Below are 57671 nucleotides of genomic sequence, written 5' to 3'. Positions count from 1 at the left end.
TCGCCCGACGCCGAGTTCGGACCAGAACCGCAGCCAGCCGTCCGCCGCCAGGACCTCCAGCTCGAACCGGACCCCGTCCGCCGCGACGAACGGCGGCCCGCCCACCCCGGACGGATCCGCGCACTCCCGGTCCGGGGCGGTCGCCGCCGCCAGGTACTGCGCCAGCCCGAACAGCGCGGCCTGCGCCACCGAGACCCCCACCTCCCGGTACGCCGCCCCGAACCGCCGCGCCCGCAGCGCCGCCAGCGCACCCGTCGCGGCCAGCACCCCGGCCGCCACCGACGCGAAGTCCACCCGCAACGGCGTCGGCGCCCCGTACCGCCGGCCGTGCACGTGCATCACCCCGCACGCCGCCTGGACGTCCGCCTCACTGCCGAGAGCCAGCCCCAACGGCCCGGCCCAGGAGATCCTGCAGCCCAACTCCCCGCCCACCTCCAGCAGTTCACCTTCCACCACCCCCATCCCGCACCCGCGCAACAGCCCGGCCGCCACCTCCCGCGCCACCACCGGCCGCAGCGCCGCAAGCAGGCCCGGCCCGCCACCCACGGCCGCCGCCCGCCCGCCGCTCACGGCCGCCGCCCGCGTACCGCGTACACCACGTTCGAGCAGGCCCGGAACCGCGGGTCGCCGAACAGCCCGCGCAGCTCGGCGAGTTCGTCCTCCGTCAGCCCCTCCCGCAGCAGTGCCTCCCGCAGGTGCCAGGTGTTGTGCAACTGCATCTCCAGCTGCGGCGTCCCGGGCGCGAGCGTGCCGATCCGGGCCTCCGCCTCCACCTCGACGAACCCGGCCCGCACCAGCGCACCGGCGCACTCCCGCCCCCACCCCTGGTGCGAACCGCGGGCCCGGAAGGCCCGCAACTTCGCCTGCTGGTACCGCTCGTACAGCTCCCGGGCCCGCTCGTCGGGGACGGTGAGCACCGGCGCGTACTCGGCGTCGAACTCCAGCAGGTGCAGCACCCCGCCGGGCCGCAGCGCGGCGAACAGCCGCGCCAACACCGCCTCCCGCTCCGGCAGATGGGACAGCACCAGCCGGACGTGCACCAGGTCGAACGCCTCCTCCGGCAGCGGGTCCCGCACCACGTCGTGCTGCCGCACCGCCAGCCCGGGCCGGGGAGGCACCGGCAGCGGCACCAGGTCCGTGGCCACCACCGAGCCCCCGGGCGCGACCTGCTCGGCCAGCCAGACCGCGACGCTCCCCGCCCCGGCGCCCACGTCCAGGCACCGCATCCCGGGCCCGACCCCGCCCGCCCGCAGCCGGCCGACACTGATCGGGTCGAGCCACGCCGCCAGGCACCGGTGCTGCCCGGCCGCGTGCGCACTCCCGTTGTCGAACAGGTACGACCCCCCGGCCTCCCGCACCGCCCCGCCCCTCACGCCCGCCCCACCGAAGCCGAAACCGAAGTCGGAGCCGAAACCGAAACCGAAGCGGCCCCCGCACCCGCCCCTGCCCCCGCCCCCGCCGCGTGCGCGAGCACCCGCTCCGCCGCCAGCTTCCCCGACCGCACCGCCCCCTCGCTGCTCGGCCGCAGCATCATCCAGTCCCCGGCGTACTCCACCGCCCGGGTCGGCCGGTCCAGGAACGCGGCCCGCTCCCGGACGGCCGCCGGCGCCCCCTGCGGCAGCCCGAGCGGGAAGCGGTGCACCAGGGTCCGGACGGTGGCCGCCCGCAGGCCGGGCAGGAAGCGCTCGGCCTCTGCGCAGAGCGTCTCCACCACCCGCTCGTCCGGTTCGCCCAGCAGCTCGGGGGAGACCCACGGCGAGGCGAACACGCTGACCAGCCCCTTCCCCGCGGGTGCCCGCCCGTCCGCCTTCAGGTGGTCGAGGATCAGCCCGGTGCAGACCCGGCTCTCGCTCTCCGGCACCGACATCGCGTAGCTCGGCGCCCCGGTCGGACTGGGCAGCGGCCGGTCCAGCAGGCAGGCCACCTTGAGCATCGGCGCGTACGTGCTCGCCGCCAGGTACGGCCGCTCCCCGTCCGGGAGGTCGTCCCCGCGCAACTCCAGCGCCAGCGGCGCGGGCACCGCCAGCACCACCTGCCGGGCCCGCACCCGCGTCCCGTCCGCGAACTCCACCCGCACGCCGGCCGCCCCCGGGCCCGGCTCCTCCCGGACGGCGGTCACCCGCCGCCCCAGCTCCACCGGCAGCCGTTCGGCCAGCCGGCGGGCCAGCGTGTCCATCCCGTCCCGGTAGGTCATCCAGCGCGCTCCGGCCCCGCCCACCGACAGCAGGGTGGCCACCATCGGGGCGACGGCCGAGCTCTCCGGCCGCCAGCCGAAGCAGTGGCTGGAGAGCGGTTGCAGCATCGCGGCGAGCAGTTCCTCCCGCCCCGCCGAGCCGGCGCAGTACTCGCTCAGCGTGGCGTCCCGGCTGGGCGCGGTCTCCGGCCGGTCGGGGTCGAACCCCCGCCAGGCGGTGCCGAGTTCGGCGACGAAGCGCAGCCACGCCCAGCGTCCCCGCCAGGACAGCCCGGCGCCGGTCAGCAGGCCCTTCGGGTGCCCGAGGTGGGCGTGCGCCCGCCCGTGCCGCCACAGCGCGAACCCGGGTTCGATCACCGGCACCTCGGACTCCGGCACGCCCACCGCCCGGATCAGCTCCCAGGTCGCCTCGTACCCGGCCCCGGCGATGGTCTCCGCGCCCTCGTCGAGCAGCCACCCGTCCACCCGGCTGGAGGCCATCCGCCCACCGATCCGGTCGCCCCCTTCGAAGACCCGCACCGACCGCCCGGCCGCCACCAGGTGGTGCGCCGCGGCCAGCCCGGCGATCCCCGCCCCGACCACCGCGACATCGACCTCGCCCGAACCGCCCGCCGCGTCCCAGCCGTCTTCCGTGCCCACTGCGCCCACTGCACCCACTGCGCCCTCCGCCCTCGTCACGTCAACTCCCGCCCTTCCCCGCCGCGTTCACGTCCACTGCCCGGTCCCGATCCCGGCACTGCCGGCCAGCACCCGGGCCCGCAGCTCGTGCCGCCGCACCTTCCCGGTGGCGGTCCGCGGCACCGCGTCCCAGCCGACCACCAGCGGTTCGGCCAGCGGCGGCAGGTCGCGCACCGCGTCCCGCCAGCGCGCCGGGTCGAGCCCGCCGTCCGCGGTGACCAGCACCGGTTGCGGGCGGCCGTCGGCCACCGACAGCAGGACGGCCTCCTCGACGTCGGGGAGCCGTTCGTGCAGCACGTCCTCGATCTCGACGCAGCTCATCCCGGGCACCATGTCGACCTCCCGGTCGAGCACCAGGACCCGGCCGTCGCGGGTGCGCACCCCGAGGTCCCCGGTGTTGAACCAGCCGCGGTCGAGCTTGCGCCCCCACCGCTCCGGCTCGCCCAGGTAGCCGAGGCAGAGCGCCCCGGTGCGGGCGTACAGCATCCCGGTCTCGCCGGGCGGCACCGTCCGGCCGGGCCGGGCCGGGTCGGCGACCTTCACCCGCACCCACCCGGGCACCGGCCGCCCCAGGTCGCGGGTGGTGGGGTGCCGCCCGGCGGGCCCGGCCAGCGCCCCGCGGGTCAGGAACCGGAAGCTCAGCGGCCCGGTCTCGCTCTGCCCCCACCCCTGCATCCAGAGCGGATGCCGCCGCCGGGTGGCGTCCAGGAAGGTCCGCACGGTCGGCGGGTGCATCGCGTCGAAGGTCGAGATGAACAGCCGCACGTCCCGGAACGGATTCGACCCCGCGGCCCCCGCGGCCCCCGTCGACCCCGCGGCCCCCGTCGAGCCTGCCGACCCAGCCGACCCCGCCGCCGGTTCCGCCAGCGCCTGCCAGCGCACGTAGCTGGACGGCAGCGCCTCCATGACGGTCGGCGGGTGGCTGCGCAGCAGCGCGGCGGCCGTCGACGGGTCCGAGTCGGGCAGCAGCACGACGGTCCGCGGGGCCCGCCAGAACGCGCTGACGGTCCAGGTCAGCGCCCGCCCGTGGGCGAACGAGACGGCGCTGGCCACGGTGTCCGCGCGGCGCACCGACAGCACCGGCCAGGGGCGCGCCTCGAACGCCGACAGCCGCCGGATCAGCGTCCGGGTGGAGTGCACCACCAGTTTGGGGACGCCGGTGGTGCCGGAGGTGTGGATGACCGCCAGCGGCTCGTCCTCCCCGCGCCCGCGCACCGCCGGCACCGGCCCGCCGCGCAGGTCGTCCACCGCCAGCGCGCCCTCGGCGGGCCCGTCCAGGCAGACCGTCCGCCCGGCCAGCGCGGTCAGTTCCACCCCGGCGGCCCGCGCCCCGCCGAGCACGTCCCGCTGGGTGACCAGCACGTCCGGCCGCAGCCGCCGCAGCAGCGCCGCCAGCCCGTCCGGCGGCACCCGGTCCGACAGCAGCGCGGGCACCGCCCCGATCCGGGCCGCCGCGCAGGCCAGCAGCACGTAGTCCCAGTGGTTGCGCTTGACGACCGCCACCGACGACCCGGGCCCGGCCCCGGCCGCCACCAGCCAGGCCGCGGTCTCCCGTACCAGCTCGGCCACCTGCCCGGTGTCGTACGCGGTGCCCCGCTCCGGCGCCAGGTCCAGCGGACGCCCCAACTGGACGTTCACCGAAGGACGTTGCTCGGCCAGCGTGTCGAACAGCGGCCCCAGGTCCAACGGCAGCCGCCCGAACAACACCCCCATCCCGCTGCGCCCCATCCCGCTGCGCCCCGTCCCGCTGCGCCCCGTCCCGCTGCGCCCCGTCCCGCTGCGCCCCGTCCCGCTGCGCCCCGTCCCGCTGCGCCCCGTCCCGCTGCGTCCCGCCCCGCCGGTCACAGCCCCGCCGGTCACAGCCCACCGCCGAACACCGCGAGGCCCAGGTCCACGCCGACCAGCAGCGCGCAGCACACCCGGTGCAGGTGGATCCCCAGCCGGCGGGCGAGCAGGATCTCGCCGCGGACGAACCCGAGCACCCACTGCCGGGCCCGCAGCGCGATCACCGGCGCCATCACCAGCGGGAACCACCACGGCGCGACCCCGACCGCCGCCGAGCCCACCAGCAGCACCGCCTCCAGCGCCGAACACCCGGCCACGAACGCCGCGTTGCCGCGCGGCGGGAGCAGCACCGCGGCGGTCTTCCGGCCCACCGCCCGGTCGCCGGGGATGTCGTTGGTGTTGGAGTACACGCCGAACAGCAGCGGGCCGAGCCCGAACACCAGCGCCTGCACCACCGCGAACCCGTCGAACCGCCCGGTCAGCAGCCCGTACAGCGGGAGCACGAAGAACCAGCCCAGTGCGGCCAGGAAGAACTCCTGGAAGCCGTTGTAGCTGATCCGCAGCCACCAGGTGTACTGGAACCCGAACACCGCCAGCGCCGCCGTCCCGGCCACCGCCCACCAGGGCCGGGCGGGCGCCGCCGCGACGGCCGCCGCCCAGCACAGCACGCAGGCCGCGACCGCCGCCCACCCGAACCGGATAGCCTGACGCTCCGTCAGCGTCCCGGCCACCAGCGGCTTCCGGGCCAGCCGCCGGGCGGGCGCGTCCGGCCCGTAGTTCACCGCGTCGCTGCCGTCCCGGTACCCGGTGACGTCGTCGAAGGTGCACATGGCCGCGCTCATGGCGACCTCGCCCGCCAGGAACAGCACCAGCACCACCAGGACCGTCCCGGCCCCGCCACCCGCCCCCGAGGCCAGGACCATCGCGGCCACCAGCGGGACGCTCAGGTAGTAGTCCCAGATGTCGAGCTTGGCCAGCCTGGCGTACGCCCGCCAGGGGATCGGGGCCGCCTCGGAGGCAGCGGGAAGTGCGACGTGCTCCACGGGAAACGCAGTCCTCTCGACGGCGGCCGCAACCCGGGACGCGACTGCCGCGGGGGGCCGGAGACAACGGGCCGACCGCGCTGACGGTGCGCCAATTCGCCGCGACGGACGAGGAGTCGGCGCTCGTCATCATGACACAGTGCGACCGTTCGGCCGCATTCCTGCCATCAGACAAAAAGCGGGCGATCGGCTTTTCCGTCGACCGCCCGTGCGATCATCCGACCGCTTTTCCGCAATTCCGTACTACGCGGAGAAACTCCCCGCCCCGCCCGGCACGTGCGTCCCGTAACCCGGCTGCACCACCACCGACGGGCCGAGGCAGAACGGGTTGCCGTACACCTTCACCGGCCGGTCCGTCTGGTTGGTCAACACGTGTGCCAACGTGGGAAGTTGCTGACATCCGGCCGGGTCGACGTAGGTGTCCAGCGGCTGCGCCTCGGTCGAGAACACCACCACGTCGCCGACCGCCGGGCCCCCGGCCGCCGGAGCGGGCGCCGCCAGTCCGAGCACCGAACCCGCAGCCATCAGGGAAACCAGAATCGCTCGCACAATCATCCTTAATGAACAGTCAACTCCCGTGCCCTTCACGGGACCACCCCATCGCTACCGTGCGCACACCTCCGAATTCCAACGCCGCCCACCGGATTCACCCGCCCGGCCGGACCGCACCCCCGCCCGCCCCGCGCCGACCGCACCCCCGCACGCCCCCGCCCCCGGTCCACCCGACTCCACCCCGCCCGCCATCCGCCCGGACTACCATCGCCCCCATGACGACCCAGCCGTCCGCCCGCCCCGCCCCCTTCGGCCCCAACACCCACTGCCACTGGTGCGGGACGCCCTACCCGGCCGGCACCACGGCCTGGCCGCGCACCTGCCCCGGCTGCCACGAGATCAGCTACCGCAACCCGCTCCCGGTCACCGTCGCACTGCTCCCGATCCACCACCCCGACGGCGACACCCGGCTGACCGTCATCCGCCGCACCATCGAACCCGGCTACGGCCTGCTCGCCCTGCCCGGCGGCTACATCGACTACGGCGAGAGCTGGCAGCAGGCCGCCGTCCGCGAACTGCGCGAGGAGACCGGCATCCTGGCCGACCCGGCCGAGGCCCGCCTGGTCGCCACCGACTCCGACACCCTCGGCGGCTTCCTCTGCCTGTTCGCCCTCCTCCCCGCCCGCAACCTGGCCGACCTGCCGCCCTCCGTCCCCACCGACGAGACCGACGGCTGGCAGCTCGCCACCGCCGACACCCCGCTCGCCTTCCCCTTCCACACCCGGGTCGCCCGCGCCTGGTTCGACGGCGAGTACCTGCGCCTCTGAACCCGCTCCGGGCCCGGCCGGTCAGCGCCCCAGCACCGCCATCGCCGCGTTGTGCCCCGGGATCCCGCTCACCCCGCCCCCGCGCACCGCCCCGGCCCCGCACACCAGCACCCGCGGATGCCCGGTCCCCACCCCCCACCGCCCCACGTCCGGGCCCTCGTCCCCGCCCCCGAACGGGAACGCCAGGTCCCGGTGGAAGATGTTCCCGCCCGGCAGCCGCAGGTCCGCCGCCAGGTCCAGCGGCCCGCGCACCTCCAGGCACGGCCGTCCCTCCCCGTCCACCGCCAGGCAGTCCGCCAACGGCTCCGCCAGCACCCCGTCCAACGCCGCCAGCACCCCCGCCAGCGCCGCCTCCCGCACCCCCTCCGGATCCCCGGCGAACAGCCGGGCCGGCAGCTGCAGCCCGAACAGCGTCAACGTCTGCGCCCCCGCCGGGACGCCCGGCCCCAGGATCGACCGGTCCGCCAGCGAGTGGCAGTAGATCTCCGACGGCGCGGGGGAGGGCAGCCGCCCCGCCGCCGCGTCCCGGTACGCCCCCTCCAGCTCCCGGTAGGACTCCGCGATGTGGAACGTCCCCCCGAACGCGTCCCGCACGTCCACCGCCCCGTCCCGCAGCCGCGGCAACCGGCGCAGCAGCATGTTCACCTTCAGCTGCGCCCCCTCCGGCGCGGGTTCCCCGCCGCCCCCGCCACCCACCAGCCGCTCCAGCTCCGCCGGCGCCGCGTTGCACAGCACCCAGCGCGCCCCCACCCGCCGCTGCACCCCGTCCGCGTCCAGGTACCCGACCTCGGCCGGCCCCGCCGCACCCCCCGGGTCCACCGCCACCACCTCGCACCCCGTCCGCAGCTCCGCCCCGCCCGCCAGCGCCGCCTCCGCGAGCGCCCCGGTCACCGCCCCCATCCCGCCCACCGGCACGTCCCAGTCACCCGTCCCGCCGCCCACCACGTGGTACAGGAAGCACCGGTTCTGCCGCAGCGAAGGATCGTGCGCGTGCGAGAACGTCCCGATCAGCGCGTCCGTCAGCACCACCCCCCGCACCACGTCGTCCGCGAACCGCCGCTCCAACGCCTCGCCCAACGGCCGCTCGAACAACTCCCCCCACGCCACCGGATCGTCCACCCGCGCCCGCAGCTCCGCCCGCGACGGCAACGGCTCCGTCAACGACGGGAACACCCGCTCCGCGACCCGCCCGGTCATCCCGTAGAACTCCCGCCACGCCGCGAACTCCCGCTCCCCACCCGTCAGTTCACGGAACGACTCGGCCGTCCGCCGCTCGTCCCCGCCGTCCACCAGCAACCCCCCGACCCGCCCGTCCCGCTCCCACGGCGTGTACGAGGAGATCCGCCGCCGCCGCAACTCCACCCGCACCCCCAGCTCCGCCAGGATCCGCCGCGGCAACAGGCTCACCAGGTACGAGTACCGCGACAGCCGCGCGTCCACCCCCGCGAACGCCCGCTCCGACACCGCCGCCCCGCCCAGGTGCCCCGACCGCTCCAGCACCAGCACCCGCAGCCCGGCCCGCCCCAGGTACCCGGCCGCCACCAGCCCGTTGTGCCCGCCACCCACGATCACCACGTCATAAGCCACCGTCATCCCGCCGGTCTACCACCTCCCACCAGCACCCACCAGCACCCCGACCGCGTGACCCTGGACCCCCGGACGATCACGTGGCATGGTCAGCACCGTCAGCACCCACGGACGGCCCCGCCACGAGCCCAGCCGTCCCCACCCCGGCCTGGAGACCACCACGTGAGCACCCCTCCGACCCCCCAGGACCACCTCGAACCGCTGTGGCGCCCCGACCCGGCCCGCGCCGCCGCCAGCCGCCTGGTCGACTTCCAGCGCTGGGCCGCCGCCCACCACGGAGCCCCCGCCGCCCCGCTCGCCCCGGTCACCACCGACGCCGAGGCCGCCACCCGCTACGCCGACCTCCACCGCTGGTCCACCGAGGACCTCACCCGCTTCTGGACGGCCGTCACCGAGTACTTCGACGTCCGCTTCCACACCCCGCCCACCGCCGTCCTCGCCGAACCCGCCACCATGCCCGGCGCGAAGTGGTTCCCCGGCGCCACCCTCAACTACGCCGAGCACGCCCTGCGCGCCGCCGAGGACCCGGCCAACGCCGACCGCCCCGCCATCCTCCACCTGGACGAGCGCACCACCGAGCCGGTCGCCACCACCTGGCCCGAACTCCGCCGCCAGGTCGGCTCCCTCGCCGCGGCACTGCGCGCGAACGGCGTCCGCCCCGGCGACCGCGTCAGCGCCTACCTGCCCAACATCCCGCAGGCCGCCGTCGCCCTCCTCGCCACCGCCGCCGTCGGCGCCACCTGGACCAGCTGCGCCCCCGACTTCGGCGCCCGCAGCGTCCTCGACCGCCTCCAGCAGATCGAACCCACCGTCCTGTTCGCCGTCGACGGCTACCACTACGGCGGCAAGGACCACGACCGCACCGAGGTGGTCGCCGAACTCCGCCGCGAACTCCCCACCCTCACCACCGTCATCCACGTCCCACTCCTCGACACCCCCGCCCCCGAAGGCACCCTCTCCTACGACGACCTCGTCTCCTCCGACACCACCCCCGTCTTCGAACCCGTCCCCTTCGACCACCCCCTCTGGGTCCTCTACTCCTCCGGCACCACCGGCCTCCCCAAGGCCATCGTGCAGAGCCAGGGCGGCATCCTGGTCGAACACCTCAAGCAGGCCGCCCTCCACCTCGACCTCGGCCCCGACGACCGGTTCCTCTGGTACACGTCCACCGGCTGGATGATGTGGAACTTCCTGCTGGCCGGCCTGCTCACCGGCACCACGATCGTCACCTACGACGGCAGCCCCGGACACCCCGACACCGGCGCCCTCTGGTCCGTCGCCGCCCGCACCCGCGCCACCGTCCTCGGCACCTCCGCCGCCTACGTCATCGCCAGCCGCAAGGCCGACCTGCACCCCGGCCGCGACCTCGACCTCTCCGCCGTCCGCTGCCTCGGCACCACCGGCTCCCCGCTCCCGCCCGACGGCTTCCAGTGGATCTACGACGAGGTCAAGTCCGACCTCTGGCTCGCCTCGGTCAGCGGCGGCACCGACGTCTGCTCCTGCTTCGTCGGCGGCGTCCCCACCCTCCCCGTCCACCTCGGCGAGATCCAGGCCCCCTGCCTCGGCGCCGCCGTCGAGTCCTGGGACACCGAAGGCCACCCGCACACCGACACCGTCGGCGAACTCGTCGTCACCAAGCCCCTCCCGTCCATGCCCACCGGCTTCTGGAACGACCCGGACGGCCACCGCTACCACGACAGCTACTTCGACACCTACCCCGGCACCTGGCGCCACGGCGACTGGATCACCGCCACCTCCCGCGGCACCGTCGTCATCCACGGCCGCTCCGACTCCACCCTCAACCGCCAGGGCGTCCGGATGGGCTCCGCCGACATCTACGAGGTGGTCGAACGCCTCCCCGAGATCGCCGAGTCCCTGGTCATCGGCCTCGAAGAGCCCGACGGCGGCTACTGGATGCCGCTGTTCGTCGTCCTCGCCCCCGGCGCCGCACTCGACGACGACCTCACCGCCCGGATCCGCACCTCGCTGCGCACCGAACTCTCCCCGCGCCACGTCCCCGACGAGGTGATCACCGTCGCGGGCCTCCCGCACACCCTCACCGGCAAGCGTCTCGAAGTCCCCGTCAAGCGCCTGCTCGGCGGCACCCCCCTCACCCAGGCCGTCAACCCCGGCTCCGTCGACAACCTCGACCACCTGCGCTTCTTCGAACAGCTCGCCACCACCCGCAAGCAGTCCTGATCGCACAAGGCCCCGAGGGGCCCCGCTGCCACCCCCCACGGCAGCAGCGGGACCCCTCGGGAGACCACACCCCTCCTCCTACTGCCCGGACAGCACCTGCTCCGCCGCCGCCCGCGCCTCCTCGGCCGTGTCCGCCGCCCGCGCCGCCTCCGCCGCCCGCTGGCACTGCGCCAACGACGCCCGCGCCAACGCCGCCCGCACGTACGGGATCGACGCCGCCCCCATCGACAGACTGGTCACCCCCAGCCCCGTCAACACGCACGCCAGCAGCGGATCCGCCGCCGCCTCCCCGCACACCCCGCAGCTCTTCCCGGCCGCCTTCGCCGCGTCCGCCGCCGCCGCGATCAGGTCCAGCAGCGCCGGCTGCCACGGATCCTGCAACCGCGCCAACGACCCCACCTGCCGGTCCGCCGCGAACGCGTACTGCGCCAGGTCGTTCGTCCCCAGCGACAGGAACTCCACCTCCCGCAGCACCGCCGCCGCCCGCAGCGCGGCCGACGGAATCTCCACCATCGCCCCGTACTTGGCGTCCAGCCCCACCTCCCGGCAGGCCGCCGCGAACGCCCGCGCGTCCACCCCGTCCGCCACCATCGGCGCCATCACCTCCAGGCGCACCGTCAACCCCTCCGCCGCCCGCGCCAACGCCCGCAACTGCGACCGCAGCACCTCCGGGTGCTCCAACAGCGTCCGCAACCCGCGCACCCCCAGCGCCGGATTCGGCTCGTCCCCGGGCGTCAGGAACTCCAACGGCTTGTCCGCCCCCGCATCCAGCACCCGCACCACCACCCGACCCCCCGGAAACGCCTCCAGCACCTTCCGGTACGCCTCGACCTGCTTGTCCTCACCCGGCGCCTTCGCCGAGTCGTCCAGGAACAGGAACTCGGTCCGGAACAGCCCGACCCCCTCCGCCCCGTTCTCCAACGCCGCCGGTACGTCCGCCGGCCCGCCCACGTTCGCCAGCAACGGCACCATGAACCCGTCCGACGTCCGCCCCGGCCCGCTCGAAGCCGCCAGCGCCGCCTTCCGCTCCGCCGCCTGCCGCCGCAACTCCTCCTGCCGCTCCGCCGAAGGCTCCACCAGCACCTCGCCCGAACCCCCGTCGACCGCCACCACCACCCCCTCCGCCAACCCCGTCGCCCCCGCCAGCGCCACCACCGCCGGCACCCCCATCGCCCGCGCCAGGATCGCGCTGTGCGACGTCGGCCCGCCCTCCTCCGTCACGAACCCCAGCACCAGCGACGGATCCAGCAACGCCGTGTCCGCCGGCGCCAGGTCCCGCGCCAGCAGCACGTACGGCTCGTCACTGTCCGGCACCCCCGGCATCGGCACCCCCAACAGCCGCGCCACGATCCGGTTCCGCACGTCGTCCAGGTCCGCCACCCGCCCGGCCAGGTACTCACCCGCCGCCGCCAGAAGCTCCCGGTACGCCGCGAACGCGTCGTACACCCCGCGCTCCGCACTGCTCCCCGACTCGATCCGCCGGTTCACGTCCGCCAGCAGCTCCGGGTCCTGCGCCATCAACGCCTGCGCCTCCAGCACCGCCTGCGCCTCACCCCCCGCCAGGTTCCCGCGCGCCACCAGGTCCGCGGCCACCGCATCCACCGCCGCCTGCGCCCGGGCCTGCTCCCGCGGCACCTGCTCCGCCGACACCTGGGTCACCGGCGGCTCCAGCACCGCCGTCCCCATGTGCCGCACCTGCCCGATGGCGACCCCGTGACTGACCCCCACGCCCCGCAGCGTCCGCTCCATGGTTCCGAAACCCCTTCGCCGTCAGTCGCCGTACGTTCCGTCAGTTCCAGATGAACAGCTCGCCGCCGGCCGTGACCTCACCGGACTCCGCCACCCCACTCAACTGCTCCGCCGACGCCTCCAGCGCCACGATCGGCGAGATCGGCGACTTCCCCGCCGCCTCCACTGCCGCCGGATTCCACTTGATCACCGGCTGCCCCCGCTGCACCCGGTCCCCCTTGTGCACCAACAGCTCGAACCCCTCCCCATTGAGCTGCACCGTGTCGATCCCCAAGTGCGTCAGCACCCCGTGCCCGTTCTCGTCCATCACCACGAACGCGTGCGGATGCATCGACACCACCTGCCCGTCCACCGGAGCCACCGCCTCGATCGGCTCCCGCAACGGATCGATGGCCGTCCCCGGCCCCACCATGGCTCCCGCGAACACCGGGTCGGGAACGTTGGCGAGGCCGACAGCGCGACCGGCAAGCGGCGACGTAACAGTGGTCATGGTGGAGCCTCCCAGGTACGGAGTACATCGCGTGCGGCCGCGGGGCAGCGGCCCATTGATCGACTGAACCCAAATTACGTCAACTTCGGACATCTCATGTCATAACGCCCACCAGCCGCCCGAGTGAAGATCCCCTCCCACCCCAACCGAGCCGCACACGAACCGACCGCCCCGCACCATCCCCGCCAACCCCACCGCCCGCAAGTGGTCTAGTCCTCTTGGCCGACCCGCCGCACTCTACGGCATCCGAGTGACCCCCCACCCGCCCCGCCCGCCCACTCTCCGCGAGCCCAACCGGGTGACTCCACCCCGCCTCGATTAGGCACTCGGCCGCCGACCCGCTATGGTTGCTCAGGTCGCCGCGCAACGGCGGTAAACAGAGCAAGTCAGGCAAGTAAAGCTCCGGTCAACGCCGAGTAAACGGTCTGGTAGGCTGGAAACACGAAAGAACGAAGCGCCCGGAGGGTCCGCAGGAATGCGGTCCGAAGGAAGTGTCCGTTCCTTGAGAACTCAACAGCGTGCCAAAAGTCAACGCCAGATATGTTGACATCCCCGGCCTCGACGTCTTGTCGGGGTTGGAGATTCCTTTTGAAGTAAAACACTAGCGAGGACGCAGTGCGCGGGGCCGCCTTATTCCGGTGGTTGCCGTGCCGCTCCCCGTGGAGACATTCACGGAGAGTTTGATCCTGGCTCAGGACGAACGCTGGCGGCGTGCTTAACACATGCAAGTCGAACGGTGAAGCCCTTCGGGGTGGATCAGTGGCGAACGGGTGAGTAACACGTGGGGAATCTGCCCTGAACTCTGGGACAAGCCTTGGAAACGAGGTCTAATACCGGATACGACCGCAGGATGCATGTTCTGTGGTGGAAAGCTCCGGCGGTTCAGGATGATCCCGCGGCCTATCAGCTTGTTGGTGGGGTAACGGCCCACCAAGGCGACGACGGGTAGCCGGCCTGAGAGGGCGACCGGCCACACTGGGACTGAGACACGGCCCAGACTCCTACGGGAGGCAGCAGTGGGGAATATTGCACAATGGGCGAAAGCCTGATGCAGCGACGCCGCGTGAGGGATGACGGCCTTCGGGTTGTAAACCTCTTTCAGCAGGGAAGAAGCGCAAGTGACGGTACCTGCAGAAGAAGCACCGGCTAACTACGTGCCAGCAGCCGCGGTAATACGTAGGGTGCGAGCGTTGTCCGGAATTATTGGGCGTAAAGAGCTCGTAGGCGGCCTGTCGCGTCGGATGTGAAAGCCCGGGGCTCAACCCCGGGTCTGCATTCGATACGGGCAGGCTGGAGTGTGGTAGGGGAGATCGGAATTCCTGGTGTAGCGGTGAAATGCGCAGATATCAGGAGGAACACCGGTGGCGAAGGCGGATCTCTGGGCCATTACTGACGCTGAGGAGCGAAAGCGTGGGGAGCGAACAGGATTAGATACCCTGGTAGTCCACGCCGTAAACGTTGGGAACTAGGTGTTGGCGACATTCCACGTCGTCGGTGCCGCAGCTAACGCATTAAGTTCCCCGCCTGGGGAGTACGGCCGCAAGGCTAAAACTCAAAGGAATTGACGGGGGCCCGCACAAGCAGCGGAGCATGTGGCTTAATTCGACGCAACGCGAAGAACCTTACCAAGGCTTGACATACACCGGAAACGTCCAGAGATGGGCGCCCCCTTGTGGTCGGTGTACAGGTGGTGCATGGTTGTCGTCAGCTCGTGTCGTGAGATGTTGGGTTAAGTCCCGCAACGAGCGCAACCCTTGTTCTGTGTTGCCAGCGAGTAATGTCGGGGACTCACAGGAGACTGCCGGGGTCAACTCGGAGGAAGGTGGGGACGACGTCAAATCATCATGCCCCTTATGTCTTGGGCTGCACACGTGCTACAATGGCCGGTACAAAGGGCTGCGATGCCGCGAGGCGGAGCGAATCCCAAAAAGCCGGTCTCAGTTCGGATTGGGGTCTGCAACTCGACCCCATGAAGTTGGAGTTGCTAGTAATCGCAGATCAGCATGCTGCGGTGAATACGTTCCCGGGCCTTGTACACACCGCCCGTCACGTCACGAAAGTCGGTAACACCCGAAGCCGGTGGCCTAACCCGTAAGGGGAGGAGCCGTCGAAGGTGGGACCAGCGATTGGGACGAAGTCGTAACAAGGTAGCCGTACCGGAAGGTGCGGCTGGATCACCTCCTTTCTAAGGAGCACATAGCCGAATGCGAGCGCATGTCTCGCACGGTTGCTCATGGGTGGAACGTTGACTATTCGGCACACACGGTATGGACCTGCCAGTACTGCCCCTCGGGGCGTGGAAGACAGGGACAGCTTGGTGTGTCGGGCACGTTGTTGGGTCCTGAGGGAACGGGAGTTGCCTCATGGATGCCGGCCTCATGCCGGGCGCTCCTTGTTGGGGGTGTCGGGTTTGGGTGTCTGGTCGTTGTTTGAGAACTGCACAGTGGACGCGAGCATCTGTGGCCAAGTTTTTAAGGGCGCACGGTGGATGCCTTGGCACCAGGAACCGATGAAGGACGTGGGAGGCCGCGATAGGCCCCGGGGAGCTGTCAACCGAGCTTTGATCCGGGGGTGTCCGAATGGGGAAACCCGGCAGTCGTCATGGGCTGTCACCCATACCTGAACACATAGGGTATGTGGAGGGAACGCGGGGAAGTGAAACATCTCAGTACCCGCAGGAAGAGAAAACAACCGTGATTCCGGGAGTAGTGGCGAGCGAAACCGGATGAGGCCAAACCGTGGTGGTGTGAGACCCGGCAGGGGTTGCCGCGACGGGGTTGTGGGAGTGGGCTTGATCGGTCTGCCGGCCGGTCGGCGAGTCAGAAACCGTTGGTGTAGTCGAAGGACATGCGAAAGGTCCGGCGTAGAGGGTAAGACCCCCGTAGACGAAACATCAGCGGCTTGCTTGCTCATTTCCCAAGTAGCACGGGGCCCGAGAAATCCCGTGTGAATCTGGCGGGACCACCCGCTAAGCCTAAATATTCCCTGGTGACCGATAGCGGATAGTACCGTGAGGGAATGGTGAAAAGTACCGCGGGAGCGGAGTGAAATAGTACCTGAAACCGTGTGCCTACAAGCCGTGGGGGCAGCCTTCGGGCTGTGACTGCGTGCCTTTTGAAGAATGAGCCTGCGAGTTTGCGGTGTGTAGCGAGGTTAACCCGTGTGGGGTAGCCGTAGCGAAAGCGAGTCCGAATAGGGCGTTCGAGTTGCATGCCCAAGACCCGAAGCGGAGTGATCTAGCCATGGGCAGGTTGAAGCGCGGGTAAGACCGTGTGGAGGACCGAACCCACCAGGGTTGAAAACCTGGGGGATGACCTGTGGTTAGGGGTGAAAGGCCAATCAAACTCCGTGATAGCTGGTTCTCCCCGAAATGCATTTAGGTGCAGCGTCGCGTGTTTCTTGCCGGAGGTAGAGCACTGGATAGGCGATGGGCCTTACCGGGTTACTGACCTTAGCCAAACTCCGAATGCCGGTAAGTGAGAGCGCGGCAGTGAGACTGTGGGGGATAAGCTCCATGGTCGAGAGGGAAACAGCCCAGAACACCGACTAAGGTCCCTAAGCGTGTGCTAAGTGGGAAAGGATGTGGAGTCGCAGAGACAACCAGGAGGTTGGCTTAGAAGCAGCCACCCTTGAAAGAGTGCGTAATAGCTCACTGGTCAAGTGATTCCGCGCCGACAATGTAGCGGGGCTCAAGCACACCACCGAAGTCGTGTCATTGCAGCAATAGGGCCAACGCCTGCTGTGATGGGTAGGGGAGCGTCGTGTGCCGGGTGAAGCAGCCGAGGAATCGAGTTGTGGACGGTTCACGAGTGAGAATGCAGGCATGAGTAGCGATACAAGAGTGGGAAACTCTTGCGCCGATTGACCAAGGGTTCCTGGGTCAAGCTGATCTGCCCAGGGTAAGTCGGGACCTAAGGCGAGGCCGACAGGCGTAGTCGATGGACAACGGGTTGATATTCCCGTACCCGCTTTGAAGCGCCAACGTCGAACCTCTTGATGCTAAGCCCGTGAAGCCGCCCGGAGTCTTCGGACGATGGGACGTGGTGGAGCCGGTGACCCAACGGGGTAGTAGGTGAGCGATGGGGTGACGCAGGAAGGTAGTCCAGCCCGGGCGGTGGTAGTCCCGGGGTAAGGGTGTAGGACGTTGCGTAGGCAAATCCGCGCAACACGAAGTCTGAGACCTGATGCCGAGCCGATTGTGGTGAAGTGGATGATCCTATGCTGTCGAGAAAAGCCTCTAGCGAGTTTCATGGCGGCCCGTACCCCAAACCGACTCAGGTGGTCAGGTAGAGAATACCGAGGCGTTCGGGTGAACTGTGGTTAAGGAACTCGGCAAAATGCCCCCGTAACTTCGGGAGAAGGGGGGCCATTGCTGGTGACGGGACGTGCTCCCTGAGCTGGTGGTGGCCGCAGAGACCAGCGAGAAGCGACTGTTTACTAAAAACACAGGTCCGTGCGAAGCCGTAAGGCGATGTATACGGACTGACGCCTGCCCGGTGCTGGAACGTTAAGGGGACCGGTTAGTCCGATTTCGGTCGGGCGAAGCTGAGAACTTAAGCGCCAGTAAACGGCGGTGGTAACTATAACCATCCTAAGGTAGCGAAATTCCTTGTCGGGTAAGTTCCGACCTGCACGAATGGCGTAACGACTTCTCGACTGTCTCAACCACAGGCCCGGTGAAATTGCATTACGAGTAAAGATGCTCGTTTCGCGCAGCAGGACGGAAAGACCCCGGGACCTTTACTATAGCTTGATATTGGTGTTCGGTTCGGCTTGTGTAGGATAGGTGGGAGACTGTGAAGCGGCAACGCCAGTTGTCGTGGAGTCGTCGTTGAAATACCACTCTGGTCGTGCTGGATGTCTAACCTGGGTCCGTGATCCGGATCAGGGACAGTGTCTGGTGGGTAGTTTAACTGGGGCGGTTGCCTCCTAAAGGGTAACGGAGGCGCCCAAAGGTTCCCTCAGCCTGGTTGGCAATCAGGTGTTGAGTGTAAGTGCACAAGGGAGCTTGACTGTGAGACTGACGGGTCGAGCAGGTACGAAAGTAGGGACTAGTGATCCGGCGGTGGCTTGTGGAAGCGCCGTCGCTCAACGGATAAAAGGTACCCCGGGGATAACAGGCTGATCTTCCCCAAGAGTCCATATCGACGGGATGGTTTGGCACCTCGATGTCGGCTCGTCGCATCCTGGGGCTGGAGTAGGTCCCAAGGGTTGGGCTGTTCGCCCATTAAAGCGGTACGCGAGCTGGGTTTAGAACGTCGTGAGACAGTTCGGTCCCTATCCGCTGTGCGCGTAGGAGTGTTGAGAAGGGCTGTCCCTAGTACGAGAGGACCGGGACGGACGAACCTCTGGTGTGCCAGTTGTCCTGCCAAGGGCATGGCTGGTTGGCTACGTTCGGGAGGGATAACCGCTGAAAGCATCTAAGCGGGAAGCCTGCTTCGAGATGAGCACTCCCACCTCCTTGAGAGGGTAAGGCTCCCAGTAGACGACTGGGTTGATAGGCCGGATATGGAAGCCCTGTGAGGGGTGGAGTTGACCGGTACTAATAGGCCGAGGGCTTGTCCTCAGTTGCTCGCGTCCACTGTGTTGTTCTGAAACAACGACCCCCCGCCGGGGAGACCCGGCCGGGCGGTGCATAGTTTCATAGTGTTTCGGTGGTCATAGCGTGAGGGAAACGCCCGGTTACATTCCGAACCCGGAAGCTAAGCCTCACAGCGCCGATGGTACTGCAGGGGGGACCCTGTGGGAGAGTAGGACGCCGCCGAACAATCATTGTGGGAAAGCCCCCTGACGGGAAGTCAGGGGGCTTTCTTGTTGTAGGGTCGGTCCCGCACGGTTGTCGGTGGTTAATACAGGAGGCTCCGCACAGTGGAGGTCCAGGAGACGCGCGTTCAGACTGATCGGGTCCTCACGATCCCGAATCTGCTGAGCATGGCTCGGCTGGTGGGCGTGCCGGTCTTTTTGTGGTTGGTGCTGTGGCCGGTCTTCGGGGGGCCGAAGAACGACGGGTGGGCGATCGTCGTTCTGATGTTGAGCGGGGTCAGTGACTACCTGGACGGGAAGCTGGCTCGGCGGTGGGGGCAGATCAGCCGGCTGGGGCAGTTGCTGGACCCGGCCGCGGACCGGTTGTACATCGTGTCGACGCTGGTGGGGTTGACCTGGCGGGAGATCCTGCCCTGGTGGTTGACGGCGTTGCTGGTGGCGCGGGAGGCGTTCGTCGGGGTGGTGCTGCTGCGGCTTAACCGGGCGGGTTACGGGCCGTTGAACGTGAGTTTCCTGGGGAAGGCGGCGACGTTCAATCTGATGTACGCGTTTCCGCTTCTGCTGCTGGGGGTGGGCCAGGGGTGGGTGCACCAGGTTGCGGGGGTGGTGAGTTGGGCGTTCATCTGGTGGGGGACGACGCTGTACTGGTGGGCCGGTGCCCTGTATGCGGTGCAGGCCCGGCAGATCCTCCAGGCGGAGCGCTCGGTTGCCGTTTGAGATCAGCCTGAGACGTTTTACACGGCCTCCACGGTGAGTCGGACGTTTTCTTCCGGGTAGGGATGCGTCGGACCGGTTTGATGGACCCCGCAGGGGTTCACCACCGCGAAGGAGGACGCACCCGTAATGAAAGCCGTTGTGATGGCGGGCGGGGAGGGCACTCGACTCCGCCCCATGACTTCCAGCATGCCCAAGCCGCTGCTGCCGGTGGCCAATCGGCCGATCATGGAGCATGTGCTGCGGCTGCTGAGGCGACACGGCCTCAACGACACCGTGGTGACCGTGCAGTTCTTGGCGTCGTTGGTCAAGAACTACTTCGGTGATGGTGAGGAACTGGGCATGCACCTCACCTATGCCAATGAGGAAACACCGCTGGGGACGGCGGGCAGCGTGAAGAACGCCGAGGACGCGCTGCGGGACGATTCGTTTCTGGTGATCTCGGGCGATGCCCTGACGGACTTCGACCTTTCCGACCTGATTGCCTTTCACCGGGAGAAGGGCGCGCTGGTCACGGTGTGCCTGACCCGGGTGCCGAACCCGTTGGAATTCGGTATCACCATCACGGACGACGAGGGGAAGGTCGAGCGCTTCCTCGAGAAGCCGACCTGGGGGCAGGTGTTCTCGGACACCGTGAACACCGGTATCTACGTGATGGAGCCGGAGGTCTTCGACTACGTGGCGGCCGGCGAGTCGGTCGACTGGTCGAGCGACGTGTTCCCGCAGTTGCTCAAGGAGGGCAAGCCGGTGTTCGGCTACGTCGCCGAGGGCTACTGGGAGGACGTGGGCACGCACGAGAGCTACTTGAAGGCCCAGGCGGACGTCCTGGAGGGGAAGGTCCAGGTCGAGCTGGACGGGTTCGAGATCTCGCCGGGCGTGTGGGTGGCCGAGGGTGCGGAGGTGGACCCGGAGGCGGTGCTGCGGGGGCCGCTGTACATCGGTGACTACGCCAAGGTCGAGGCCGGCGTGGAGTTGCGCGAGCACACCGTGCTGGGGTCGAACGTGGTCGTCAAGCGCGGGGCGTTCCTGCACAAGGCCGTGGTGCACGACAACGTGTACGTGGGGCCGCAGAGCAACCTGCGCGGGTGCGTGGTCGGGAAGAACACCGACGTGATGCGGGCCGCGCGGATCGACGAGGGGGCGGTGATCGGTGACGAGTGCCTGATCGGCGAGGAGTCGATCATCGCGGGCAACGTCCGGGTCTACCCGTTCAAGACGATCGAGGCCGGCGCGTTCGTCAACACCTCGGTGATCTGGGAGTCCCGCGGCCAGGAGCACCTGTTCGGGGTGCGCGGCGTGTCGGGGATCCTGAACGTGGAGATCACGCCGGAGCTGGCCGTGCGGCTGGCGGGGGCGTACGCGACCACGTTGAAGAAGGGCGCGACGGTCACCATCGCGCGTGACCACTCGCGTGGTGCGCGGGCGTTGAAGCGGGCGATGATCTCGGCGCTGCAGACCAGTGCGATCGACGTCCGCGACCTGGAGAACGTGCCGATGCCGGTGGCCCGGCAGGCGACGGCGCGGGGGAGTGCGGGCGGGATCTTCCTGCGGACCACACCGGGGGTGCCGGACTCGCTGGACATCCTGTTCTTCGACGAGCGCGGGGCGGACCTGTCGCAGGCCGGGCAGCGGAAGCTGGACCGGGTGTACTCGCGGCAGGAGTTCCGGCGGGCGTTCCCGGGCGAGATCGGCGACCTGCTGCACCCGGCGAGCGTGTTCGACTCGTACGCGACGAACCTGTTGCGGACGGTGGACACCTCGGGGGTGCGGGAGGCCGGGCTGAAGGTCGTGGTGGACGCGGCGCACGGCAGTGCCGGGCTGGTGCTGCCGAGCATCCTGGGGCGGCTCGGGGTGGAGGCGCTGACGGTGGCCGGCGGCCTGGACGAGGCGCGGCCGACCGAGGACGCGGACTCGCGGCGGGCGGCGCTGGCCAGGCTGGGCGAGCTGGTGGCGTCCTCGCGGGCGGCGTTCGGCGTGCGGTTCGACCCGGTGGGTGAGCGGGTGTCCTTCGTGGACGAGCTCGGCCGGGTGATCCAGGACGACCGGGCGCTGCTGGTGCTGCTGGACCTGGTGGCGGCCGAGCGCCGCTCCGGGCAGGTGGCGCTGCCGGTGACGACGACGCGGATCGCCGAGCAGGTCGCGGCGTACCACGGCACCCAGGTGACCTGGACGACGACCTCGCCGGACGACCTGGCGAAGGCCGCGGCGGCGGACGGCACGATCTTCGGCGGGGACGGGCGCGGCGGCTTCGTGGTGCCCGAGTTCTCCGGGGTGCTGGACGGGGCGGCGGCGTTCGTGCGGCTGGTCGGTCTGGTGGCGCGGACGCAGCTGACGCTGAGCCAGATCGACGCGCGGATCCCGCAGGCGCACATCCAGAAGCGGGACATCGCCACGCCGTGGGCCGCCAAGGGCATGGTGATGCGCTCGGTGGTGGAGGCGGCCGGGAACCGGAAGCTGGACACCACGGACGGCGTGCGGGTGGTCGAGCCGGACGGCCGGTGGACGCTGGTCCTGCCGGACCCGGCGGAGGCCGTCACCCACCTGTGGGCGGAGGGCCCGGACGACGAGGCGACCGAGCGGCTGCTCGACGAGTGGGCCGCGGTCGTGGACGGCGCCGGGAGGTAGTGCGGGGGAAGTGAGGTGGGGGCGGGTTCGGCGGCCCGCCCCCACCCGCTTTTGTCACGATCCTGTGCCGAAACCGTCCTGCGGGGCCCGGGGCTGGTCGTGGGGCACCTCGTGGTCGTGAAACGATGTGGCGCATGCCAGCATCGCCGACGCCGAGTGACCCGGAGGGGCGCTTCCGCCGCCCGGACGCCTCGATGTCCCTGCTGACCACGGTCATGGAGCACTCGCTCGACGACGGGTACGCGGAGGCGGCCCGGGCCCGCGGGGCGGAGGGCAGTTCGCGGCTGCCGTCGACGGCCAAGGGACGGCTGGTGCTGGGCCTGGGCCTGGCGCTGGCGGCGGTCGTGGTGACGGTCGGGGCGGTGAACACGCACGCCGCGGCGCCCGTGCTGGCGAAGGAGCGGGACGCCCTGGTCAGCCGGGTGAACGACGCCAACAAAGCGGCGGACGAGCTGCAGCGGCAGGTCGAGGCGGACCGCGACAAGGTCGAGCGGGCCCAGGACGCGGCGCTGCAGAGCGGCGACGACAGCGGGGCGGAGCAGCTGGCGGCGCGGACCGGGACGGGGGCGATCACCGGGCCTGGCATCAAGCTGGTGATCGACGACGCGTCCGGGAGCGGTTCGGGCGGCAACGTCAGCGATCCGCGGAACACCGGCAGCTACGGCAAGGACGGGCGGGTCAAGGACCACGACCTGCAGTACGCGGTGAACGGGTTGTGGCTGGCCGGCGCGGAGGCGGTGTCCGTGAACGGGCAGCGGCTGACCGCGCTGTCGGCGATCCGGGCGGCCGGCGACGCGATCCTGGTGGACAACCGGCCGCTGGTGCCGCCGTACACGGTGCTGGCGATCGGGGACGGGGCGCGGCTGGCGCAGGCCTTCCAGGACAACGAGGGCGGCCGCTACCTGAAGATCATCCAGGAGAGCTACGGGATCCGTTCGACGGTGTCGACACAGAAGTCGTTGACGCTGCCGGCCGCGCTGGGCGTGACGCTCCGGGTGGCCGGGCCGGAGGCGTCGGCCGAGCCGTCGGGGTCGCCGTCGCCGTCGCCGTCGGCGTCCGGTTCGGGGTCCGCCCTCCCGACGGCCCCGCCGTCCGGCGCGGTGTCGGGTTCGCCCTCGGGGGCGCCGTCGAAGTCCACGCGGTCGACCGCGACGAAGTCCACTTCCACTTCCACCGGAACAGGAGCTGCTACACCGTGATTGCCGTACTGGGTCTGGTGATCGGCGTGATCGTCGGCGTGTTCGTGCAGCCGGAGGTGCCGAACGCGGTGGTGCCGTACCTGCCGATCGCGGTGGTGGCGGCGCTGGACGCGGTGTTCGGCGGCGTGCGGGCGATGCTGGACGGGATCTTCGACGACAAGGTCTTCGTGGTGTCGTTCCTGTCGAACGTCGTGGTGGCGGCGCTGATCGTGTTCCTGGGCGACCAGTTGGGCGTGGGGTCGCAGCTGTCCACCGGCGTGGTGGTGGTGCTGGGCATCCGGATCTTCTCGAACGCTGCGGCGATCCGCCGGCACGTGTTCAGGGCGTAGGGAGCGGCTGTGAGCGGGGAGAAGGAGCCGCGGGAGCGGGACGAGGAGCAGCCGGAGCCGGCCGGGCCGGTCGAACCGGTGGAGCCTGCTGGGCCGACCGAGCCGGCTGCGGCGGCGGAGCCGGTCGAACCCGAGCCGTCGGTGGCGGCGGCCGCGGGGCGGGAGCCGGTGGAGCTGCCCTCGGACGGGCGGACCCGGCTGAAGGCGGCGGTGTGGCCGCCGCGGGTGTCGCGGGGCCAGCTGGTGGTGGCGCTGCTGCTGTTCGCGCTGGGCCTGGCGCTGGCGATCCAGGTGCGCTCGACCAACGACCACAGCGAGCTGCGCGGGGCCCGCCAGGAGGACCTGGTGCGGATCCTGGACGAACTGGACGGCAAGCAGCAGCGTCTCCAGTCGGAGAAGACGCAGCTGGAGCAGTCCCTGGCGCAGTTGGAGAACTCGTCCAACCAGGCCAAGGAGGCCCAGGAGCAGACCCGGAAGAAGGCGGCCGAGCTGGGTGTGCTGGCGGGGACGGAGAAGGCCACCGGGCCGGGGATCGTGCTGACGATCGATGATCCCCAAGGGCAGGTGAAGGCGGATATGCTGCTGGACACCCTGCAGGAACTCCGAGCTGCGGGGGCGGAGGCGATTCAGATCAACGACGTGCGCGTGGTGGCCGGTACGTACTTCACCGACAACTCGTCGGGCGGCGGCGTGCAGATCGACGGGAAGAGCGTCTCGCAGCCGTTCCGCTTCACCGTGGTGGGCAACCCGCAGGACCTGGCTCCGGCGCTCAACATCCCCGGTGGCGTGGTGCGCAGCCTGGAGAACCACCAGGCGCGGGCGACCATCGTCCAGCAGCAGAAGGTGCTGGTGGACGCGCTGGCCGCGCCGAAGCCGTTGCAGTACGGCAAGCCGGCGGCGAAGTGACGGGGCGCGCTCCGTACGGTTCGTCAGCTGCGGGCAGCCCCCGGTGGTGGGTTTCCGCGGCGGGTCGGCGACACTGGGTCTTACCGTTCGTCAGTCCCCGGTCCGATGCCGGGCCCACCGCCACACCGAGCCTTGAACCCTGCCCCGCGGGCGGTTCTGTCACACGCAAGGGGATTCGCCCGTGAGTTTTTTCTCGAAGCTTTTCGGCCGCAACAAGAAGACGGCCGAGGCCCCGACCGCGCGCTACCGGCAGGAGGACGCCGGGGTGCCCCCGATGCGTCCGGCGCCGGACGGGCAGCGTCCGATGTACCGGGACGACGTGACCCAGGGCGCGGGCGTCCCGACCGGGCAGTTCGACGCGGGCTACGGCGCGTCGGTTGATTCGTCGGGCGGGCCGCGCATAGGTTTCGCGTCAGGACCCTCAACCTCCGGTGGAGGGTTTGCCCCGGACCCCTATGCCGGGCACGTCCAGTCGGGTGTGCCGCGCCAGGAGGCTGTGAACATGGCTGGCACCAGCCCGTGCCCGCGGTGCGGGAACCAGAACCCGGCGCAGGCCCGGTTCTGCTCGAACTGCGGGACCCAGCTGCGTGGCGGCGGTTTCCCGGAGGGCGCGGTGGAGACCACCTCGACCATCTCGATCTCCGGCATCGAGTCGTACGACCCGACGGCGACCTCGACGGGCGCCACGCCGGCGCTGTCGGCCGAGGTGATGGCGGCGATCGACGCGCTGCCGCCGGGCTCGGCGCTGCTGATCGTGCAGCGCGGCCCGAACTCGGGCAGCCGGTTCCTGCTGGACTCGGACGTGACCACGGCGGGGCGGCACCCGCAGGGTGACATCTTCCTGGACGACGTGACGGTGTCGCGTCGGCACGTGGAGTTCCGTCGGCAGCCCGACGGCGGCTTCTCGGTCGCGGACGTGGGCAGCCTGAACGGCACCTACGTGAACCGGGAGCGGATCGACGAGGTGCTGCTCAGCAACGGCGACGAGGTGCAGATCGGGAAGTACCGGCTGGTGTTCTTCGCCAGCCACCACCGGGGGTACTGACCACTTCTCCGTTTGGAGCCCGAGTGACCCCACAGATTCCTACCCCGTCCCTCGGGTCCTCGCCCGTGCCGGCCTCGCGCCGCACGGGCGAGGCGCGCCGGCGGGGTGACGAGCTGCTCTCGATCGGCGCGGTGCTGGCCTTCCTGCGGGACGACTTCCCGGAGGTGACGATCTCCAAGATCCGCTTCCTGGAGGCGGAGGGCCTGGTCGAGCCGCAGCGGACCCCGTCCGGCTACCGGAAGTTCTCGGCGGCGGACGTGGAGCGGCTGGCGTACGTGCTGCGGATGCAGCGCGACCACTACCTGCCGCTGCGGGTGATCCGCGAGCACCTGGACGCGATCGAGCGCGGCGAGCAGCCGCCGGCGCTGCCGGGGGCGGAGTCCCGTCCGGGGCCGCTGGAGGAGGCGGACCGGGAGCTGGCGACGGCGGCCGCCGGGGCGGGCGGGGTGCGGCTGGGCCGGGCCGAGCTGATCGCGGCGGCCGAGGCGCAGGAGCGGGAGCTCGTCGAGTGGGAGTCGTACGGCCTGGTGCAGCCGGGCCCGGACGGCGGGTACGACGGGGAGGCACTGCAGATCGCCCGGCTGGTGGCGGAGTTGGGGCGGTTCGGCCTGGAGCCGCGGCACCTGCGGGCGATGAAGGCGGCGGCGGAGCGCGAGGTGGCGCTGGTGGAGCAGGTGGTGGCGCCGCTGCGGCGGCACCGCAACCCGCAGACCCGGGCGCACGCGGAGGCGACGGCGCGGGAACTGGCCACCCTGTCGGTGCGGTTGCACGCGGCGATGGTGCAGGCGGGACTGCGGTCGCGGAGCTGAGCGGCCGGTGACGGCCGGGCGGGCGGCGGTCTCGATCGCGGTGGCCGCTGCCTGCTGCGCTTTCCTATCGGGGGCGCGCGCCATAGGGTTGCTGGTGTGAATGAGCTCGACGTCGTGGGTGTCCGGGTGGAGATGCCCTCCAACCAGCCGATCGTGCTGCTGCGGGAGGTCGGCGGGGACCGCTACCTGCCGATCTGGATCGGGCCGGGGGAAGCCACCGCGATCGCCTTCGCCCAGCAGGGCATGACCCCGGTGCGGCCGCTGACGCACGACCTGTTCAAGGACGTGCTCGGTGCGCTGGGGCAGCAGTTGACCGAGGTGCGGATCAACGACCTGCGGGACGGGGTGTTCTACGCGGAGCTGGTGTTCGCCGGTGGTGTCGAGGTGAGCGCGCGCCCCTCGGACGCGATAGCGCTGGCGCTGCGCACCGGTACGCCGATCTACGGGAGCGAGGAGGTGCTGGCGGAGGCCGGCATCTCGATCCCGGACGAGCAGGAGGACGAGGTCGAGAAGTTCCGGGAGTTCCTGGACCAGGTCTCGCCGGAGGACTTCGGGGGCGGCCCGCAGTAGCCGCCGCCCGGTGGTGCCGGGCCGGTCGGCGGCCCGGCCCGCGGGCGGCGCGCCGGGCCCGGTGGGCCGTCGGTGCGCTAGCCCGGTCGGCGGTCGGTCGCAACTCGGCTGGGCCGGAAAACCGTTCTGCTACCCGCACATGGGGCACGAATAACCACTCGATGGGGTGAAGTTTGTCGGAGCCCCCGGCGTGGCGATCGTTGACGGTGCTTTGGCGACTGCCTACCGTCAGGTGATGGCCCGCCGGACGGGCCACCCGCAGCCCGGGGCCCGGCAGGGCTCCTGCGGGTCCCGTGGGGCCTTGGGCGGAATGGACGGAGGTTGGCGATGAGCGGCACCGGCGACGAGACGCGTTCCGGAGCGCTGTGCGCGGTGCACCTGCCGCGGGCCGGCCGTGCTCTGATCGGACGGCCCTGGCGGCCGGAGCCCGAGGCCGAGGAACTGCCGAGGCTCGGCCGCTTCCCGGCCGTCCAGCCCGGGCAGCCCGCGATCGAGCGGCTCGCCCCGACCTCCGCGCTGGTCGGCTACCGCGGCCCGACGGCCTGCGCCGCCGCCGGCATCACCTACCGGCAGCTCGACTACTGGGCGCGCACCGGGCTGCTGGAGCCCTCGGTGCGCTCGGCGTACCCGGCGGGCGCGCAGCGGCTGTACAGCTTCCGGGACATTCTGCTGCTGAAAATCGTCAAGCGGCTGCTGGACGCCGGCGTGTCGCTGCAGAACATCCGGGTGGCCGTCACCCACCTGCAGTCCGCCGACCAGGCCGGACTGACCGGGCTGACCCTGATGTGCGACGGGGCGACGGTCTACGAGTGCACCTCGCCGCAGCAGGTGGTCGACCTGCTCAACGGCGGCCAGGGCGTGTTCGGCATCGCGGTCGGCGCGGTCTGGCAGGAGCTGGAGGCCACCCTGGGGCGGCTGCACGGCGAGCGCACCGACACCGGCGAGACGCTGGTGGGCAACGACCCGGGCGACGAGCTGGCGCAGCGCCGCAACCGCGCGGGCTGACCTGCCGGGCCCCGGGCGGGGAACCGGCGGGCGGGTCCCGCTCGTCCTCGTCCGTGTGTCGACGATCTTGAGGTGCGTGGGGCGGCGGACGCGGGCGGCGTGGCGCGCGGTGCGTCCGGTCGGCCGGCGGCGGCAGCGCCGCTGGTTCCAGGCGGTGGTGCTGTGCTCCGCGCTGGGGCTGGCGCCGAGCGCCTGGCTGTACCTGACCCAGTCCGCGAAGGTCGGCACGGTGGCCGACGCGCCCGAGGCGCCCGTCGCGGTGGTGTTCGGCGCCGGGCTGATGGACGGCGCGCCCTCCCCGTACCTGGCGCACCGGCTGGACGCGGCGCTGGAGCTGTACCGGGCGCACAAGGTCCGGGCGATCCTGGTGACCGGCGACAACGGCACCGTCCGGTACGACGAGACGGACGCGATGCGCGGCTACCTGATCGACCGCGGGGTGCCCGGGGTGCGGGTGGTCGGCGACTACGCGGGCTTCGACACCTGGGACTCCTGCGCCCGGGCGCACCGGATCTTCGGCGTCGACCGGGCGGTGCTGGTCAGCCAGACCTTCCACGTCCGGCGGGCGCTGGCGCTGTGCCTGGCGGCCGGGATCGACGCGTACGCGGTCGGGGTCGAGGAGCGGCACGACACCACCTGGGAGTACGGCGGGCTGCGGGAGATCGGCAGCGCGGCGAAGGCGGCGGCGAGCGTGCTGCTGCGACCGGACCCGACGCTGCTCGGACCGCGCGAGGACGGGGTGGCCCGGGCGCTCGCGGACGCGGACGCGAACGGGTAGTCCGCGGGAATGTCAGTGCGGCGCGGGATGATCGAGCGGTGCGGGCCGTGCCGAGCATCATCCACCTCGACATGGACGCCTTCTTCGCGGCGGTGGAGCAGGCGTCCAAGCCGAGCCTGCGCGGGAAGCCCGTCATCGTCGGCGGCCTGGGCGGGCGCGGCGTGGTCTCCACCGCCTCCTACGAGGCCCGCAAGTTCGGCGTGCACTCGGCGATGCCGATGGCGCAGGCCCGCCGGCTCTGCCCGAACGCGGCGTTCCTGACCGGCCGGTTCGACGCGTACCGGGCCAACAGCGAGATCGTGATGGGCCTGCTGCGGGAGCGCTCCCCGCTGGTCGAGCCGCTCAGCCTGGACGAGGCGTTCGTCGACCTGGAGGCGGGGCCGTACGGGGCCGCGCTGGCCAACGCGGCGACGCCCGCGGAGGGCGCGCAGCTGGTGCTCGCGCTGGCCGAGGACTTGCGGGCCGACATCGTGCAGCACACCGGGCTGACCGCGTCGGTCGGCGTCGCCGGGTCCAAGCTGATGGCGAAGATCGCCTCCGAGCGGGCCAAGCCGGACGGGCTGGTGCTGATCGAGCCCGGCTCCGAGCGGTCGGTGCTGGCCCCGATGCCGGTGCGGGCGCTGCCCGGGATCGGCCCCGCGACCGAACAGGCGCTGCGCCGGGCCGGGTTGACCACGGTGGCGGACTTGGCGGAGGCCGGGTTCGCGGAGCTGGTCGGGCTGCTCGGGAAGGCGCACGGCGCGGGCGTGTTCCAGATGGCGATCGGCTGGGACGAGCGGCCGGTGGTGCCGGACCGGGACGCCAAGTCGGTCTCGGTGGAGGACACCTTCGAGGTCGACCTCGCCGACCGGGACCGCATCCTGCGCGAGATCGAGCAGCTCGCCGCGCGGTGCGTGCGCCGCCTGCGGGCGGCCGGGCGCTCCGGGCGGACGGTGGTGCTGAAGGTCCGCCGCTTCGACTTCTCGACGCTGACCCGCTCCGAGACGCTGCGCGGGCCGACGGACGACGAGGAGGTGATCACCGCGACGGCGCGCCGGCTGGCGATGCAGGTCGACGTCACCGGCGGGGTGCGGCTGCTGGGCGTGGGCGTGGCCCAGCTCGCGGACTACACCCAGGAGGACCTGTTCGCCCAACTGGAGCGGGAGGAACGGGAGTCGGGGGCGGCCGCGGTGGTCGAGGAGGCGCTGGCGGAGGCGGTTCCGGCCGAGCCGGCGGCCCGCCGGTGGTGGCCCGGGCAGGACGTCACGCACCGCGAGTTCGGGCCCGGCTGGGTGCAGGGCAGCGGGGTCGGGCGGGTGACGGTGCGGTTCGAGACGCCGTACTCGGGGGTGGGGCGGGTGCGGACGTTCGCGGTGGGGGACGAGGCGCTGGAGGCCTCGGGAGCGCTCCCGCTCAGGCTGCCGCCCGGGTAGCGGCGAGGGCGCGGGGCGGGAGGAGAAAGCGGGAGGGGCGGGGAAAGGGGACGGACCCCCGCGCCGATGCCCTTGGCGCGGGGGTCCGTCCGCTGCTCGCGCGTGTCCAGGACGCGAGGGGACGCCTGGTCAGGCGTCGGTCTTGGCGAGGGCCGGGGCGGCCTGCTCGGCGGGGACGGGGGCGGCCTTGACGGCGCGGATGGCGAAGGGGACGGCGGCGGCGATCAGGCACATCACGCCGGCCACCCAGAAGGCGTTCTGGTAGGCGTTCTCGGTGGGGAGCTGCACCGGCAGCGGGATGGGGAGCTTGAGGGTGTCGCCGGTGAGGATCGCGCTCATCACGGCGGTGCCGATCGCGCCGCCGACGGTGCGCAGGACGGCGTTCATGCCGTTGGCGATGCCCGACTGCTCGGCGGGGACGGCGCCGTTGATGTAGGCGGGCATCGCGGCGTAGGCGAGGCCGACGCCGAGGCCGAAGACCGCGGAGGAGAAGTAGAGGTCGAACTCGGCGCCGTGGCGCAGCGCCAGGTAGGCCATCGAGACGGCGCCGAGGAAGCCGCCGAGGACCAGCGGGAGGCGGGGGCCGCGGCGGGCGATCAGCAGGGCGCCGAGCGGGGCGGCGACCATCGAGCCGATCGCGGAGGGCAGCAGCATGATGCCGGCGTGCAGGACGGTGGCGGTGAAGCCGTAGTGGGCGAGCTTCTCCGGGGTCTGCGCGAAGTTGCTGATCACCATGAACGAGCCGTACATGCCGAAGCCGATCAGCAGGCCGGAGAGGTTGGTGAAGGCGACGGCGGGGCGGGCCATCATCGACAGGTCGACCAGCGGGTGGGAGACCTTGGACTCGACCAGGATCCAGAGCAGGGCGACCACGGCGGCGACGGCGAACAGGCCGAGGGTGCGGGTGGACGTCCAGCCCCAGTGGTTGCCCTGGCTGACGGCGATCAGCAGGGCGGAGAGCCAGCCGGCCAGGGTGAGCGCGCCGAGCGGGTCGGCGCCGCCCTCCTTGTCGGTGACCGGGTCGGCGGGCACCCGCAGGACCACCAGCAGGACCGCGATCAGGCCGAAGACCAGGCCCATCCAGAAGATCGACTTGTAGCTCCAGTGCTCCAGCAGCAGGCCGGTGGCGACCAGGCCGAGGCCGGAGCCGACGCCCATCGAGGCGGAGATCGCGGCGACGCCGCCGGTGACCTTGTGCCGGGGCAGCTCGTCGCGGACGATGCTGATCGCCAGCGGCAGCACGCCGCCGCCCGCGCCCTGCAGCACCCGGGCCACCACCAGCCAGGTGAAGGAGTGGGTGGCCACCGCGAGGCCGGAGCCGAGCACCAGGCCGGCCAGCGAGACCAGCAGCATGGGCTTGCGTCCGCGCAGGTCGCCGAAGCGGCCCAGCAGCGGGGTGAGGACCGCGGCGGAGAGCAGGTTGGCGGTCATCAGCCAGGTGACGCTGGAGCCCGAGACGTTCAGCTCGCGGGCCAGGCCCGGCAGGATCGGGACGACCGCGGTCTGCACCACGCTGAACGCCAGCATGGCGAGGATCAGGGCGGGCAGGACCCGGGCGCTGGTGGGCTTGGCGGCCGTGGGGGTGGGCTGTGGTGCCTCACTCACGGGGACTCCTCCGACGGTTGCTTCAGACAGGCGATAGTGCAGGATCTGAAATAACTTTGTCGGGAGATGCTTCACTCTGTCAAATATCGATTGGTGAAGCTTTGGCAAAGCGACGGCCCCGGCCCGCCGAAGCGGTCCGGGGCCGGGCAGTTGGCGAACCGTCAGGAGCGCAGCGGCTCCGGCCGGGCGTGCTCCGAGCTGCCGTTCGCGGCCGACGCCTGGGGCCTGCCCGCCGTCGGCGACTGCGGCTGCGCGTTCCACGGCTGGCGCTGCTGCGGCGCCTCGCCGTCCCCGCCGGCGGCCGCGTCGTGCACCTCCACCTGCTCACGGCGCAGCTCCTCGCGGACCACCTCCTCCTCGGTGTACCGCTCGACCACCAGCCGCACCCGTTCGATCGGCGCCAGGTACTTGCGCACCACCGGGCGCTCCTCGCGCAGCGTGACCTCCTCGACCGCCTCGGCGATCTCCTGCTCGCTCAGCGCCGCCCGCTCCGCGTCCGACACCGGGATCCGCTCCACCCGCACCCGCTCGCGCACCACCGGCACCCGGCGCTCCACCTGCTCGGTGGTCACGTACTTGCGCAGCCGGGTGGTGCCCACCACGTGCCACTCGGTGCTGACGTCGATGCGCTCCTCGCGGCAGGTGATCTCCACCGGCGCGGTCGGCTCCACCGGGGCCGGCTGCGACTGGGACTGCGACTGCGACTGGGAGTGCGGTTGGGGCTGGGCCTGCTGTGCCTGCTGGGGCTTGGCCGTGGTGAAGGCGGCAGCGGCGGCGGTCGGGGCCGGGGTCGGGGAGGGGGAGGAGGCGACGGTGCCGAAGTCGCGGTCCGGAGCGGCTGCGGCGGGCGCCGACGCGGGCTCCTGGCGCGGGTGCTCCTTCGCGGCCTCCGCCGCCCCCGCCGTCCCGGCCGCCGCTGCCGCTGCCGCGGGCTTCGCCGCCGGGCCCGAACCGGCGTCGGCGCCGGTGTCCAGCCCGTAGTAGCGGTACAGCTGCAGCTCCTGGGCCGGCGAGAGGTGCTGGCCCACGCCGAAGTCCGGCGACTCCTTGATCAGCGACTTGTCGTACGGGACGCGCAGCTCCTCGCCCGAGAACTCGCTGGTGGTCAGCGGGACGAAGGCGTCCCGGCCGAAGATCCCGGTGCGGACGGCCGCCCACTCCGGTTCGCCGGTGGCGTCGTCCAGGTACACCTCGTCGACCGTGCCGATCTTGTCACCGTTCCGGTCGACCGCCTTGTGTCCGATCAGGTCGCGCGGATCGATATCGGTCTGCACGCTGTCCTCCAGTCCTGCTGCTCCTGGGAAGGTCCGTCCGGAGGCGGCCGGAGGAGCGTGCCGGGCCGCCACTCCACACCAAACGGCACGTAACGGACGGCGGCACTCCGGACACCGCCGTCCGGGGCAGATCACAGGGCCGCACCGGTGATCCGGGAGGCCCGCGCTGGTAACCTCGGAGGCGACCGCCGAGCCCGCTCGGGAGAGTCCCGAACCGGCCCGAACAGGCCGGACGCGGGACGCCGAAGGAGCAACCCCTCCCCGGAATCTCTCAGGCATCCGTACCGAACGGGACAGGTCACTCTGGAAAGCAGGGCAGGACCGTCGGCACCGGAGCCGACCGGCCCCCGCCCTCGCCGACGGTGCAAGCCGGACGGGCCCCGGCCCGGTCGTGCGAAGCTCTCAGGTACCGATGACAGAGGGGGAGGCTGACGGGTTCGTACGCCCAGGCGCCCCCACGGCCGCCGACCGCGTGCGTACCACCGCCGGTCCGCGACCAGGAGGCCCGACCCCCATGAACGCCCAGCCGACGCTCAGCGACCTTGAGCAGGCCAGCCCCTTCGAGCACCGCCACATCGGTCCCGACAGCGACGCCCAGCAGAAGATGCTGGCCCAGGTCGGCTACGCCTCCCTGGACGAGCTGTCCGACGCCGCCGTCCCCGACGCCATCCGCAGCCTCACCGCGCTCGGCCTGCCCGCCGGCCGCAGCGAGGCCCAGGTGCTCGCCGAGCTGCGCGAACTGGCCGGCCGCAACCAGGTCCTCACCTCGATGATCGGCCTCGGCTACTACGGGACCTTCACCCCGCCGGTCATCCTGCGCAACGTGCTGGAGAACCCGGCCTGGTACACCGCCTACACCCCGTACCAGCCGGAGATCTCGCAGGGCCGCCTGGAGGCGCTGCTCAACTTCCAGACCATGGTCGCGGACCTGACCGGCCTGGACACCTCCGGCTCCTCGCTGCTCGACGAGGGCACCGCCGCCGCCGAGGCGATGGCGCTGGCCCGGCGGGTCACCAAGAACAAGCCCGGCGTCTTCCTGGTCGACGCGGACACCCTGCCGCAGACCCTCGCCGTGATCCAGACCCGCGCCGAACCGACCGGCGTCGAGGTCGTCACCGCCGACCTGAGCGACGGCATCCCGGCCGGGATCGCCGAGCGCGGCGTGTTCGGCGTGCTGCTCCAGTACCCGGGCGCGTCCGGCGCGGTGCGGGACCTGAAGGCCGTCATCGAGCAGGCGCACGGGCTCGGCGCGGTCGTCGCGGTCGCCGCCGACCTGCTCGCGCTCACCCTGCTGCGCTCGCCCGGCGAACTCGGCGCCGACATCGCCTGCGGCACCTCGCAGCGCTTCGGCGTCCCGATGGGCTTCGGCGGCCCGCACGCCGGCTACCTCGCGGTGCGCGCCGAGCACGCCCGCAACCTGCCCGGCCGCCTGGTCGGCGTCTCCGTCGACGCCGACGGCAACCGCGCCTACCGGCTCGCCCTGCAGACCCGAGAGCAGCACATCCGCCGCGAGAAGGCCACCTCCAACATCTGCACCGCGCAGGTGCTGCTCGCCGTGATGGCCTCCATGTACGCCGTCTACCACGGCCCCGACGGCCTCGCCGACATCGCCCGCCGCACCCACCGCTACGCCGCCGCGCTCGCCGCGGGCCTGCGCGCGGGCGGCGTCGAACTCGCCCACGGGGCGTTCTTCGACACCGTGACGGCGGTCGTCCCCGGCCGGGCCGACGAGGTCGTCGCCGCGGCGCTGGCCGGCGGCGTCAACGTGCACAAGGTCGACGGCGACCGGGTGTCCGTGTCGTGCGACGAGACCACCACCCGCGAGCACCTGGCGGCCGTGTTCGCCGCGTTCGGGGTGTCGGCCGAGGTCGCCGAGGACGCGGACGCGCTGCCGGCCGGGCTGCTGCGCGAGGACGAGTACCTCACCCACCCGGTCTTCCACAGCCACCGCTCCGAGACCGCCATGCTGCGCTACCTGCGCCGGCTCTCCGACCGGGACTACGCGCTCGACCGCGGCATGATCCCGCTGGGCTCCTGCACCATGAAGCTCAACGCGACCACCGAGATGGAGCCGATCACCTGGCCCGAGTTCGGGCAGCTGCACCCGTTCGCGCCGGTGGAGCAGGCCGAGGGCTACCTGACGCTGATCCGCGGGCTGGAGCAGCAGCTGGTCGAGGTCACCGGCTACGACGCCGTGTCGATCCAGCCGAACGCCGGGTCGCAGGGCGAGCTGGCCGGCCTGCTGGCCGTCCGGGCGTACCACCGGGCCAACGGGGACACCCAGCGCGAGGTCTGCCTGATCCCCTCGTCGGCGCACGGCACCAACGCGGCCTCGGCGGCGATGGCCGGCATGCGGGTCGTCGTGGTGAAGACCCTCGCCGACGGCGACGTGGACGTCGAGGACCTGAAGGCGAAGATCGAGCAGCACCGCGAGCAGCTCGCCGTGCTGATGGTCACCTACCCGTCCACCCACGGCGTGTTCGAGACCGAGATCACCCGGATCTGCGAGCTCGTCCACGAGGCCGGCGGCCAGGTGTACGTCGACGGCGCCAACCTCAACGCGCTGGTCGGCCTCGCCAAGCCCGGCAAGTTCGGCGCGGACGTCTCGCACCTGAACCTGCACAAGACCTTCTGCATCCCGCACGGCGGCGGCGGCCCCGGCGTCGGCCCGGTCGCGGTGCGCTCGCACCTCGCGCCGTACCTGCCCAACCACCCGCTGCAGGCCGAGGCCGGCCCCGCGACCGGCGTCGGGCCGATCTCGGCCGCGCCCTGGGGCTCGGCGGCGATCCTGCCGATCTCCTGGTCGTACGTCCGGCTGATGGGCGGCGAGGGCCTCAAGCGCGCCACCCAGGTGGCCGTGCTGAACGCCAACTACATCGCCAAGCGGCTCGCCCCGCACTACCCCGTGCTCTACACCGGCCCCGGCGGGCTGGTCGCGCACGAGTGCATCATCGACCTGCGGCCGCTCAGCAAGGAGACCGGCGTCAGCGTCGACGACATCGCCAAGCGGCTCATCGACTACGGCTTCCACGCGCCGACCATGTCGTTCCCGGTCGCCGGGACGCTGATGATCGAGCCGACCGAGTCCGAGGACCTGCACGAGATCGACCGCTTCTGCGAGGCGATGATCGCCATCCGCGGCGAGATCGAGAAGGTCGGCGCGGGCGAGTGGGCGGCGGACGACAACCCGCTGCGCAACGCCCCGCACACCGCGTCGATGCTGGCCGGGGAGTGGGCGCACCCGTACACCCGCGAGGAGGCGGTCTTCCCGGCGGGCGTCAACCCGGCGGACAAGTACTGGCCGGCGGTGCGACGCATCGACGGCGCGTACGGGGACCGGAACCTGGTGTGCTCGTGCCCGCCGATGGACGAGTACGACGCGTAGCTGACGGCGGAAGCCGCCCGGCGGGGGGAGTTCCCTCGGTCGGGCGGCTTCTGCGTGTGCCCTTCTGCTGCGCGCAGTTCCCCGCGCCCCTGGCGGGGCGGGGAGGGGCGCCTCCGGCGGGGGAGAGGGGGAGACGCCTCCGGCGGGGAGGGGAGGGGAAAGGCGGAAGCCGCCCGGCGGGGGAGTTCCCTCGGCCGGGCGGCTTCTGCGTGTGCCCTTCCGCTGCGCGCAGTTCCCCGCGCCCCTGGCGGGGCGGGGAGGGGCGCCTCCGGCGGGGGAGAGGAGGAGGCGCCTCCGGCGGGGAGGGGGAGAGGGGCGGGGAAACGGCGAAGCCGCCCGGTGGGGGCGGCTTCTGCGGGGTGGGGTGGGGCGGGTCAGGAGTAGACGGGGCCGGTGAACTTCTCGCCGGGGCCGGAGCCGGGGGCGTCGGGGACGAGGGAGGCTTCGCGGAAGGCGAGCTGGAGGGAGCGGAGGCCGTCGCGGAGGGGGGCGGCGTGGAAGTTGGAGATCTCGGGGGCTCCGGCGGTGACCAGGCCGGCCAGGGCGGTGATGAGCTTGCGGGCCTCGTCGAGGTCCTTGTCGGCCTCTCCGCCCTCGGCGAGGCCGCACTTGACGGCGGCGGCGCTCATCAGGTGGACGGCGACGGTGGTGATCACCTCGACGGCGGGGACCTCGGCGATGTCGCGGGTCAGGTCGTCGAAGCCGAGGGCCTGGTCGGACTCGGACTCGTGCGCGTGGTCGGGCTGGCTGGTCAAGGTGTCACTCCGGGGGTGCTGGTGCGAAAGCGCAGTACGGAAGGAGCGTACAAGGCGGGTGGGAGGGGGCTGGAATACCGGTCGGGCCCGGAACGCTGGTATGATTCGAGACTGACCGGCCAGGCGACTCTTCGGGGTGCCCGGCCAGCAAGTGGAGGCTCCACTCCAGGAGGCCCGAGAGGGCAGCCGCGACAGTCTCCCACCTGATCGGCCGAAGGGCCGACGGGTCCGGTCCGTGGCGAGCGCCGCAAGGATTGTTCGCTGCCAGTGGTGTCCGCCAGGACATCCCGGAACGTGTGGAGCCCCGCCTGTACCGTGCGGGGCTTTTTTCGTGCGTTCGGTGCTCCTGCCAGGCGGCAGGGCGGCAGCGGAGCATGAATGAAGCCCCGCCCAGTGGTCGAGAACCACTACGTGCGACCGCCGCCCGACGGCCGCATCGGAAAAGGTGCAACCGAGGAGGCCCCATCAGCACCGAGCCCCGCATCAACGACCGGATTCGCGTCCCCGAGGTGCGACTCGTCGGTCCCAGCGGCGAGCAGGTCGGCATCGTCCCGCTCGCGAAGGCGCTGGAGCTTGCCCAGGAGTACGACCTGGACCTGGTCGAGGTCGCCGCCACGGCGCGCCCGCCGGTGTGCAAGCTCATGGACTACGGCAAGTTCAAGTACGAGTCGGCCATGAAGGCCCGTGAGGCGCGCAAGAACCAGGCGCACACGGTCATCAAGGAGATGAAGCTCCGGCCGAAGATCGACCCGCACGACTACGACACCAAGAAGGGTCACGTCGTCCGGTTCCTCAAGCAGGGCGACAAGGTCAAGATCACGATCATGTTCCGCGGTCGTGAGCAGTCCCGCCCCGAGCTGGGCTTCCGACTGCTGCAGCGGCTCGCGGACGACGTCCAGGACCTGGGCTTCGTGGAGTCCGCTCCGAAGCAGGACGGCCGAAACATGATCATGGTTCTCGGCCCGCACAAGAAGAAGACCGAGGCCATGGCCGAGGCCCGCGCCGCCGCTGACGCCCGCAAGGCGGAGCGGCTGGGTCGCGGACCGGCCGCGGACCAGGCGGACGACGTCGAGGACGAGGTGGCGGAGGTCGAGGAGACCGAGGCCGCCGACACCGCGGACGACGCTGCCGAGGCCGCCGAGGTCGAGCAGCCCGCCGAGGCTGCCCAGGACGCCTGAGCCTTCGGGCTCGGGTGGCCGGGGAGCCGAGGCACCCGGTTCCGGGGCGTCCCGCCCTGGAGACGAGATCCATCCAGTTCCGGCCCGCGCCGCACGGTGCGGGCCGGAACGGACCGACGAGGAGATACGGCGACATGCCGAAGCAGAAGACGCACAGCGGCGCCAGCAAGCGCTTCAAGATCACTGGCTCCGGGAAGGTGCTGCGCGAGCGTGCCGGCCGTCGCCACCTGCTCGAGCACAAGCCCTCGACGCTGACCCGCAAGCTGGCCGGCAACGCCGAGATGGCCCCGGGCGACGCGAAGAAGATCAAGAAGCTTCTCGGCAAGTGATCGCCCGCCCGCGGCAGCGCCGCGGGCACCCGCTGATCCTTACCGACCGAATCGAATAACGGACCGCCGGCACGATCCGAGGTCCGGAACCAAGGAGTAATGAAGTGGCACGCGTCAAGCGGGCAGTGAACGCCCACAAGAAGCGCCGGGTCATCCTCGAGCGGGCCTCCGGCTACCGCGGTCAGCGTTCGCGCCTGTACCGCAAGGCCAAGGAGCAGGTCACCCACTCGCTCGTCTACAACTTCAACGACCGCAAGAAGCGCAAGGGCGACTTCCGCCAGCTCTGGATCCAGCGCATCAACGCCGCTGCCCGTGCCAACGGCATCACCTACAACCGCTTCGTCCAGGGCCTCAAGGCCGCGGGCGTCGAGATCGACCGCAAGATGCTGGCCGACCTCGCGGTGAACGACACCGTGGCGTTCCACGCCCTGGTCGAGGTCGCCCAGAAGGCGCTCCCGGCGGACGTCAACGCCCCCAAGGTCGCCGCCTGATCCAGGCGCTCGCCCTGAAAGCGTTCCCCGGACCCGCAGGCCGCCCGGCCTGCGGGTCCGTTGCGTACCGCGCCCCCGCCCGCCCGTGACGAAGATCGTGAGCATGAGCACCGAGACCCCCCTGCTGACCTCCCTGCGCTCCCCGCGCGTCGTCGCCGCCCGCCGCCTCGCCAAGCGCAGCCAGCGCGGCAAGGAGCGGCGCTTCCTGGCCGAGGGCCCGCAGGCGGTGCGGGAGGCGGTGGCGTTCGGGCGGCTGCCGGACGGCGAGCACGCCGTGGTGGAGGTGTACGTGACGGCGGAGGCCGCCGGGCGGCACGCCGAGATCGTGGCCGCCGCGCGGGAGGCCGGGCTGCCGGTGCTGACCGCCACCGAGGAGGTGGTCGCGGACATCTGCGACACCGTCACCCCGCAGGGCATCGTCGCGCTGTGCCGGTTCATCGACACCCCGTTCGAGCAGGTGCTGGCGGCCCGGCCCCGGCTGGTCGCGGTGCTCGCGCACGTGCGCGACCCCGGGAACGCGGGCACCGTGCTGCGGACCGCGGACGCGGCCGGGGCGGACGCGGTGGTGCTGACCGACGCCTCGGTGGACCCGTACAACCCGAAGGCGGTGCGGGCGTCCGTCGGGAGCCTGTTCCACCTGCCGGTGGCGACCGGGGTGCCGGTCGAGGAGGCGGTGGCGCGGCTGCGGGCGGCCGGGGTGCGGGTGCTGGCCGCGGACGGCGCGGGGGAGCGCGACCTCGACCAGGAGCTGGACGAGGGCACCCTGGAGGGCCCGTGCGCCTGGGTGTTCGGCAACGAGGCGTGGGGCCTGCCGAAGGAGACCCGCGCGCTGGCGGACGAGGTGGTGCGGGTGCCCATTCACGGGCACGCGGAGAGCCTGAACCTCGCCACGGCGGCCGCCGTGTGCCTGTACGCCTCCGCGCGCGCCCAGCGCTCCCACAGCGGGTGTCGCGCCGAGGGCCCGGCGCGCTAGGGTCGGTTCCTGGGCCTGCGAGGGGGCGGGCGGGGAGGACACCCATGGGCGGCGTCAACTGGGCACCGGTCGAACCTGACGACCTGCCGGACGGGCTGGTGGTCGCGGACGGGCAGGGCCGGGTGGTGGTCTTCAACCGGGCCGCGGAACGGATCACCGGCCGCTCCGCGCGGCACGCGATCGGCGTCGAGCTGGAACGGGCGCTGCCGCTGGAGGACCTGGACGGCCGCCGCTGGTGGCGGCTCACCGACCCGTACGGCGGGCTCGCGGTGCGCACCGGGCAGCCCGAGCGGAACCTGCTGCTGGACGGGCGCGAGGTGCTGGTGTGCGCCAGGTACGTGCGCGAGGTGCCGCGCGGGCCGGTGCGGCAGGTGGTGGTGACGCTGCGCGGCACCGAGGCGCGGCGGCGCACCGAGCGCTCGCACGCCGAGCTGATCGCCACCGTCGCGCACGAGCTGCGCTCCCCGCTGACCAGCGTCAAGGGCTTCACGGCGACGCTGCTGGCCAAGTGGGAGCGGTTCAACGACGGCCAGAAGCGGGTGATGCTGGAGACCGTCGACGCGGACGCCGACCGGGTGGTGCGGCTGATCGCCGAACTGCTGGACATCTCCCGGATCGACGCCGGCCGGCTGGAGATCCGCAAGCAGCGGATCGACCTGGCCGCGGCCGTGCACCGGCACGTGGCCGGGAAGGTGGCCGCCGGGATCCCCGCCGAGCGCTTCGACATCCGGGTGGCCGGGCCGCCCGCCGAGCAGTGGGGCGACCCGGACAAGCTCGACCAGGTGCTGGCCAACCTGCTGGAGAACGCGGTCCGGCACGGCGAGGGCACCGTGACCATCGAGGTCGGGGCGGCGCGGGAGCTGGTGGAGACGCCCGGGACGCCGCCGCGGGCGGTGGAGGGCACCGCGGTGACCGTCAGCGACCAGGGCGCGGGCATCCCGGAGGAGGCGATGCCGCGGGTGTTCACCCGGTTCTGGCGCGGCTCCAGGCGCGGCGGCACCGGCCTGGGCCTGTACATCGTGAAGGGCATCGTGGAGGCGCACGGCGGGGTGGTCCGGATCAGCCGGGCCGACGGCGGCGGCGCCCGGTTCCGGTTCGTGCTGCCCGCGGGCGTCCCCGACTTCATGCTCTGAGCCGCCCGGCGGCGCGGTCCGTCGCGGTGGGGGGTCGCGGCCTGCGACTACACTCGACCCTTGGCGTTCTTGGACGCCCGGCGACGCAGCAGACCTGATCACGAGCAGGAGCACGGGAAAGATAGAGATGTCGGCACCCAATAAGTCGTACGACCCGGTCGAGGTCGAGGCCCTCAAGCCCGAAGTGGTCGAGCAGGCCCGGGACGAGGCGATCGCCGCCTTCGCCGCCGCCGCCGACCTCGACGAGCTCAAGCAGGCGAAGGTCGCGCACACCGGCGACCGCTCCCCGCTGTCGCTCGCCAACCGCGAGATCGGCGCCCTGCCCCCGCAGGCCAAGGCCGCCGCGGGCAAGCTGATCGGCCAGGCCCGCGGCGCCGTCAACCAGGCCCTGGCCAAGCGCCAGGTCGAGCTGGAGGCGGAGCGCGACGCCCGGGTGCTGGTCGAGGAGGCGGTGGACGTCACCCTGCCGTACGGCCGCGTGCCGCGCGGCGCCCGGCACCCGCTGACCACGCTCGCCGAGCGGATCGAGGACACCTTCGTCGCCATGGGCTACCAGGTGGCGTCCGGCCCCGAGGTCGAGGCGGAGTGGCTGAACTTCGACGCCCTCAACCTGCACGCCGACCACCCGGCCCGCTCGATGCAGGACACCTTCTTCGTCGAGGCGCCCGACGGCACCGCCGACTCCGGCATGGTGCTGCGCACCCAGACCTCCCCGGTGCAGATCCGCGCGATGCTGGCCGGCGAGCCGCCGCTGTACGCGGTCAGCCCCGGCCGGGTCTACCGCACCGACGAGCTGGACGCCACGCACACCCCGGTGTTCCGCCAGGTCGAGGCGATCGCGGTGGACGAGGGCCTGACCTTCGGCCACCTCAAGGGCACCATCGAGGTGCTGGTGGAGAAGCTGATCGGCGGCGGCCTCGAACTGCGCTGGCGCCCCTCGTACTTCCCGTTCACCGAGCCCAGCGCCGAGATCGACCTGCAGTGCTTCGTGTGCCGCGGCGCCTCGGTGGGCAACCCCGACCGCCCGTGCCGTACCTGCTCCTCCGAGGGCTGGATCGAGCTGGGCGGCTGCGGCGTGGTCAACCCGCGGGTGCTGGTCGCCGCGGGCATCGACCCGAACCGCTACAGCGGATTCGCGTTCGGCCTGGGCCTGGAGCGGATCCTGATGAACCGTCACAACGTCGCCGACATGCGCGACATGGTCGAGGGTGACGTCCGCTTCACCCTCCCGTTCGGGATGGAGATCTGATGCGCGTCCCGCTTTCCTGGCTGCGCGAGTACGTCGACCTGCCGGCGGGCGAGACCGGCCGCGACGTCGCGGCCCGGCTGGTCCGCGCGGGGCTCGAGGTGGAGACCGTCGAGCAGCTCGGGGCCGACATCAAGGGCCCGCTGGTGGTCGGCGAGGTGCTCTCCATCGACGAGCTGACCGGCTTCAAGAAGCCGATCCGGCACTGCTTCGTCAACGTCGGCGGCGCCAACGGCACCGGCGAGCCGCAGGAGATCGTCTGCGGCGCCACCAACTTCCAGGTCGGCGACAAGGTCGTGGTGATCCTGCCCGGCGGCGTGCTGCCCGGGCCGTTCCCGATCTCCGCCCGGCAGACCTACGGCCACACCTCGGCCGGCATGATCTGCTCCGCCCGCGAGCTCGGCATGGGCGACGACCACAACGGCATCATCGTGCTGCCGCCCGAGTACGAGGCCGGCACCGACGCCCTCGAACTGCTGCAGCTGGTCGACGAGGTGCTCGACATCGCGGTCACCCCCGACCGCGGCTACTGCCTGTCGATGCGCGGCGTGGCCCGCGAGGCCGCCGCCGCGTACGGGCTGCCGCTGGCCGACCCGGCGCTGCTGGACGTGCCGCCGGCCAACGCGTACGGCTACCCGGTGAAGGTCGCCGACCCGGTGGGCTGCGACCGGTTCGTGGCGCGCACCGTCACCGGCGTCGACCCGGGCGCGAAGTCGCCGATCTGGCTGCAGCGCCGCCTGCAGAAGGCCGGGATCCGCCCGATCTCGCTGGCCGTCGACATCACCAACTACGTGATGCTGGAGGTCGGCCAGCCGCTGCACGCCTACGACCGGGGCCGGGTGGACGGGCCGATCCAGGTCCGCCGGGCGGCCGAGGGCGAGACGCTGACCACGCTGGACGGCGTCAAGCGCAAGCTGTCCGCCGAGGACCTGCTGATCTGCGACAACTCCGGCCCGATCGGGCTGGCCGGCGTGATGGGCGGCGCCACCACCGAGATCCTCGACCCGGTCGTCGACGCCGAGACCGGCGCCGTCACCGGCACCACCGAGATCATCATCGAGGCCGCGCACTTCGAGCCGGTCGCCATCGCCCGCGCCGCCAAGCGCCACAAGCTGCCCTCCGAGGCGTCCAAGCGCTTCGAGCGCGGCGTCGACCCGGAGGCCGCCCGGGCCGCCGCGCAGCGCGCCGTCGACCTGCTGGTGCTGATCGCCGGCGGCACCGCCGAGGCCGGGGTCACCGACATCGCGGCCCCGCACCCGGTGCGCACCATCCCGATCGACGCCGACCTGCCCGACCGGGTGGCCGGCGCCGAGTACGGCCGCGAGACCGTCACCCGCCGCCTGCAGGAGGTCGGCTGCTCGGTCGTCGGGACGGACGTCCTGGAGGTCACCCCGCCGTCCTGGCGGCCCGACCTGACCGACCCGTACGACCTCGCCGAGGAGGTCATCCGGCTGGAGGGCTACGACAACGTCCCGGCCCGGATGCCGGTCACCCCGCCCGGGCGCGGCCTGTCCGAGGCGCAGCGCTTCCACCGGCGGGTCGGCGTGGCGCTGGCCGGCGCGGGCTACGTGGAGATCAACGCGTACCCGTTCGTCGGCGACGCCTCCTTCGACGGCCTCGGGCTGGACGCGGACGACGCGCGCCGGCGCACCGTCAAGCTGGTCAACCCGCTGAACGACGCCGAGCCGGCGCTGCGCACCACGCTGCTGCCGGGCCTGCTGGGCGCGCTGCGGCGCAACGTCGGGCGCGGCAACACCGACCTGGCGATCTTCGAGACCGGCACGGTGTTCCTGCCCAAGGCCGAGCCGAAGGTCGCGCCGCGGCTGCCGGTGGACCGCCGCCCGAGCGAGGAGCAGCTCGCCGAGCTGGACGCCGCCCTGCCCGACCAGCCGCGCCGGGTCGCCGTCGCGCTGACCGGCGAGCGGCTGCCGTCCGGCTGGTGGGGCAAGGGCGCGCCGTCCGGCTGGGCGGACGCGGTCGAGGCGGCCCGGGTGGTCGCGGCCGCCGCGGGCGTGGAGCTGACGGTGCGCCAGGCGCAGTACGCGCCGTGGCACCCGGGGCGCTGCGCCGAGCTGCTGGTCGGCGAGGAGGTCGTCGGCCACGCCGGCGAGCTGCACCCGCGCGTCGTCAAGGCGCTGCACCTGCCGGAGCGCACCAGCGCGATGGAGCTCGACCTGGACCTGCTGTTCGAGGACGGCCGCCGGGTCTCCGGCCCGCCGGTCTCCGCCTACCCGGTGGCGACCCAGGACGTGGCGCTGATCGTGGACGCGGCCGTGCACGCCGCGGACGTGGAGGCGGCGCTGCGCGAGGGCGCGGGCGAACTGCTGGAGTCGCTGCGGCTGTTCGACGTGTTCACCGGCGAGCAGGCGGGCGCGGGCAAGAAGTCGCTGGCGTACACGCTGCGCTTCCGGGCCACCGACCGGACGCTGACGGCCGACGAGGCGTCGGCGGCCCGCGAGTCGGCGGTCGCGGTGGCCGGTGAGCGCACCGGCGCGGTGCTGCGCGGGGCCTGACGGCGCGTTGCACGGCGGAGCCCCGTCGCGCCCCCGGGTGGGGGAGCGGCGGGGCTCCGGCGTGTCCGGGGCTGCCTCTGGGGTGCTCGGGGGTGTTCGGAGCTGCTCGGGGGGCGTTCGGGGCTGTTCGGGACTGGTGAGAACCCGGGCGGGGGCGGGGCGTCGAGTGGTAGATTTTCCCCCGTAGGCCTTCGAACGCGCCCCCGCGGCAGCGTCGGAGGCTTTTTTCATGACTGGTCATGGATATCTGGCGCTGCTGCGGCAGCGGGAGTTCGCGGGGCTGTACGCAGGTTTCACGCTGCTGGCGGGGGCCGGGACGCTGTCCGGGTTCGCGCTGGGCACGCTGGTGCGGGCGCGCACCGGGTCACCGTTCCTGACGGCGGTGAGCATGTACGGGTCGTCGTTCACGGCGGTGCTGGGCGCGTTGACGCTGATGTCGCTGGCGGACGGGGCGCGGCCGCGCCGGACGCTGGTGGCGCTGCACCTGCTGGCGCTGGCGGCGGTGTCGGCGCAGGCGGTGCCGGGGCTGCCGCTGGCGGCGCGGTTCGCGCTGCTGCTGGGGGTGGGGTTCTTCCAGTCGCTGGGGACGGGGACGCGGATGGGTCTGCTGGCGGAGATCGTGCCGCCGGACGGGTACGCGCCGGCCAGGTCGCTGATGAACGTCACGGCGGGCGGGGCGTCGGTGCTCGGGTTCGCGCTGGGCGGGGCGCTGCTGGCGGTGCTGACGCCGTACCAACTGCTGGGCGCGGCAGCCGGGTTGACGGCGCTGGCGGCGCTGGTGGTGGCGGCGACGGTGCGGGAGCGGTCGGTGCGGCCGCCGCGCCGGCCCGGGCTGCGGGAGACCTGGCGGGGCAACGTCGAGCTGCTGGGCCGGCCGGGGCGGCGGGCGCTGCTGCTGAACCTGTGGGTGCCCAACGGGCTGGTGGTGGGCTGCGAGGCGCTGTTCCTGCTGTACGCGCCGGCGGCGGCCGGGACGCTGCTGGCGGCGAGCGCGGCCGGGATGCTGGTGGGCGACCTGGTGGTGGGCCGGCTGCTGGACGCGGCCCGGCGGGCCCGGCTGGCGTACGGGCTGCGGCTGCTGCTGGCGGGGCCGTTCCTGCTGCTGGCGGCCCGGCCGCCGGTGTGGGCGGCGGCGCTGGCGGTGGGGGTGGCGGGCGTCGGGTTCGCGGCGACGCTGCCGTTGCAGGAGCGGCTGCTGGCGTTGACGCCGCAGGCCGCGCGGGGGCAGGTGCAGGGCGTGGAGTCGGCGGGCCGGATCGCCTGGCAGGGCGTGGGCGCGGCGCTGGCGGGCGCCCTGGCGCAGCTGGTGGAGGTGCGCTGGGCGATCGGGGCGCTGGCGGCGGTGTCGCTGCTGGTGACGGTGGTCTCGCGGCCGGCGGTGGTGCGGGAGGGGGCGGCGGCGGTGCGGCCGGGGGCGACGGGGGCTGCGGGGACGGCGGGGACGGCGGGGACGGCGGGGACGGCGACGGTGGGCGGGGCGTGACGCGGCGTCGGGCGGTGGGGTGGCGAGGTGGCGAGGTGGTGGGGCGGGGTGTGGTGCGGCGTCGGGCGGAGGGGTGGGTGAACGTCTCGTGGGCGGCGGCGGTGCGGTGGGTGAACGGCCGGGCGGCGGGCGGTCCTCGGCGCCCGGTCCCGCGGGTCTCCGGCCGGCCCGGCGTCCGGCCGTCCGCGGGGCCGGTGGCCAGCGGTTTCCCGGGCGGGCCGGGGCGCGGGCGGTTCGGTGCGGACGGGGCGGGGGAGGGCAGGGGGGTGACGGGGCGTCGGGCCGTTCGGGCGGATCTCTCGGCCCGGATGCGGTCGGACGTCTTGCGGGAGCGTGATGCGGACGCTTCAATCCTCGTTAGGAAACTTTCCTAACCCTCATCTGTGGGCACCCCCTTGCCCGCAGCCGGCAGACGGAGCGTCAGAATGCACCTCAGCAAGCACCGCACCGCCCGTACCGCCCGCACGACCCGGGCCGCCCTCGCCCTCCTGGTCGGCGCCCTCCCGCTGACCCTGGCCGCGGCCGGGACCGGCCACGCCGCCACCCCGGCGGCGGCGGCCGGCGCGAGCACCGTGGCGGTGGCCGCGGTCGGGCTGGACGACCCGGCGAAGAAGGAGATCGCCATGGAGCTGGTCTCCTCGGCCGAGAACTCCTCGCTCGACTGGAAGGCCCAGTACAAGTACATCGAGGACATCGGCGACGGCCGCGGCTACACCGCGGGCATCATCGGCTTCTGTTCCGGCACCGGCGACATGCTCGAACTGGTGCAGCACTACACCGACCTCAAGTCCGGCAACGTGCTGGCCAAGTACCTGCCCGCGCTGAAGAAGGTCAACGGCAGCGACTCGCACTCCGGCCTCGGCAGCGCCTTCGTCAACGACTGGAGGACCGCCGCCAAGGACACCGTCTTCCAGCAGGCCCAGAACGACGAGCGCGACCGGGTGTACTTCAACCCCTCGGTCAAGCAGGCCAAGGCGGACGGGCTGCGCGCGCTCGGCCAGTTCGTCTACTACGACGCGATCGTGATGCACGGCCCCGGCACCAGCTCCGACAGCTTCGGCGGGATCCGTGCCGCCGCCATGAAGAAGGCCAAGACCCCGGCCCAGGGCGGCGACGAGGCCACCTACCTGAACGCCTTCCTGGACGCCCGCAAGGTGATCATGAAGCAGGAGGAGGCGCACGCCGACACCAGCCGGGTCGACACCGAGCAGCGGGTCTTCCTGAACGCGAAGAACTTCGACCTCAACCCGCCGCTCAAGTGGAAGGTCTACGGCGACCCGTACCAGATCAACGCCTGACCGCCCCTGCTCTGCTCCGCTCTGCTCTGCACCGTACGGCCCTGCACCACCCGAACGGCCCGGCGCCCGCGCGCCGGGCCGTTCGGCGCGCTCCGGCCGGCCGGCCGTTCGATTCGCTGACGCACCGTCAACACGCTTGCTCCGCACGGTGGTTACAGATCGGACACATTCCGGGTGGGCGGCTCCGGCGGCTCGTAGCGTCGGCCCCGAACCGTGTCCGTCCGGAGGGGAGACCATGCGCACCCGAGCGATCGCCACCGCCGCCTGGCCGGCCGCCGCAGCCTCGGCTCTGGCGCTGGTTCTGGCGCTGGTTCTGGCCCTGGCGGGCTGCGGGCGTGGCGGGGAGGACGGGGTGCAGCGCGCGGAGGACGCCGCCCGGGCCGCGCTCGGCGACGTCGAGGTCACCGCCTGCCGGGTGGACGACGAGCTGCAGTGGCCCGCCGCCACCGTCCGGATCACCAACCACACCGCCACCACCAGCAGTTACGTGGTGCAGATCGCCTTCGAGGACGGCGCCGGCCGGCAGGTCACCGAGGGCGTCGCCGCCGCCGGCTCGCTGCCGCCCGGCCAGGACACCCTCGAACAGGCCCAGGGCACCGCCGACCCGCACGGCCCGGTCAGCTGCCGGATCGCCGACGTGGTCCGCTACGCCGGCCCGTGACGGCGCCCGGCGCCGGGCCGCGCCCCCCACGAAGTGGGAGCGGCCCGGCGGCGCGGCGTCAGGAGGCGGTGTAGTCGTAGAAGCCGCGGCCGGACTTGCGGCCCAGCAGGCCCGCGTCGACCATCCGGGACAGCAGCGGCGGGGCCGCGTACAGCGGCTCCTTGTACTCGTCGTACATCGACTCGGCGATCGAGACGATGGTGTCCAGGCCGATCAGGTCGCACAGCCGCAGCGGGCCCATCGGGTGGGCGCAGCCGGCCTCCATGCCCTTGTCGATGTCGGCGGCGGTGGCCACGCCCGACTCGAACATCCGGACCGCGGAGAGCAGGTAGGGGACCAGCAGGGCGTTGACCACGAAACCGGCCCGGTCGCGGGCCCGGATCGGCTCCTTGCCGAGTACCTCGACGGCGAACTGCTCGGCGCGGGTGGTGGTCTCGGCGGAGGTGGTCAGGGTCGGGATGACCTCGACCAGCTTCTGCACCGGCGCCGGGTTGAAGAAGTGCAGGCCGATCACCTGCTCGGCGCGGGTGGTCGCGGCGGCGAGCTTCACGATCGGGATGGAGGAGGTGTTGGAGGCCAGGATCGCGTCCCGCCGGGTGATCACCTGGTCCAGCGTGCGGAAGATCGCCACCTTGACGTCCTCGCGCTCGGCGACCGCCTCGACCACCAGGTCCCGGTCGTGGAAGTCGGCGAGCTCGGTGGTGAACGACAGCCGGGCCAGCGCCGCGTCCCGGTCCTCCTCCGACAGCTTGCCGCGCCGCACCGCGGTCTCCAGCGAGTTGGTCACCCTGGTGCGCCCCAGTTCGAGGGCCTCGCCGCTGTTCTCCGAGACCAGCACGTCCAGGCCGGAACGGGCGAAGACCTCGGCGATGCCCGACCCCATGAGGCCGCAGCCGACTACTCCGACGCGCGCGATGTCGCTCACTCAAATGCCCTTCGGGAGGAGCCGGGGGTCACCCGGCCGGGGGTGTCGCGGGCGCCGTGGCCCGCCCGGACGACGGTACTACCTGCCTTAACGCCCGTTCACATCGGTGCGTGCCGGGAAGCGGCCCGCGCCCGGGGCTCGGCCGAACGGGTGAGCGTCGGCGGTGCGCCGCGCGCGCTTCCCCGCGCGCCCCGCGGCGGGGACCAGAATGCGGGGGTCCAGCCGGAGGAGGGAGCAGGCAGATGGGGACGGGATCACTCGCCGGACAGGTCGGACTGGTCACGGGGGCGGGGCGCGGCATCGGCCGGGAGATCGCCATCGGGCTGGCCGCCGAGGGCATGGCCGTCGGCCTGGTCGGCCGCACCCAGGACAAACTGATCGCCACCCTCAAGGAGTGCGTGCGGCACGGCGCCCGCGGCGTCGCCGTCACCGCCGACGTCACCCGCCCCGGCGCCGTCCGGGAAGCCGTCCGCTCGATCGAGCGCGACCTCGGCCCCGTCGACCTGCTGGTCAACAACGCCGGGCAGGTCGACCGGGCCGAAGTGCCGATCTGGGAGACCGACCCCGCCCAGTGGTGGCAGGTCGTCGAGACCAACCTGCGCGGCCCCTACAACCTGCTGCGCAACGTCCTGCCCGGCATGGTGCGGCGCGGCCGCGGCCGGGTGATCAACCTCAACAGCGGCTTCGCGCTGCGCCCCGACGGCCACTACACCGCCTACGCCACCTCCAAGGGCGCGCTGCTGCAGCTCTCCGACAACATCGCCGACTCGGTCGGCGAGCACGGCGTCGTGGTGCTCGACATCAGCCCCGGCGCGGTCGCCACCGAGATGACCGCCGGCATGGAGATGTTCCGGGACATGAAGGCCTGGGGCTCCATCCCGTACATGGTCGCCGTCACCGTCGACGCCGCCCGCGGCCGCTTCGACGGGCTGCACGGGCGCTTCCTGCACGCCGGCCGCGACAACCTGGAGACCCTGGTCGCCTCCGCCGCCACCATCCGCTCCACCGACGCCCGCACGCTGCGGCTGCGCCCGTACGGGCCGGACGACCCGATGGGGTGAACAGCGCTGCGGGAGGTCGGCGCCGGGGGAGGTCGGTGCCGGGGGAGGTCAGCGCTACGGGAGGTCGGTGCCAGGGGGAGGTCGGCGCTACGGGAGGTCGAGCAGGGCGGCCAGTTCGGCGTCCGGGAGGGAGCCCACCGGGCGGCCCTCGCGGGCGAAGGCGGCGGCCAGGCGCTGCAGGGCCGCGTTGAGCGGGGTCGGTACGCCGTGCAGGCGGCCCAGCAGGACGACCTCGCCGTTCAGGTGGTCGGCCTCGATGTCGCCGGTGCCGCGCGCCAGCGACTGCCAGGACGAACCGCCGCCGCGCACCGCGCCCTCCAGCGGCACCAGCGTCACCCGGTCGCCGCGCCGGACCCGCTGCTCCTCCTCGGACGGGTGGGCGATCCCGGCGGCCGCCAGCACCGCCTCGCCCTCGGCCCGCGCCCGCCGCCACACCCGCATCCGCAGCTCGCCGTCGATCGGACCGGCCACCGCCTCCAGCGCGTTGCCCAGGTTGCTCAGCAGCTTCGCGTACTTCCAGGCCATCACGTCCGCGCTGACCGGCGCGTCGAAGTGCGAGTCGGCCAGGTCGGCGGCGACGCGGGACGCCAACTCGTCCGCGCCGTGCGGGTACCGGCCCAGGTGCAGCATGCCCGAACGCGGCGAGCCCGCCGCCGAGACCCGGCCCGGCTCCAGGTGCGTGGACGGCAGCCACACGCACATCCCGTACACCCGGGCGAAGCGGCGCAGCGCCAGCCGCTCGTTCTCCACGCCGTTCTGCGCGCACACCAGCGGCAGCCGCTCGCCCGCCGTCCCGCCGCCCGCGACCGGGCGGGGCGCCCACTGGTCGAGCAGGGCCGCCGAGTGCTGGGTCTTCACCGCCAGCACCAGCACGTCGTCCGGCGCCAGTTCGACCTCCTCGGGGCCGCCGACCGCCGGGACCGCCAGCCGGTGGGTGCCGTCCGGGACGGTCAGCCGCAGGCCCTCGGCGCGCAGCGCCGCCAGGTGCGGTCCGCGGGCGACCAGGACCACCTCGCGCCCGCTCTGGTGGAGGCGTCCGCCGATGGTGCCGCCGACCGCGCCGGCGCCCAGCATGATGTAGCGCATGACCCGAGCATCGCACGGGCGGGGAGCCGGGCTGCGGGGTGGGTGGGGGCGGGGTGGGGTGGGGGCGGGTTGGGGACGGGGTGGGGTGAAGGCGGGTCGGGGGTGGGTTGGGGGGCAGGCGGGTTGAGGGAGGGTCAGGCGCAGAGTTCGGAGGCCGTCACCGCGTGCAGGCCCTGTCCGGCCAGGCCGTCCAGGATGGCCGGCAGCGCGGTGACCGTGCCCGGGTGGCCCATGTGCAGGGCGACCACCGAACCGGCCGCCGCCGACTTCAGCACCCGGCGGGTCACCGCGTCCGCGCCCGGGTCCGCGTAGTCGCGCGGGTCGACGTCGAAGGACAGCACGTGCGCGTAACCGACCTGCTGGGCCTGCTCCTTCACCATCGCGTTCGCGTACTGCGCCGCGGACGGCCGGAACCAGCGGCCGATCGACCCGGTCAGGCGCTGCAGCCGCTGCGCGCACTGCGCTATCTCCTCGTGCGCCTGCTCCGGGCGCATCGAGCAGATGTCCAGGTGGTTCTGGGTGTGGTTGCCCAACTCGTGGCCGCCGGACAGGATCCGCTGCGCGATCTGCGGCTGCTCGTCCAGCCAGCTGCCCACCGCCAGCACGGTCAGCCGGGCGCCGCGCTGCTCGGCGGCCTCCAGCAGCGCGGTGGCGATCGCCGGATCGCCCTGCCCGTGGAAGGTCAGCGCCAGCTGCGGCCGGCTGCGCGGGCCGGTCACCACCTCCTGCGGGGTGTCCGCGGCCAGCGGGGGCAGCGCGAACGGGGTCGCGGAGGGGGACGGCGACGGCGAGGCGCTCGCGCTCGGGCTCGGGCTCGGCGACTCGGTCAGGTGCTCGGGCTGCGGGCGGGCCGCCACCGAGGGGCCGTGCGCACCGTGGCCGTCGGAGGGGCCGCCGCACGCGACGGCGAGGCCGCCGGCGGCGCTCAGCGCGGCCAGGCGGGAGGCGGAACGCAGAACACTGCGGCGGTCGACTGTCATCGCGGCCAGCCTAAGCGGACGCCGCGGCCGGGCGGCAACGGTGGCCGCCCGGACGAGTGGCCGCCCCGCGGGGAGGTGACGGGGCGTGAGCGGCGGGGGAAGTGGTGGGGGTGGGGGCAGTGGGGTGGCGAGGGAAGCGGGGCGGCCGGGGCCGGTGGCGGTCGGCGGGGCGTCCGTGGCCGGGGGCAGCGGGGCAGCGGGGTGGCGAAGGTGGGGGCGGTGAGGGTCAGGGGCAGCGGGGTGGTGAAGGCGGCGGGGCGGCCGGGGCCGGTGGCGGTTGGCGGGGTGCCCGTGGCTGGGGCGCACCGGGTGGGCGTCGGGCCGAGTGGTGCGGTGCTTGCGGTCGGGGCGTCAGGTGGCTGCTGCGCCGAACAGCAGGGCGCCGGTGACCAGGGCGGCGCCCAGCAGTTGGAGCGGAGTGGGGGCGGTCGCGGTCAGGGCCGCGCCGGAGAGGGTGGCGGTGAGCGGGATCAGGCCGCCGAACAGGCCCGCCCGGTCGGCCGGGAGCACGGTCAGCGCCGAGTACCAGAGCAGGAACGCCCCGCAGGTCAGCACCGGCCCGAGGTAGAGCAGCGCGAGCAGCTCCCCGCCGGTCGGCATCCGCAGCGCCGCCGGGGAGAGGGCCGCCGCCACGGCGAACAGCGGCACCGCGAGCAGGGTGGTGTACGCCGACACCCGGACCGGGCCGAGCCGCGGCAGCAGCGGGACGGCCAGCAGCGAGAAGGCCGCCTCGCACAGCAGGGTGCCGGTCGCGTACAGCAGGCCGAGCGCGTCGCCGTGGCCGAAGCCCTGGGTGAGCGCCGCGCCGCACACCACCAGGACGGCCGCCGCCAGCAGCCGGGCCGCCGGGCGGCGGCGGGCCAGCAGCGGACCGGCCACCCCGAGCAGCAGTGGGGTGCAGCCGACCACGCTGCCGACCACCGCCGGGTCGGTGTGCCGCAGCGCGGCGACCAGCAGCAGGTTGAACCCGAACAGGCCGGTGGCGGACAGCGCCAGCAGCAGAGCGAGTTCACGGGGCGTCAGCCGGTGCGCGAGCCGCGGCCGGCGGCGGGCCAGCGGCAGCAGGATCGCCGCCGCCAGGGTGTAGCGCAGCGCCTGGCCGCCGGCCAGCGGATAGGACGAGAACGCGGCGGTCACGCCGGTGGAGGCGCCCAGCACGGTCATCGCGCCGGCCGCGCGCAGGGTGCCGGTCAGGTGCGGGGAACGGCCGCGGGACAGCGCGGCGGAAGCCGGGACGGCGGCCGGGACGGGGGTCGGGACGGGGGTGGTGGTATCGGTCACGGGTTCCACGCTAGGAGCCGGGTGGTCCGGTTCACAGGGCCACTTGGTGGGTTGAGCAGAGGACCAATCGGGGTGGGGGATGGGATGCTGGGCGGGCCGGTCGGTCGGTCGATGCGAGGTGGTCGGGGTGCGGGAGCTGTTGATCGCGTGGGAGCCGGGGGGCGGGGAGCTGGCCGGGCGGCTGGTGCGGGCGCTGCGGGCGGCGGTGCGGGAGGGGCGGCTGGCGGGTGGGGCGCGGTTGCCGGCGAGCCGGGTGCTGGCGGCGGAGCTGGGGGTCTCGCGCGGGGTGGTGGTCGAGGCGTACGAGCAACTGGCCGCCGAGGGCTACCTGGTGGGGCGGCAGGGGTCGGGGACCCGGGTCGCGGAGGGGGTGGCGGTGGAGCGGCCGGGGGAGGCGGTGCGGGTGCCGGCGGCCGAGCCGCGGTACGACCTGAAGCCGGGGACGCCCGACCTGGGGGCGTTCCCGCGGACGGCCTGGGCGGGGGCGGTGCGGCGGGCCCTGCAGGGGGCCGCGAACCGGGACCTGGGGTACGGCGATCCGGCCGGACTGCCGCAGCTGCGCGGCGAGTTGGCCGCGTACCTGGGCCGGGTGCGGGCGGTGGCGGCGGGACCGGAGCGGGTCGCGGTGGTCAGCGGGGTGGGGCAGGGGCTGGCGCTGCTGGTCGGGCTGCTGGCCCGGCACGGGCGGCGGCGGATCGCGGTGGAGGACCCGGGATCGCCCGGCACGCTGGGCCTGCTGCGCGCCCACGGGGTCGAGCCGGTCGGCGTCCCCGTCGACCAGGAGGGCCTGGTGGTACGGGAGTTGGCGGCGAGCGGGGCGGACGCGGTGCTGGTCACCCCGGCCCACCAGTACCCGACCGGGGTCGCGCTGTCGGCCCGTCGCCGGACCGAACTCGCCGGCTGGGCGCGGGCGGGCGGGCTGGTGGTGGAGGACGACTATGACGCCGAGTTCCGCTTCGACCGCGAACCGCTGGGCGCCGTCCAGGGGTTGGCGCCCGAGCGGACGGTGTACCTGGGTTCGCTCAGCAAGACCCTGGCACCAGGGCTGCGGCTGGGCTGGGCGGTGCTGCCCGGCTGGCTGGCCGAGGACTTCCGGCAGGCCAAGCAGTACGCCGACCTCGGTACCGGGGCGGTCGACCAACTCGCCTTCGCCGCCCTGCTGGAGAGCGGCGGCTACGACCGCCACCTGCGCGCCGTCCGCCCCCGCTACCGGGCCCGCCGGGACGCCCTGGTCGGCGCGCTGCGCGAACACCTCCCGCAGGCCGGGCTGCGCGGCGTCGCCGCCGGGCTGCACCTGTACGCGGACCTGCCGCCGGGCGTGGACGAGCGGGAGCTGGCCGGGGCGGCGCTGCGGCGCGGGGTGCGGGTCGCGCCGGTCGGGCCCGGTCGGCTGGCCCCGGGCGGGGCGGCCGTCGCGCTCGGGTACGCGGGCCTGGCCGAGCAGCGGCTGCGCGAGGCGGCGGCGCTGCTCGGCGCGGCCTGCCGGGAGGTGGGCTGATGGGGGGTGGGCTGACGGGAGGTGGGTCGGCGGGAGGTTTCCTGATGTTCCGTCAGGAGATGGGTGTGAGCTGGTCGGTGGCGATCACTGCCACCACCGCGACCAAGGCGAGCACCGCCGTCAGGTTGATCGCCTGGACGAGTCCGCGCTGCTGCCGCGGCGCGTAGCCGAGGGCGGCGCCGGCGGCCAGGCCGGTGAGCAGGCCGCCCAGGTGGCCCTGCCAGGAGGCGAAGCCCGCGGAGAGGACCATCCACAGCACCAGGGTGATCATCATCTGGTTGCCGCCGAGCGGGTCGTAGCCCTGGCGGCGGCTGAGCACCCAGTACCCGCCGGCCAGGCCGAAGACCGCGCCGGAGGCGCCCACCGCCAGGGAGTGCGGGGCGAGCCAGTAGATCATCGCGGAGGAGCCCAGCGCGGACAGCAGGTACAGCGCGAGGAAGCGCAGCACGCCGAGCCGGTCCTCGACCACCCGGCCCAGGTTCCACAGCCAGTACATGTTGAACACGATGTGCAGGATGCCCATCGGCCAGGTGGTCGGCCCGAGGTGCAGGAACGCGCCGGTGAGCAGCCGCTCCCACTCGCCGTGCGCGATGCCCGACAGGTGCGGCACGTACGTGGCGGGGTCGTAGTCCGCGGGCGGGGCCAGCACGCCCGAGCCGAGCACCCCGAACCGGTCGAGGGTCTCCGGCCGGACCAGCTCGACCAGGTACGCGGCCACGTTCAGCGCGATCAGCGCGACGGTCGCGTACGGGCGGGCGGTGATCCGGCCGCCGAACGCCGTCCGGGCCTGGCGGGTGCCCTGGTGCCCGGACTTGACGCACTCCACGCACTGGTAGCCGACCGCCGCCTCGCGCCGGCAGTCCGGGCAGGCGTTGCGGTCGCAGCGGGTGCAGCGGACGTACGACTCCCGGTCGGGGTGCCGGAAGCAGGTCGGTGCCGCCTCGGGGGCCTGGGCCCCCGGGGCGGGGTGTGCGGCGTCCATGGACGTGGGCCCTCCCCTGTGCGGTGGCGCTCGGCCGCGGGGGCGTCCACGGCGAGGTTCCACGGCGAAACGGCGCTCACCCTAGAGCACGGCGCGGACGGTGCGTACACCAGGGGAGGGCGGGGTCAGGGGTGGGGCGGCAGGTCGATCACGGCGACGGCGTCCGGGCGGGCGACGGCGAGGCGGGTGCCGTCCGGGCTGAGGGCGGCGACCGGGGAGGGGACGTGGGTGACGCCGAAGCACAGGTCCTTCTCCGGGAGTTCGGCCTCGGGCCACTCGGCGAGCACCGCGCCGGTCGCGGCGTCGAGCAGCCGGGGGTGGCCGTACAGCGCGAGCACCTGCCCGCCACGGGCCAGCAGGGTGCCGGTGGGGCGCTCCAGCGGGCTGCGGTGCAGCCAGCGGCGCTCCGGGACGGACCACACGCCCAGGTGCAGCGGGCCGAGCCCTTCGTCCCCGTCCGGGTCGAGGGTCTCCTCGCCGGTGGCCACCGCCAGCCGCTCCGCGTCCAGCCAGCAGGCCGCGCCGACCTCCACCTCCATGCCGGCGTGCGGGGCGAACAGGGTGTCGGTGTCGAGCGCGGCCGGATCGGTGAGCGCCGCGGTGAGGTCGTGCAGGGCCGCCACCCCGATCGGTGACCACACCCAGCCGACGGCCAGCAGGTGCCGGCCGTCCGGGCTCACCTCGGGGCGGGAGTGGAAGACGTCGACGGGCCCGCGGGGGCCCGCGGTCAGGCGCTCGCCCGTCACCAGGTCCTCGACCTGCAACTCGTTGTAGCGCTCGGGGCAGTGGACCAGGACCTCCCGGCCGTCCGGCAGCCGGCCGAGGGCCAGCGGGTAGTCGTAGTCCTTCGAGTGGTAGTAGCTGCGGTTGACCTCCCGGACGACGACTGGCCGTTCGACCTCCACCACCAGGCCCTTGGTGCCGCGCTCGGCCCAGACCGCCGCGTACCGTCCGGACGGCGAGAGCGCCGCCCGGTCGAACGGGAAGCCCCAGCGGACCGAGGTGTCCCGCTCTGTCCCGTCCGGGGCCCAGCGGCGGCCGCCGCTCGCCAGGTCGACCAGGTCGTTCCCGTCCCAGGTCAGTGACTTCACGCCGCCCCGGACCGGGATCGTCCGTACCGCCGTCATCGCGCGTTCCCCCCTGTGGTGATCGTCCGCGAAGGGTACCGGGTGGGGCGGCGGGTGTCGGGTCAGCGGCGGGTGGCGCTCAGGACGGTGAACTTCGGGTTGCCCGCGACGGTGCGGCAGTTGCCGAACAGGCGGCGCAGGGTGAGGTGGTGGCCGAGGTGGCGGTTGCCGACCACGCGGAGTTCGCCGCCCGGGCGCAGGACCCGGC

Annotated in this window: 45 protein-coding genes, 3 rRNA genes and 1 riboswitch (2 of these 49 cut by a window edge); of the genes, 29 read left to right on the top strand and 19 right to left on the bottom strand. The window is 72.7% G+C overall.

Annotation, left to right across the window (positions count from 1 at the left end; all coding sequences use genetic code 11):
- The 6 genes from OU787_RS04955 to OU787_RS04930 form a co-directional block, all read right to left on the bottom strand.
- Positions 1-462, bottom strand: the start of a protein-coding gene (locus tag OU787_RS04955; RefSeq protein ID WP_268661805.1) for a CoA transferase. It extends 1038 nt beyond the left edge of the window; only the first 462 of its 1500 coding nucleotides appear in the window; the start codon lies at positions 460-462; its stop codon lies beyond the left edge, outside the window.
- 104 nt (positions 463-566) lie between these two features.
- Complete coding sequence (locus tag OU787_RS04950; RefSeq protein WP_268658650.1) at positions 567-1358, bottom strand: class I SAM-dependent methyltransferase; 792 nt, start codon at positions 1356-1358, stop codon at positions 567-569.
- An 11-nt stretch (positions 1359-1369) separates the two neighbouring features.
- Positions 1370-2833, bottom strand: a complete 1464-nt coding sequence (locus tag OU787_RS04945; protein ID WP_268658649.1) for a protoporphyrinogen/coproporphyrinogen oxidase — start codon at positions 2831-2833, stop codon at positions 1370-1372.
- Between the two features lie 66 nt (positions 2834-2899).
- Positions 2900-4585, bottom strand: coding sequence for a class I adenylate-forming enzyme family protein (locus OU787_RS04940; protein ID WP_268658648.1), 1686 nt, complete (start codon positions 4583-4585; stop codon positions 2900-2902).
- Positions 4586-4728: 143 nt separating this feature from the next.
- Positions 4729-5700 carry a UbiA family prenyltransferase gene (locus OU787_RS04935; RefSeq protein WP_030464403.1) on the bottom strand — a complete coding sequence of 324 codons (972 nt, stop codon included), beginning with the start codon at positions 5698-5700 and terminating at the stop codon, positions 4729-4731.
- Between the two features lie 243 nt (positions 5701-5943).
- Positions 5944-6225: a hypothetical protein gene (locus OU787_RS04930; RefSeq protein WP_232795251.1), complete on the bottom strand. Its 282-nt coding sequence runs from the start codon at positions 6223-6225 to the stop codon at positions 5944-5946.
- A gap of 242 nt (positions 6226-6467) precedes the next feature.
- Between OU787_RS04930 and OU787_RS04925 the strand changes: the two genes are divergently transcribed.
- On the top strand, positions 6468-7019 hold the full coding sequence (locus OU787_RS04925) for an NUDIX domain-containing protein (RefSeq protein ID WP_030464724.1): 552 nt from the start codon (positions 6468-6470) through the stop codon (positions 7017-7019).
- A 21-nt stretch (positions 7020-7040) separates the two neighbouring features.
- Here the strand turns inward: OU787_RS04925 and OU787_RS04920 are convergent, their stop codons facing one another.
- Entirely contained in the window at positions 7041-8612 is a 1572-nt protein-coding gene (locus OU787_RS04920; RefSeq protein WP_268658647.1) for a phytoene desaturase family protein, read from the bottom strand.
- A gap of 156 nt (positions 8613-8768) precedes the next feature.
- On the opposite strand from OU787_RS04920, the gene OU787_RS04915 reads away from it, so the two are divergent.
- Positions 8769-10805 (top strand): acetoacetate--CoA ligase, encoded by a 2037-nt coding sequence (locus OU787_RS04915; RefSeq protein ID WP_268658646.1) that lies wholly within the window; start codon positions 8769-8771, stop codon positions 10803-10805.
- A 78-nt stretch (positions 10806-10883) separates the two neighbouring features.
- On the opposite strand, the gene ptsP is transcribed toward OU787_RS04915, so the two are convergent.
- Together ptsP and OU787_RS04905 are read right to left on the bottom strand one after the other, a co-directional pair.
- Complete coding sequence (ptsP, locus tag OU787_RS04910; RefSeq protein ID WP_268658645.1) at positions 10884-12554, bottom strand: phosphoenolpyruvate--protein phosphotransferase; 1671 nt, start codon at positions 12552-12554, stop codon at positions 10884-10886.
- 40 nt (positions 12555-12594) lie between these two features.
- Entirely contained in the window at positions 12595-13044 is a 450-nt protein-coding gene (locus OU787_RS04905) for a PTS sugar transporter subunit IIA (RefSeq protein WP_030464622.1), read from the bottom strand.
- Between the two features lie 668 nt (positions 13045-13712).
- On the opposite strand from OU787_RS04905, the gene OU787_RS04900 reads away from it, so the two are divergent.
- The 14 genes from OU787_RS04900 (at position 13713) to OU787_RS04835 (ending at position 30199) form a co-directional block, all read left to right on the top strand.
- Positions 13713-15229: ribosomal RNA gene (locus tag OU787_RS04900) — 16S ribosomal RNA — on the top strand.
- A 276-nt stretch (positions 15230-15505) separates the two neighbouring features.
- A 23S ribosomal RNA gene (locus OU787_RS04895) occupies positions 15506-18610 on the top strand.
- A gap of 84 nt (positions 18611-18694) precedes the next feature.
- Positions 18695-18811, top strand: a 5S ribosomal RNA gene (gene rrf, locus OU787_RS04890).
- The 16S, 23S and 5S rRNA genes sit together here, the layout of an rRNA operon.
- Positions 18812-18912: 101 nt before the next feature.
- Positions 18913-19524, top strand: coding sequence for a CDP-alcohol phosphatidyltransferase family protein (locus OU787_RS04885; RefSeq protein ID WP_268658644.1), 612 nt, complete (start codon positions 18913-18915; stop codon positions 19522-19524).
- A gap of 126 nt (positions 19525-19650) precedes the next feature.
- Positions 19651-22146: a mannose-1-phosphate guanyltransferase gene (locus tag OU787_RS04880; RefSeq protein ID WP_030463670.1), complete on the top strand. Its 2496-nt coding sequence runs from the start codon at positions 19651-19653 to the stop codon at positions 22144-22146.
- A 134-nt stretch (positions 22147-22280) separates the two neighbouring features.
- Complete coding sequence (locus OU787_RS04875; RefSeq protein ID WP_327059353.1) at positions 22281-23345, top strand: DUF881 domain-containing protein; 1065 nt, start codon at positions 22281-22283, stop codon at positions 23343-23345.
- A complete protein-coding gene (locus OU787_RS04870) occupies positions 23342-23674 on the top strand; it encodes a small basic family protein (RefSeq protein WP_030463668.1) in 333 nt (110 codons plus the stop codon). The genes OU787_RS04875 and OU787_RS04870 overlap by 4 nt, the downstream gene beginning before the upstream one ends.
- Positions 23675-23683: 9 nt before the next feature.
- A complete protein-coding gene (locus tag OU787_RS04865) occupies positions 23684-24580 on the top strand; it encodes a DUF881 domain-containing protein (protein ID WP_442788421.1) in 897 nt (298 codons plus the stop codon).
- 181 nt (positions 24581-24761) lie between these two features.
- Positions 24762-25625 carry an FHA domain-containing protein gene (locus OU787_RS04860; RefSeq protein ID WP_081967302.1) on the top strand — a complete coding sequence of 288 codons (864 nt, stop codon included), beginning with the start codon at positions 24762-24764 and terminating at the stop codon, positions 25623-25625.
- Between the two features lie 65 nt (positions 25626-25690).
- Complete coding sequence (gene ftsR, locus OU787_RS04855; RefSeq protein WP_030463665.1) at positions 25691-26434, top strand: transcriptional regulator FtsR; 744 nt, start codon at positions 25691-25693, stop codon at positions 26432-26434.
- Between the two features lie 96 nt (positions 26435-26530).
- Entirely contained in the window at positions 26531-27004 is a 474-nt protein-coding gene (locus OU787_RS04850) for a bifunctional nuclease family protein (protein WP_030463664.1), read from the top strand.
- 327 nt (positions 27005-27331) lie between these two features.
- A complete protein-coding gene (locus OU787_RS04845) occupies positions 27332-28009 on the top strand; it encodes a MerR family transcriptional regulator (protein ID WP_051817891.1) in 678 nt (225 codons plus the stop codon).
- A gap of 76 nt (positions 28010-28085) precedes the next feature.
- On the top strand, positions 28086-28787 hold the full coding sequence (locus OU787_RS04840; protein ID WP_268658643.1) for a SanA/YdcF family protein: 702 nt from the start codon (positions 28086-28088) through the stop codon (positions 28785-28787).
- A gap of 38 nt (positions 28788-28825) precedes the next feature.
- Complete coding sequence (locus tag OU787_RS04835; RefSeq protein ID WP_030463661.1) at positions 28826-30199, top strand: DNA polymerase IV; 1374 nt, start codon at positions 28826-28828, stop codon at positions 30197-30199.
- Between the two features lie 129 nt (positions 30200-30328).
- Here OU787_RS04835 and OU787_RS04830 read toward each other — a convergent pair whose 3' ends face one another.
- Together OU787_RS04830 and OU787_RS04825 are read right to left on the bottom strand one after the other, a co-directional pair.
- Positions 30329-31804, bottom strand: a complete 1476-nt coding sequence (locus OU787_RS04830) for an MFS transporter (RefSeq protein WP_030463660.1) — start codon at positions 31802-31804, stop codon at positions 30329-30331.
- Between the two features lie 161 nt (positions 31805-31965).
- Positions 31966-33078: a PRC and DUF2382 domain-containing protein gene (locus OU787_RS04825; protein ID WP_268658642.1), complete on the bottom strand. Its 1113-nt coding sequence runs from the start codon at positions 33076-33078 to the stop codon at positions 31966-31968.
- Positions 33079-33267: 189 nt separating this feature from the next.
- Positions 33268-33375: riboswitch (glycine riboswitch) on the top strand.
- Positions 33376-33592: 217 nt separating this feature from the next.
- Between OU787_RS04825 and gcvP the strand changes: the two genes are divergently transcribed.
- Positions 33593-36463: an aminomethyl-transferring glycine dehydrogenase gene (gcvP, locus tag OU787_RS04820; RefSeq protein ID WP_030463658.1), complete on the top strand. Its 2871-nt coding sequence runs from the start codon at positions 33593-33595 to the stop codon at positions 36461-36463.
- Between the two features lie 374 nt (positions 36464-36837).
- On the opposite strand, the gene OU787_RS04815 is transcribed toward gcvP, so the two are convergent.
- Complete coding sequence (locus OU787_RS04815; RefSeq protein ID WP_030464248.1) at positions 36838-37218, bottom strand: DUF1844 domain-containing protein; 381 nt, start codon at positions 37216-37218, stop codon at positions 36838-36840.
- Between the two features lie 464 nt (positions 37219-37682).
- Between OU787_RS04815 and infC the strand changes: the two genes are divergently transcribed.
- The 10 genes from infC (at position 37683) to OU787_RS04765 (ending at position 48523) form a co-directional block, all read left to right on the top strand.
- Positions 37683-38396, top strand: a complete 714-nt coding sequence (gene infC / locus OU787_RS04810) for a translation initiation factor IF-3 (RefSeq protein ID WP_051818103.1) — start codon at positions 37683-37685, stop codon at positions 38394-38396.
- Between the two features lie 134 nt (positions 38397-38530).
- Positions 38531-38725: a 50S ribosomal protein L35 gene (rpmI, locus tag OU787_RS04805; RefSeq protein WP_030268653.1), complete on the top strand. Its 195-nt coding sequence runs from the start codon at positions 38531-38533 to the stop codon at positions 38723-38725.
- A 104-nt stretch (positions 38726-38829) separates the two neighbouring features.
- Positions 38830-39216 (top strand): 50S ribosomal protein L20, encoded by a 387-nt coding sequence (gene rplT / locus OU787_RS04800; protein ID WP_030464250.1) that lies wholly within the window; start codon positions 38830-38832, stop codon positions 39214-39216.
- A gap of 103 nt (positions 39217-39319) precedes the next feature.
- A complete protein-coding gene (locus OU787_RS04795) occupies positions 39320-40189 on the top strand; it encodes a TrmH family RNA methyltransferase (RefSeq protein WP_268658641.1) in 870 nt (289 codons plus the stop codon).
- 44 nt (positions 40190-40233) lie between these two features.
- Entirely contained in the window at positions 40234-41322 is a 1089-nt protein-coding gene (locus tag OU787_RS04790; protein WP_030464252.1) for a sensor histidine kinase, read from the top strand.
- Positions 41323-41449: 127 nt separating this feature from the next.
- A complete protein-coding gene (pheS, locus tag OU787_RS04785) occupies positions 41450-42571 on the top strand; it encodes a phenylalanine--tRNA ligase subunit alpha (RefSeq protein ID WP_030464253.1) in 1122 nt (373 codons plus the stop codon).
- Positions 42571-45081 carry a phenylalanine--tRNA ligase subunit beta gene (pheT, locus tag OU787_RS04780; protein WP_268658640.1) on the top strand — a complete coding sequence of 837 codons (2511 nt, stop codon included), beginning with the start codon at positions 42571-42573 and terminating at the stop codon, positions 45079-45081. Before pheS ends, pheT begins: the two co-directional genes overlap by 1 nt.
- Positions 45082-45310: 229 nt before the next feature.
- Positions 45311-46564: an MFS transporter gene (locus OU787_RS04775; protein ID WP_268658639.1), complete on the top strand. Its 1254-nt coding sequence runs from the start codon at positions 45311-45313 to the stop codon at positions 46562-46564.
- 425 nt (positions 46565-46989) lie between these two features.
- Complete coding sequence (locus OU787_RS04770; RefSeq protein ID WP_268658638.1) at positions 46990-47862, top strand: chitosanase; 873 nt, start codon at positions 46990-46992, stop codon at positions 47860-47862.
- A gap of 235 nt (positions 47863-48097) precedes the next feature.
- Positions 48098-48523: a hypothetical protein gene (locus OU787_RS04765; RefSeq protein WP_268658637.1), complete on the top strand. Its 426-nt coding sequence runs from the start codon at positions 48098-48100 to the stop codon at positions 48521-48523.
- Between the two features lie 58 nt (positions 48524-48581).
- Here OU787_RS04765 and OU787_RS04760 read toward each other — a convergent pair whose 3' ends face one another.
- Positions 48582-49448 carry a 3-hydroxybutyryl-CoA dehydrogenase gene (locus tag OU787_RS04760; RefSeq protein ID WP_268658636.1) on the bottom strand — a complete coding sequence of 289 codons (867 nt, stop codon included), beginning with the start codon at positions 49446-49448 and terminating at the stop codon, positions 48582-48584.
- 242 nt (positions 49449-49690) lie between these two features.
- Here OU787_RS04760 and OU787_RS04755 point away from each other — a divergent pair, with 242 nt between their 5' ends.
- A complete protein-coding gene (locus tag OU787_RS04755; protein ID WP_030464540.1) occupies positions 49691-50509 on the top strand; it encodes an SDR family NAD(P)-dependent oxidoreductase in 819 nt (272 codons plus the stop codon).
- Between the two features lie 87 nt (positions 50510-50596).
- Here OU787_RS04755 and OU787_RS04750 read toward each other — a convergent pair whose 3' ends face one another.
- The 3 genes from OU787_RS04750 to OU787_RS04740 form a co-directional block, all read right to left on the bottom strand.
- A complete protein-coding gene (locus tag OU787_RS04750; protein ID WP_030464541.1) occupies positions 50597-51595 on the bottom strand; it encodes a ketopantoate reductase family protein in 999 nt (332 codons plus the stop codon).
- Between the two features lie 134 nt (positions 51596-51729).
- Positions 51730-52575 (bottom strand): polysaccharide deacetylase family protein, encoded by an 846-nt coding sequence (locus tag OU787_RS04745; RefSeq protein ID WP_268658635.1) that lies wholly within the window; start codon positions 52573-52575, stop codon positions 51730-51732.
- Positions 52576-52926: 351 nt separating this feature from the next.
- Positions 52927-53856, bottom strand: a complete 930-nt coding sequence (locus OU787_RS04740) for a DMT family transporter (RefSeq protein WP_268658634.1) — start codon at positions 53854-53856, stop codon at positions 52927-52929.
- Positions 53857-53983: 127 nt separating this feature from the next.
- Between OU787_RS04740 and pdxR the strand changes: the two genes are divergently transcribed.
- Positions 53984-55354 carry a MocR-like pyridoxine biosynthesis transcription factor PdxR gene (pdxR, locus tag OU787_RS04735; protein ID WP_268658633.1) on the top strand — a complete coding sequence of 457 codons (1371 nt, stop codon included), beginning with the start codon at positions 53984-53986 and terminating at the stop codon, positions 55352-55354.
- Between the two features lie 52 nt (positions 55355-55406).
- On the opposite strand, the gene OU787_RS04730 is transcribed toward pdxR, so the two are convergent.
- The 3 genes from OU787_RS04730 to OU787_RS04720 all read right to left on the bottom strand — a co-directional run.
- Entirely contained in the window at positions 55407-56336 is a 930-nt protein-coding gene (locus OU787_RS04730; protein WP_268658632.1) for a rhomboid family intramembrane serine protease, read from the bottom strand.
- Between the two features lie 125 nt (positions 56337-56461).
- Positions 56462-57463: a hypothetical protein gene (locus OU787_RS04725; RefSeq protein ID WP_268658631.1), complete on the bottom strand. Its 1002-nt coding sequence runs from the start codon at positions 57461-57463 to the stop codon at positions 56462-56464.
- Between the two features lie 62 nt (positions 57464-57525).
- Positions 57526-57671, bottom strand: the 3' end of a protein-coding gene (locus OU787_RS04720) for a methyltransferase (RefSeq protein WP_268658630.1). It continues 1009 nt past the right edge of the window; the window shows 146 of its 1155 coding nt (coding positions 1010-1155); its start codon lies off the right edge, out of view; its stop codon occupies positions 57526-57528.

Source organism: Kitasatospora sp. YST-16 (assembly GCF_026802215.1).
GTDB lineage: Bacteria > Actinomycetota > Actinomycetes > Streptomycetales > Streptomycetaceae > Kitasatospora > Kitasatospora cineracea.
The sequence above is the reverse complement of the archived record's forward strand: the minus strand, read 5'-3'. Positions and strand labels throughout refer to the sequence as shown.

What these genes read in the sequence shown, in the direction of transcription:
- OU787_RS04745 (WP_268658635.1), bottom strand. Translation starts at nt 52,575, where the DNA reads ATGACAGTCGACCGCCGCAGTGTTCTGCGTTCCGCCTCCCGCCTGGCC.
- OU787_RS04770 (WP_268658638.1), top strand. Translation starts at nt 46,990, where the DNA reads ATGCACCTCAGCAAGCACCGCACCGCCCGTACCGCCCGCACGACCCGG.
- OU787_RS04925 (WP_030464724.1), top strand. Translation starts at nt 6,468, where the DNA reads ATGACGACCCAGCCGTCCGCCCGCCCCGCCCCCTTCGGCCCCAACACC.
- OU787_RS04765 (WP_268658637.1), top strand. Translation starts at nt 48,098, where the DNA reads ATGCGCACCCGAGCGATCGCCACCGCCGCCTGGCCGGCCGCCGCAGCC.
- OU787_RS04775 (WP_268658639.1), top strand. Translation starts at nt 45,311, where the DNA reads ATGACTGGTCATGGATATCTGGCGCTGCTGCGGCAGCGGGAGTTCGCG.
- OU787_RS04795 (WP_268658641.1), top strand. Translation starts at nt 39,320, where the DNA reads ATGAGCACCGAGACCCCCCTGCTGACCTCCCTGCGCTCCCCGCGCGTC.
- OU787_RS04790 (WP_030464252.1), top strand. Translation starts at nt 40,234, where the DNA reads ATGGGCGGCGTCAACTGGGCACCGGTCGAACCTGACGACCTGCCGGAC.
- ptsP (WP_268658645.1), bottom strand. Translation starts at nt 12,554, where the DNA reads ATGGAGCGGACGCTGCGGGGCGTGGGGGTCAGTCACGGGGTCGCCATC.
- OU787_RS04725 (WP_268658631.1), bottom strand. Translation starts at nt 57,463, where the DNA reads ATGACGGCGGTACGGACGATCCCGGTCCGGGGCGGCGTGAAGTCACTG.
- gcvP (WP_030463658.1), top strand. Translation starts at nt 33,593, where the DNA reads ATGAACGCCCAGCCGACGCTCAGCGACCTTGAGCAGGCCAGCCCCTTC.
- OU787_RS04730 (WP_268658632.1), bottom strand. Translation starts at nt 56,336, where the DNA reads ATGGACGCCGCACACCCCGCCCCGGGGGCCCAGGCCCCCGAGGCGGCA.
- OU787_RS04845 (WP_051817891.1), top strand. Translation starts at nt 27,332, where the DNA reads ATGAGCGGCACCGGCGACGAGACGCGTTCCGGAGCGCTGTGCGCGGTG.
- OU787_RS04920 (WP_268658647.1), bottom strand. Translation starts at nt 8,612, where the DNA reads ATGACGGTGGCTTATGACGTGGTGATCGTGGGTGGCGGGCACAACGGG.
- OU787_RS04905 (WP_030464622.1), bottom strand. Translation starts at nt 13,044, where the DNA reads ATGACCACTGTTACGTCGCCGCTTGCCGGTCGCGCTGTCGGCCTCGCC.
- pheT (WP_268658640.1), top strand. Translation starts at nt 42,571, where the DNA reads ATGCGCGTCCCGCTTTCCTGGCTGCGCGAGTACGTCGACCTGCCGGCG.
- OU787_RS04880 (WP_030463670.1), top strand. Translation starts at nt 19,651, where the DNA reads ATGAAAGCCGTTGTGATGGCGGGCGGGGAGGGCACTCGACTCCGCCCC.
- rpmI (WP_030268653.1), top strand. Translation starts at nt 38,531, where the DNA reads ATGCCGAAGCAGAAGACGCACAGCGGCGCCAGCAAGCGCTTCAAGATC.
- OU787_RS04930 (WP_232795251.1), bottom strand. Translation starts at nt 6,225, where the DNA reads ATGGCTGCGGGTTCGGTGCTCGGACTGGCGGCGCCCGCTCCGGCGGCC.
- OU787_RS04755 (WP_030464540.1), top strand. Translation starts at nt 49,691, where the DNA reads ATGGGGACGGGATCACTCGCCGGACAGGTCGGACTGGTCACGGGGGCG.
- pheS (WP_030464253.1), top strand. Translation starts at nt 41,450, where the DNA reads ATGTCGGCACCCAATAAGTCGTACGACCCGGTCGAGGTCGAGGCCCTC.
- OU787_RS04875 (WP_327059353.1), top strand. Translation starts at nt 22,281, where the DNA reads ATGCCAGCATCGCCGACGCCGAGTGACCCGGAGGGGCGCTTCCGCCGC.
- OU787_RS04750 (WP_030464541.1), bottom strand. Translation starts at nt 51,595, where the DNA reads ATGCGCTACATCATGCTGGGCGCCGGCGCGGTCGGCGGCACCATCGGC.
- OU787_RS04940 (WP_268658648.1), bottom strand. Translation starts at nt 4,585, where the DNA reads ATGGGGGTGTTGTTCGGGCGGCTGCCGTTGGACCTGGGGCCGCTGTTC.